This window comes from Gardnerella sialicivorans subsp. sialicivorans, assembly GCF_056746795.1.
This window is the reverse complement of record NZ_JBWPXA010000004.1, coordinates 57,672-115,342: the sequence shown is the minus strand read 5'-3', so window position 1 is coordinate 115,342 and position 57,671 is coordinate 57,672. Positions and strand designations below refer to the sequence as shown.

Annotated in this window: 52 protein-coding genes (2 of these 52 cut by a window edge); 45 read left to right on the top strand and 7 right to left on the bottom strand. The window is 43.9% G+C overall.

Going from position 1 to position 57,671, the window contains the following annotated elements; all coding sequences use genetic code 11:
* From AC1EKB_RS03905 to AC1EKB_RS03895, 3 genes are all read right to left on the bottom strand, one after another.
* On the bottom strand, window positions 1-20 hold the 5' portion of the coding sequence (locus AC1EKB_RS03905; protein ID WP_415694486.1) for a co-chaperone YbbN. It extends 1,000 nt beyond the left edge of the window; only the first 20 of its 1,020 coding nucleotides appear in the window; its start codon is at window positions 18-20; its stop codon lies off the left edge, out of view.
* A 75-nt stretch (window positions 21-95) separates the two neighbouring features.
* The gene (locus AC1EKB_RS03900; RefSeq protein ID WP_415694598.1) at window positions 96-1,115 is read right to left on the bottom strand and encodes a DUF8094 domain-containing protein; all 1,020 of its coding nucleotides are present in this window, start codon (window positions 1,113-1,115) and stop codon (window positions 96-98) included.
* 21 nt (window positions 1,116-1,136) lie between these two features.
* Window positions 1,137-3,092, bottom strand: coding sequence for a hypothetical protein (locus AC1EKB_RS03895; protein WP_415694485.1), 1,956 nt, complete (start codon window positions 3,090-3,092; stop codon window positions 1,137-1,139).
* A gap of 272 nt (window positions 3,093-3,364) precedes the next feature.
* Between AC1EKB_RS03895 and AC1EKB_RS03890 the strand changes: the two genes are divergently transcribed.
* Complete coding sequence (locus AC1EKB_RS03890) at window positions 3,365-4,360, top strand: FKBP-type peptidyl-prolyl cis-trans isomerase (RefSeq protein ID WP_415694484.1); 996 nt, start codon at window positions 3,365-3,367, stop codon at window positions 4,358-4,360.
* A 115-nt stretch (window positions 4,361-4,475) separates the two neighbouring features.
* Here the strand turns inward: AC1EKB_RS03890 and AC1EKB_RS03885 are convergent, their stop codons facing one another.
* Both AC1EKB_RS03885 and AC1EKB_RS03880 read right to left on the bottom strand, forming a co-directional pair.
* Window positions 4,476-4,658 carry a hypothetical protein gene (locus tag AC1EKB_RS03885; protein ID WP_481248903.1) on the bottom strand — a complete coding sequence of 61 codons (183 nt, stop codon included), beginning with the start codon at window positions 4,656-4,658 and terminating at the stop codon, window positions 4,476-4,478.
* Between the two features lie 242 nt (window positions 4,659-4,900).
* Window positions 4,901-7,138: an RNA degradosome polyphosphate kinase gene (locus AC1EKB_RS03880; RefSeq protein WP_415694483.1), complete on the bottom strand. Its 2,238-nt coding sequence runs from the start codon at window positions 7,136-7,138 to the stop codon at window positions 4,901-4,903.
* 563 nt (window positions 7,139-7,701) lie between these two features.
* On the opposite strand from AC1EKB_RS03880, the gene AC1EKB_RS03875 reads away from it, so the two are divergent.
* The 4 genes from AC1EKB_RS03875 to AC1EKB_RS03860 all read left to right on the top strand — a co-directional run bounded on the left by AC1EKB_RS03875 (window position 7,702) and on the right by AC1EKB_RS03860 (window position 10,818).
* Window positions 7,702-8,433: an MIP/aquaporin family protein gene (locus AC1EKB_RS03875; protein ID WP_415701198.1), complete on the top strand. Its 732-nt coding sequence runs from the start codon at window positions 7,702-7,704 to the stop codon at window positions 8,431-8,433.
* A gap of 170 nt (window positions 8,434-8,603) precedes the next feature.
* Window positions 8,604-9,653, top strand: a complete 1,050-nt coding sequence (locus tag AC1EKB_RS03870) for a glutamyl-Q tRNA(Asp) synthetase (protein WP_481248902.1) — start codon at window positions 8,604-8,606, stop codon at window positions 9,651-9,653.
* Between the two features lie 35 nt (window positions 9,654-9,688).
* Window positions 9,689-9,997, top strand: coding sequence for a hypothetical protein (locus AC1EKB_RS03865; RefSeq protein WP_481248901.1), 309 nt, complete (start codon window positions 9,689-9,691; stop codon window positions 9,995-9,997).
* Between the two features lie 32 nt (window positions 9,998-10,029).
* Window positions 10,030-10,818, top strand: a complete 789-nt coding sequence (locus tag AC1EKB_RS03860) for a YggS family pyridoxal phosphate-dependent enzyme (RefSeq protein WP_481248900.1) — start codon at window positions 10,030-10,032, stop codon at window positions 10,816-10,818.
* A gap of 37 nt (window positions 10,819-10,855) precedes the next feature.
* On the opposite strand, the gene AC1EKB_RS03855 is transcribed toward AC1EKB_RS03860, so the two are convergent.
* The gene (locus tag AC1EKB_RS03855; RefSeq protein WP_481248899.1) at window positions 10,856-11,671 is read right to left on the bottom strand and encodes a fumarylacetoacetate hydrolase family protein; all 816 of its coding nucleotides are present in this window, start codon (window positions 11,669-11,671) and stop codon (window positions 10,856-10,858) included.
* A gap of 218 nt (window positions 11,672-11,889) precedes the next feature.
* Between AC1EKB_RS03855 and clpB the strand changes: the two genes are divergently transcribed.
* The 6 genes from clpB to AC1EKB_RS03825 all read left to right on the top strand — a co-directional run bounded on the left by clpB (window position 11,890) and on the right by AC1EKB_RS03825 (window position 19,897).
* Complete coding sequence (gene clpB, locus AC1EKB_RS03850; RefSeq protein ID WP_481248898.1) at window positions 11,890-14,484, top strand: ATP-dependent chaperone ClpB; 2,595 nt, start codon at window positions 11,890-11,892, stop codon at window positions 14,482-14,484.
* A 179-nt stretch (window positions 14,485-14,663) separates the two neighbouring features.
* Complete coding sequence (locus AC1EKB_RS03845) at window positions 14,664-16,004, top strand: DNA recombination protein RmuC (protein WP_481248897.1); 1,341 nt, start codon at window positions 14,664-14,666, stop codon at window positions 16,002-16,004.
* Between the two features lie 56 nt (window positions 16,005-16,060).
* Window positions 16,061-16,909, top strand: a complete 849-nt coding sequence (locus AC1EKB_RS03840; RefSeq protein ID WP_415694477.1) for a type I phosphoribosyltransferase — start codon at window positions 16,061-16,063, stop codon at window positions 16,907-16,909.
* Between the two features lie 57 nt (window positions 16,910-16,966).
* On the top strand, window positions 16,967-17,773 hold the full coding sequence (locus AC1EKB_RS03835) for a TrmH family RNA methyltransferase (RefSeq protein WP_415694476.1): 807 nt from the start codon (window positions 16,967-16,969) through the stop codon (window positions 17,771-17,773).
* Window positions 17,774-17,903: 130 nt separating this feature from the next.
* The gene (locus tag AC1EKB_RS03830) at window positions 17,904-18,911 is read left to right on the top strand and encodes an ATP-binding cassette domain-containing protein (protein WP_415694475.1); all 1,008 of its coding nucleotides are present in this window, start codon (window positions 17,904-17,906) and stop codon (window positions 18,909-18,911) included.
* Window positions 18,908-19,897 carry an ABC transporter permease subunit gene (locus AC1EKB_RS03825; RefSeq protein WP_481248896.1) on the top strand — a complete coding sequence of 330 codons (990 nt, stop codon included), beginning with the start codon at window positions 18,908-18,910 and terminating at the stop codon, window positions 19,895-19,897. The genes AC1EKB_RS03830 and AC1EKB_RS03825 overlap by 4 nt, the downstream gene beginning before the upstream one ends.
* Window positions 19,898-20,031: 134 nt before the next feature.
* On the opposite strand, the gene vly is transcribed toward AC1EKB_RS03825, so the two are convergent.
* On the bottom strand, window positions 20,032-21,582 hold the full coding sequence (gene vly / locus AC1EKB_RS03820) for a cholesterol-dependent cytolysin vaginolysin (RefSeq protein WP_481248895.1): 1,551 nt from the start codon (window positions 21,580-21,582) through the stop codon (window positions 20,032-20,034).
* A gap of 496 nt (window positions 21,583-22,078) precedes the next feature.
* Between vly and gatC the strand changes: the two genes are divergently transcribed.
* The 34 genes from gatC to upp form a co-directional block, all read left to right on the top strand.
* On the top strand, window positions 22,079-22,375 hold the full coding sequence (gene gatC, locus AC1EKB_RS03815) for an Asp-tRNA(Asn)/Glu-tRNA(Gln) amidotransferase subunit GatC (protein WP_004114131.1): 297 nt from the start codon (window positions 22,079-22,081) through the stop codon (window positions 22,373-22,375).
* Window positions 22,376-22,377: 2 nt separating this feature from the next.
* On the top strand, window positions 22,378-23,919 hold the full coding sequence (gene gatA / locus AC1EKB_RS03810) for an Asp-tRNA(Asn)/Glu-tRNA(Gln) amidotransferase subunit GatA (protein ID WP_481248894.1): 1,542 nt from the start codon (window positions 22,378-22,380) through the stop codon (window positions 23,917-23,919).
* Window positions 23,920-23,951: 32 nt separating this feature from the next.
* Entirely contained in the window at window positions 23,952-25,451 is a 1,500-nt protein-coding gene (gene gatB, locus AC1EKB_RS03805) for an Asp-tRNA(Asn)/Glu-tRNA(Gln) amidotransferase subunit GatB (RefSeq protein ID WP_481248893.1), read from the top strand.
* A gap of 179 nt (window positions 25,452-25,630) precedes the next feature.
* Window positions 25,631-26,602 (top strand): GNAT family N-acetyltransferase, encoded by a 972-nt coding sequence (locus AC1EKB_RS03800; protein WP_481248892.1) that lies wholly within the window; start codon window positions 25,631-25,633, stop codon window positions 26,600-26,602.
* Window positions 26,599-26,913, top strand: coding sequence for a DUF2469 domain-containing protein (locus AC1EKB_RS03795; protein ID WP_004105898.1), 315 nt, complete (start codon window positions 26,599-26,601; stop codon window positions 26,911-26,913). Before AC1EKB_RS03800 ends, AC1EKB_RS03795 begins: the two co-directional genes overlap by 4 nt.
* A 103-nt stretch (window positions 26,914-27,016) precedes the next feature.
* Window positions 27,017-28,636: an NAD(P)/FAD-dependent oxidoreductase gene (locus AC1EKB_RS03790; protein ID WP_481248891.1), complete on the top strand. Its 1,620-nt coding sequence runs from the start codon at window positions 27,017-27,019 to the stop codon at window positions 28,634-28,636.
* A 172-nt stretch (window positions 28,637-28,808) separates the two neighbouring features.
* Window positions 28,809-30,731 (top strand): transcription termination factor Rho, encoded by a 1,923-nt coding sequence (gene rho / locus AC1EKB_RS03785; protein WP_481248890.1) that lies wholly within the window; start codon window positions 28,809-28,811, stop codon window positions 30,729-30,731.
* Window positions 30,732-31,010: 279 nt separating this feature from the next.
* Window positions 31,011-31,508, top strand: coding sequence for an Lrp/AsnC family transcriptional regulator (locus AC1EKB_RS03780; RefSeq protein ID WP_004132301.1), 498 nt, complete (start codon window positions 31,011-31,013; stop codon window positions 31,506-31,508).
* 7 nt (window positions 31,509-31,515) lie between these two features.
* Window positions 31,516-31,893: a chorismate mutase gene (locus AC1EKB_RS03775; RefSeq protein WP_415694467.1), complete on the top strand. Its 378-nt coding sequence runs from the start codon at window positions 31,516-31,518 to the stop codon at window positions 31,891-31,893.
* A gap of 64 nt (window positions 31,894-31,957) precedes the next feature.
* A complete protein-coding gene (gene fbaA, locus AC1EKB_RS03770; RefSeq protein ID WP_415694466.1) occupies window positions 31,958-33,013 on the top strand; it encodes a class II fructose-bisphosphate aldolase in 1,056 nt (351 codons plus the stop codon).
* A 119-nt stretch (window positions 33,014-33,132) separates the two neighbouring features.
* Window positions 33,133-34,434, top strand: coding sequence for an adenylosuccinate synthase (locus AC1EKB_RS03765; protein ID WP_481248889.1), 1,302 nt, complete (start codon window positions 33,133-33,135; stop codon window positions 34,432-34,434).
* A gap of 37 nt (window positions 34,435-34,471) precedes the next feature.
* Complete coding sequence (locus AC1EKB_RS03760; RefSeq protein ID WP_481248888.1) at window positions 34,472-34,972, top strand: fluoride efflux transporter FluC; 501 nt, start codon at window positions 34,472-34,474, stop codon at window positions 34,970-34,972.
* Window positions 34,969-35,388 carry a fluoride efflux transporter FluC gene (locus AC1EKB_RS03755; protein ID WP_481248887.1) on the top strand — a complete coding sequence of 140 codons (420 nt, stop codon included), beginning with the start codon at window positions 34,969-34,971 and terminating at the stop codon, window positions 35,386-35,388. Before AC1EKB_RS03760 ends, AC1EKB_RS03755 begins: the two co-directional genes overlap by 4 nt.
* A gap of 136 nt (window positions 35,389-35,524) precedes the next feature.
* The gene (locus AC1EKB_RS03750) at window positions 35,525-36,883 is read left to right on the top strand and encodes a ClC family H(+)/Cl(-) exchange transporter (protein ID WP_481248886.1); all 1,359 of its coding nucleotides are present in this window, start codon (window positions 35,525-35,527) and stop codon (window positions 36,881-36,883) included.
* A 171-nt stretch (window positions 36,884-37,054) separates the two neighbouring features.
* The gene (locus tag AC1EKB_RS03745) at window positions 37,055-38,188 is read left to right on the top strand and encodes a CpaE/TadZ family protein (protein ID WP_481248885.1); all 1,134 of its coding nucleotides are present in this window, start codon (window positions 37,055-37,057) and stop codon (window positions 38,186-38,188) included.
* A complete protein-coding gene (locus AC1EKB_RS03740; protein WP_481248884.1) occupies window positions 38,169-39,203 on the top strand; it encodes a TadA family conjugal transfer-associated ATPase in 1,035 nt (344 codons plus the stop codon). Before AC1EKB_RS03745 ends, AC1EKB_RS03740 begins: the two co-directional genes overlap by 20 nt.
* Window positions 39,204-39,250: 47 nt before the next feature.
* On the top strand, window positions 39,251-39,889 hold the full coding sequence (locus tag AC1EKB_RS03735) for a type II secretion system F family protein (RefSeq protein WP_481248883.1): 639 nt from the start codon (window positions 39,251-39,253) through the stop codon (window positions 39,887-39,889).
* Between the two features lie 76 nt (window positions 39,890-39,965).
* Window positions 39,966-40,583, top strand: a complete 618-nt coding sequence (locus tag AC1EKB_RS03730) for a type II secretion system F family protein (protein WP_481248882.1) — start codon at window positions 39,966-39,968, stop codon at window positions 40,581-40,583.
* A gap of 119 nt (window positions 40,584-40,702) precedes the next feature.
* The gene (locus tag AC1EKB_RS03725; RefSeq protein WP_415694458.1) at window positions 40,703-40,978 is read left to right on the top strand and encodes a DUF4244 domain-containing protein; all 276 of its coding nucleotides are present in this window, start codon (window positions 40,703-40,705) and stop codon (window positions 40,976-40,978) included.
* A 192-nt stretch (window positions 40,979-41,170) separates the two neighbouring features.
* On the top strand, window positions 41,171-41,632 hold the full coding sequence (locus AC1EKB_RS03720; RefSeq protein ID WP_415694457.1) for a TadE family protein: 462 nt from the start codon (window positions 41,171-41,173) through the stop codon (window positions 41,630-41,632).
* Complete coding sequence (locus AC1EKB_RS03715; protein ID WP_004132318.1) at window positions 41,629-42,033, top strand: Rv3654c family TadE-like protein; 405 nt, start codon at window positions 41,629-41,631, stop codon at window positions 42,031-42,033. Before AC1EKB_RS03720 ends, AC1EKB_RS03715 begins: the two co-directional genes overlap by 4 nt.
* A gap of 129 nt (window positions 42,034-42,162) precedes the next feature.
* Window positions 42,163-44,511: a DNA polymerase III subunit gamma/tau gene (gene dnaX / locus AC1EKB_RS03710; RefSeq protein WP_415694455.1), complete on the top strand. Its 2,349-nt coding sequence runs from the start codon at window positions 42,163-42,165 to the stop codon at window positions 44,509-44,511.
* Entirely contained in the window at window positions 44,512-45,120 is a 609-nt protein-coding gene (gene recR, locus AC1EKB_RS03705) for a recombination mediator RecR (protein WP_004131082.1), read from the top strand. It begins immediately after the preceding gene.
* A 182-nt stretch (window positions 45,121-45,302) separates the two neighbouring features.
* On the top strand, window positions 45,303-46,067 hold the full coding sequence (locus tag AC1EKB_RS03700) for an aspartate kinase (RefSeq protein WP_415694454.1): 765 nt from the start codon (window positions 45,303-45,305) through the stop codon (window positions 46,065-46,067).
* Between the two features lie 106 nt (window positions 46,068-46,173).
* Window positions 46,174-46,767: an ACT domain-containing protein gene (locus AC1EKB_RS03695; RefSeq protein ID WP_481248881.1), complete on the top strand. Its 594-nt coding sequence runs from the start codon at window positions 46,174-46,176 to the stop codon at window positions 46,765-46,767.
* 76 nt (window positions 46,768-46,843) lie between these two features.
* Complete coding sequence (locus AC1EKB_RS03690; RefSeq protein ID WP_481248880.1) at window positions 46,844-47,911, top strand: aspartate-semialdehyde dehydrogenase; 1,068 nt, start codon at window positions 46,844-46,846, stop codon at window positions 47,909-47,911.
* A 51-nt stretch (window positions 47,912-47,962) separates the two neighbouring features.
* On the top strand, window positions 47,963-48,583 hold the full coding sequence (locus AC1EKB_RS03685) for a DUF5701 family protein (protein WP_004131086.1): 621 nt from the start codon (window positions 47,963-47,965) through the stop codon (window positions 48,581-48,583).
* 102 nt (window positions 48,584-48,685) lie between these two features.
* Window positions 48,686-49,387 (top strand): ABC transporter ATP-binding protein, encoded by a 702-nt coding sequence (locus AC1EKB_RS03680; protein WP_415694452.1) that lies wholly within the window; start codon window positions 48,686-48,688, stop codon window positions 49,385-49,387.
* Between the two features lie 6 nt (window positions 49,388-49,393).
* Window positions 49,394-52,165, top strand: coding sequence for an ABC transporter permease (locus tag AC1EKB_RS03675; protein ID WP_481248879.1), 2,772 nt, complete (start codon window positions 49,394-49,396; stop codon window positions 52,163-52,165).
* Window positions 52,166-52,276: 111 nt separating this feature from the next.
* The gene (locus AC1EKB_RS03670; RefSeq protein ID WP_415694450.1) at window positions 52,277-53,749 is read left to right on the top strand and encodes an amino acid permease; all 1,473 of its coding nucleotides are present in this window, start codon (window positions 52,277-52,279) and stop codon (window positions 53,747-53,749) included.
* A gap of 75 nt (window positions 53,750-53,824) precedes the next feature.
* Complete coding sequence (nucS, locus tag AC1EKB_RS03665; protein WP_481248878.1) at window positions 53,825-54,622, top strand: endonuclease NucS; 798 nt, start codon at window positions 53,825-53,827, stop codon at window positions 54,620-54,622.
* Between the two features lie 315 nt (window positions 54,623-54,937).
* Window positions 54,938-56,140, top strand: a complete 1,203-nt coding sequence (locus AC1EKB_RS03660; protein ID WP_415694448.1) for an NUDIX hydrolase — start codon at window positions 54,938-54,940, stop codon at window positions 56,138-56,140.
* A gap of 46 nt (window positions 56,141-56,186) precedes the next feature.
* A complete protein-coding gene (locus tag AC1EKB_RS03655) occupies window positions 56,187-56,849 on the top strand; it encodes a thymidine phosphorylase (RefSeq protein WP_415694447.1) in 663 nt (220 codons plus the stop codon).
* A gap of 262 nt (window positions 56,850-57,111) precedes the next feature.
* On the top strand, window positions 57,112-57,671 hold the 5' portion of the coding sequence (upp, locus tag AC1EKB_RS03650; RefSeq protein WP_004120306.1) for a uracil phosphoribosyltransferase. The gene runs 79 nt beyond the window's last position; the window shows 560 of its 639 coding nt (coding positions 1-560); its start codon is at window positions 57,112-57,114; the stop codon falls past the right edge of the window.

Here is a 57,671-nt window from a genome sequence, read left to right as displayed (position 1 = left end):
ATAGATTGTGAATCAACCATATTTCCTCTTTTGCTTATATTGCTTTACAAATATCTCTAAAACGTTAAACGCATTACAGCAAGCCTAAAGCGCTTCTACAACGCTTCCACTTTTATAGGCTGACGCTCCGCTCCAACAGGAATAATCTTTGCATCCGAGCCAGCAGGAGGCACAACCATAGCAACAACGTTCACATAAGTTACGCGCATTGTAGAAGTGGCTTTAGAATCCCCAAATAACGCTTTTTCTTCGTCTGAAGCTGGCCTAGATTCGCGGCCTTCTCCCGCTTTTCTAGTCCAAACTGAATCAATGCGAGCAATAACCAAATCACTCCCATCGCTTGCACGCATAACGCTAATCTGGTTTGTTACAGGAGTAAAAACTTGTTCTTGAGATCCCTTATTTCGCTCCATTCCAGCTTGAACTGTTTTAGAAAGCTCGCTTAGCCTTGATCGCAAGTAATCGTCAGCAAAATACTTTGCAAACTTGCTCGATTCTCCTCTTTGCAAAACATCCGCATATGCAGTCGCAGCCGCGTGTGGAGACATAACAAGCCCCGAATCATTAGCTTTGCCCATAGAAGCTCCGATTGAAGGAACTGGGAATTTTGGCAAATGCACACCAGGAAAAAGCCTTGCAACAGCCCAAAGCTTGTAGTTTGAGCGCGCGCTATCTTGGCGAATCACCAACAATCGTTTAGACTGCTGGTCTTTTGTTGTTGTGGTAATTGTCATTAAATCGCGCGGCCAACTTGCGTTTGTTGGCACAATTGTTTGAGCAACTTCACGCGGAATAGTGGTTTTTGCATCTAGCTTGCCCGTTTTTGCAGCAATCGCCAGCTCACTTGCGCGCACAAGAGCCGAAGGACCACTCATGTATTCCGCAAGATTACTTGCGTTTTTCTCTTCGTTAGCTTTTTCTAAAGAGCGCAAAACTCTTAAACGTATATCTTTTTCTTTGATTGGAGTTACATCTGGAAGCTCTTTAACGCTAGAGCCTTCTGCAGCCTTAGGAACTTGGCCTTCGCAAGCGCAAAGCGTAAGGCACATTGCCGAAGCAATTACCGAAGCACACGCAAAACGCGCGTAGTGCTTGATTTTATGCGCATAAAACATAGTCACACTTTCCAAAATACGTTACTTTTTGCGGTTTTTTGAAGGTTTTGAGGAGCCATTTTGGGAGCCACTTTGAGGACCGTTTTGGCGGCTGCCATTTTGATGGCTAGCATTATTAGAGCCATTTGCATCACGATTGGCATTATTGCTGGCGTTATTGCTGACCTTGTTGCCGTTGGAATTTCCGCCACTTGCAGCGCCACTCGTGCGACTCTCATAGCCTTTATGCTTTCGATTTTTGCCACGGTTTTGGCTTCTGTTGTCACGCTGGTTAAACTGGTTGCGAGACTTGCGACTTGCTTCACCAGGCTTTGCGCTACTCGAATCGCCAGCCTCCGACGATTTGCCAAGATTTTCGCCAATGCGATTATCGCTCTTACGATTATCGTCGTCTTTACGAAACTCTGCATACATTATGCCATCTCGATTTTTATGTTCACCGCGATTGGTCTTCTTGGAGTCGTCAGCAAAATTTTCTTTGCGATCGTTGCGATCCTTGCGATCCTTATACGATTCCTTCTTGTAGCGCTTTTTTGCAAAGCCAGTTTGTGATTTAGATGCGCCTTGTGATTTTTGTGATTTTCCAGACTTCCTTGCAATTCCCGAATTTCTAGATTCGCTAGATTCGCTAGATTCCGCAGATTCATGCAAATCCTTCGATTGCTCCGATCGATTCGCGCTAGACAAGTCGAAAGACTCCGCTGCATTATTCCCTGCCGCATTATTCTCCGCAGCGTTATTCCCTGCAGCGTTATTCACCGCCGCAAAATCGCCCTTAAAATCAGAACCCGACTCGCTCGCAAGCCTTGCAAAATAAGCTTGCAAATCATCTTTAGAAATAACAGTTGTTTCGTCTAAATCCGCAGTAGGGGAAGAATTTAGACCAGACTTTACGCTTATAGAAGAATCTCCAGCGGCTTGCGACTTTGTTGTACGCGTTCTTGCGTGAACTCCGTGACGCGCATGCGCACCAGAACCCACCTTATGCTTAGACTTTTTGTCTTTGCGACTGCCAAAAATGCCAGCTATTGTTCCAGCCAAAGCCTCCGAGAACTTAACTTCTTCTTGGCTATTGTTTTCAACACTAATCAATCCCGTTCTGCTTGCAACAAGTCGCTTGTTTCGTCTGCGATGTGGAGCCATTGCAAACACAGAAGCCGAAAGACCACATAGCAAAATAAACAGCGCTCCTACAAAATACATAGGAGTAGCAAAATCAGGAAGATTATGCCTGCGCCAACGCAATTCAACGAAAGCTTCGGGAGAATTCTTACCAAGATCGATTATAAGAACCCTGCGTGCAATTTTTGATTGCAACTCCGACGACAATTTTTGATGAGAAGTCTGCGATTGCGCGCCATTTTGAGCATCACTTTGCACGTTATTTTTCGCCTGCAATCCCTCTTGCGACTCCTGCTTTAACGCTAAATCCGCCGCATTCCCCACTTGCTCAAAGTCGGCAGCATTTACAAACAACTTTGCCAAACCCATTTGGCAAGTGGCATTAGTCCATAAATCGGAATCCTTAAAATCAACGTCTTTAGAAGCATCTTTAGAAACGTCTTTAGAAACCTTAGAATCGGCCGTTTTTGCGCTATCTACACGCGCGTTATCGTCTGCCTTCATAACATCGGTAGAAAGACTACTCCAGTTATTAAGGCCCGTTATTCGCTGAACGGAATAACCCTTAGTCCATCCACGAACATCTTTAGCTAAGCCAACTGCAACGCAAATCGGCTTGCGACTATTTAGTGCCGCAACGCTAATCTTTACTCTATAGTCAACAATATTCAAAACGCCTGGATCTGTAACAATGTATCTAGACCCATACACGTTTGCATGCGCCGAAACAATAGAGCTTGGCTTCCAAACAGTTGCGTTAAGCACACCAAGAACAATACTAAGAGCAGCAAGAATGCCAAAAATTGGGGCCACTACTCCTCGCATAAACCTAGCTCGTTTTGTAGGACGTTGCATCAAACCTCTTTCTTAAGCTTGGCACGCCGCCAATTAGTAACCCCGCACGCGCACAAACTTATTAACGTAATTCTAAATTCGTTATATTGTATCCACTGCTATCTATTCTACAATCTTTACTAATCTTTTATAAGGTTTGATGTTTTGCGCAATAAATCACACTTGAATCGCGACTAAATCGCACTAAAATCGCGCTAAAATCGCGCTAAAATCGCTAGTTAAATCACACTAAAATCGCACCAAAATCACATGCAAGTTATAGTCTTAAACTTATGACAAAAACCAAATTAAATTTGACTAAATCAGTTATAACTCGAGTAATTTGTGCTGCGAGCGCAATTGCCATGTGCTTTGGATTAGCATCTTGTAGCGCAAACAGCGAGTCAAGCAATGGTGCAGCAAGCAGTGAAGCAAACGCAGCTGGAATGAGCGTTTTAAGTGGCGTTAAGGCTAGCGGAGCTTTAGGAAAGCAGCCAAAGGTTGAGTTAACAGCGCCTATAGATGTTAAGCCAAATTCTTACGCCATTTTGCAAGACGGAAATGGCACTAAAATCCCAGAAAATAGTCGCGTATGCGCTAATGGCATTGTATACAACGCTAAAAGCGGCAAAGAGCTTATGAACACATGGAAGCAAGGCAAGCCAGACTGCTCAATTGTTGTTAAAAAGGGTGTTACTAGCAAGTCTTACTACACGCTGCTTAAGGGCAGGAAGATTAATTCCACGATTGCGTTTGGAATTCCTGCAAATCCACAAACTAAGCAAGACGCGTACGTAATGGTGTTAACTCTTGTTTCTGCAATGAAAACTCTTGATCGTGCAACAGGCAACAAAGTTAAGGATATTCCTGAAAATCTGCCGAAGGTAACTCTTAGTAAAACTGGAGAACCATCGTTAGATAAAAATAACTACGTGCCAGACGGAAAGTTGGTTTCTCAGACTTTGATTGAAGGAACTGGCAAAACGGTGGACGCAAAAAGCACAGTCACCGCTCATTACACTGGATGGACTACTGATAAAGACGGAAAATTGTATCAATTTGATTCATCATGGAAGCGCGGTACTCCTGCAGACTTCTCGCTAGCTGGTCAAGTTATTCCAGGATGGACTAAAGGCTTAGCTGGAAAGAAAGTTGGATCTCAAGTTCTTTTGGTTATTCCACCAGAAGATGGATATGGCAAAGAAGATAAGAAGGATGCACAAGGAAACGTAACGATTCCTGCAAATTCAACGCTTTACTTTGTTGTAGATATTCTCTACGCTTCGTGATTTAGTTGCGAATTCAGTTGCAAGTTAACTTGCGATTAAACTGCGATTAATGTTATGCCGCGCTTGAATAAATCTTGCGCGGCATTTTTATACGCGCTACGACCTGCCTTTTCGCTTAGAGCGTAGCGCGAAAAGGTAATTCGGAGCGCTGAGCTTGCTCAGAGTTGAAAGCACGGTGTGCTTTCAACGCAAGCGAAGACGTGAGCGCGCTGTAACGCGCGAACGACACGACCTGCCTGAGCGCTTTGAGCGTAGCGCGAAAAGCGCTTTGACTGAGCTTGAAAATTGCATAACGCATTTCAAGCTCCTTCAAAGCGTGATTTGGCTCAAACGTAAAGTCCAGTGGACTTTACGCGCGGCGAAGACGTGAGCGCGCTGTAACGCGCGAACTATTTGCCAAATTTGGTACAAAGTCGGGGAACCGCCAGCGTTACAAATGTCTCGCGAGAGAGACAAATGTAACAAATCTTGGGCAAATCTCGAAGGCAGTAGGAGCAAAAAAGCCAGAGCTAAATGCCCTGGCTTTTGGCTAATCGTAAGCTAATTAACACCGCGCGGCTTACGCGTATGCGTGCGAATCAAGTATTCCTGGCTATCTACCAATGGCCTGCCTTCTGCATCGCGAGAATGCAACGTGTAAGTGCCGTCGCCATCCATCCACCAAGAAACCGTTGAATCCGCCATTTGCAAGTCAATGTACTGAATCAACGCTTCCACCTGATCTGGAGCGCTTATGCGAACCAGCGTTTCAACGCGCCTATCAAGGTTGCGGTGCATTAGATCTGCCGAACCAATCCACACTTCTGGACCGCTTGCAGGACCATCGCCAATTTGCGGACCGCAAGAATTAGCAAAAGCGTAGATTCGGCTGTGCTCAAGGAATCTGCCAAGAATAGAGCGAACGCGAATATTCTCGCTCAAGCCTTCAATGCCAGGCTTTAGCGAGCAAATTCCACGCTCCACAATGTCAATCTTTACGCCAGCTTGAGCTGCACGATACAAAGCGTCAATCGTCTTTTCGTCAACAACAGAATTGACTTTAATCTTAATCCACGCTTCTTTTCCAGCAAGAGCCGCCGCCTCTTCCCTGCGGATTCGCTCAATAATGCCAGTTCGAACTGTGCGAGGAGCTACAAGCAAGCGATGGAAGCTAGACTTTGGAGCATAACCCGAAAGCTGATTAAACAAGCGAGTCAAATCTTGACCAACTACAGGATCGCAAGTAAGCAAGCCCAAATCTGTGTAAAGGCGAGCCGTCTTAGGATTGTAGTTGCCAGTTCCAACGTGGCAATAGCGGCGCAATCCCTCGGCTTCTTGGCGAACCACAAGCGAAAGCTTGCAATGCGTCTTTAATCCAACAATGCCGTAAACAACGTGAACGCCTGCACGCTCAAGCTTACGCGCCCAAGCAATGTTGGCATCTTCGTCGAATCGCGCTTTAATCTCAACAAGCGCAAGCACCTGCTTGCCAGCGTGAGCCGCGTCTACAAGAGCGTCAATAATCGGCGAATTGCTAGACGTGCGGTACAGCGTTTGCTTAATTGCAAGCACTTTTGGATCTGCTGCCGCCTGTGCCAAGAACGCTTGAACAGAAGTAGAGAAGGAATCGTAAGGGTGATGCAACAAAATATCGTGCTCGCGAATCGAAGCGAAAATATCTTGCGCGTGGCTAGTTTCCACTTCTGCAATCTGACGATTTGTAGTAGGAATAAACGGACGATACTTCAAATCTGGTCGATCGAGCGCTTGCAATTCAAAAAGAACCGTCATATCTAGCGGCGAAGGCAAACGATAGACTTCCTCAGGGCTTACGCGCAATTGATTGGCAAGAAGCTGAGACAAGAATGGGCTAGCTTCGTCGGAAATCTCAAGACGAATAGGCGGTCCAAACCTGCGGCGCAAAAGCTCCTTTTCCATAGCGTTGAGCAAGTTTTCTGCATCGTCTTCCTCAACGTCAATATCTTCGTTACGCGTAACGCGGAAAGATCGCGCTTCCTTAATAATCATGCCTGGGAAAAGCGATTCCAAATGCGCTGCAATCAACTTTTCCATAGTAATGAATCCGTAGCGCTCTTCGCGGCCTTCTTCGTCTGTTAAATCATCAACTGGAACAAGACGATTCAAATTATCTGGAATCTTTACGCGAGCAAAATGCGACTTTCCAGAATTTGGATTTTCTACAATAACAGCCAAGTTGATTGACTTGCCAGAAATATATGGGAACGGGTGTGCAGGATCTACCGCAAGTGGCGTTAATACTGGAAAAACCTGCTTGCGATAATAGTCTGAAAGCCTATCTTTTTCGGATTGAGTGAGCTTATCCCAGCTGAGCATAACAATGCGCTGCTTAGCAAGCTCTGGCAAAATGTGGTCAATAACATAATGCGCATGCTCATCTTGACGACGATGCGTAACATCACTAATTGCGCGCAATTGTTGACGTGGACTAAGCCCACTTGCTGCGGTTACTGCGATTCCTGAGTCGATTCTGCGCTTTAAGCCTGCAACTCGAACCATAAAGAACTCGTCTAGGTTGGAGGCAAAGATGGCTGCAAAATTAGCGCGTTCAAGAAGTGGTAAATCGGTATTTTGCGCTAACTCAAGCACGCGACGATTGAACTTTAACCAGCTAAGCTCGCGGTCAAAGAAGCGATCTTTTGGCAACGGTAGCTCGCCCTCACGAGCTTCACGCTTTTCTGCCTTTTCGTCTTCGGCGATGTGCTCTGCAATCTGGCCGCGCAGAATCGCCTTTGAGGGAGCGTCAAAAATTTGTACCATACTCCGTAATTGTATGCGCTGTAAGGGATGTGCGCGACTGAGTGTCGGCGGCGGCTAGTGTTCGACACGCCGACATCTTCAATATGTGAACGCATTTGAACATGACAACCATTGCATGTTCACAAAATGATGCAAAACCATCTATTTTTTATGTGCGAATGAACACTAATTACAATATATTAACAAAAGCGATTTTGCACTTTACTCTTAAGTAAAAAGCAGCGATAATAATAATCACAAGAACAAATTAAAAGAGCGGTAACCCACAAAAATGTATGGATGTTAGATTCCAATTACGTTGGACGGATACTTAAGACTTTTACCGTTGCAACGAGGATGTTGTGCAGATGAATCCGCAAGATTGTTTTTGTAGTAAGAGGCTCGCCAAGGTGGTGAGCCTCTTTTGATATATGACTATTTGATATTTACTCGCAGTGTCGTGTTCATAGGGGAAACTATCAAAGAATAATTGTTGGAATAATAATTGCTGTATTCATTTTCTTAGCTTCTTTGAAAATGATTTATTAAGTAGCAGCAAAACAATTAAGAAGGATCGAAGGACCATGCAACATTCATTTACAGTAATGTTGGCAGCCGAGTTTATTGGAACTGCCATTCTCATGATTTTTGGCAATGGAGCTGTTGCCAATGTTGAACTTAAAAACACTAAAGGTCATCACGCAGGCTGGTTAAACATTGCTATGGGCTACGGTTTTGGCGTTATGTTCCCAGTGCTCATGTTTGGCGGAATTTCTGGTGCGCACATAAATCCTGCTATGACAATTGCACAAGCTGTAAATGGCATGTTCCCTTGGCAAAATGTTGCACCTTATATTGTGGCGCAGCTTTTGGGCGCATTGGTCGGTCAGCTTATTGTGTACGTAACTTATTTGCCACATTACAACGAGACAGAAGAGCCAGAGGCAATTCTTGGCACTTTCTGCACTACAGACGCTTACAATAACAAGCTTAACTACTTCCTAAACGAATTCTTTGGCACGCTCGTGCTTGTTTTGGCAGCTCTTTGCTGCCTTACTTCTCCTTGGGGAGAGAAGAATTTGGCTGGCGCTTCAATCGTAGTTGGCTTTGTTGTTTGGGGATTGGTGACTTCTATGGGCGGCCCGACTGGTCCTGCTTTGAATCCTGCTCGAGACCTTATGCCGCGCTTACTTCACGCCATTTTGCCGATTCCACACAAGGGTTCTTCTCGCTGGGGCGAGGCGTGGATTCCAGTGGTTGCTCCTACTGCTGGCGCAATTTTGGGTGTGCTTATGTTTAAGTCGCTATTTGCGTAAAACGGTTGCTTTTAACTGTTATTGATTGCGGTTGATTGCGATTAATTGCGATTAATTGCGGTTGTAAGAAGCGCGTAATGCTAGTATGAATGCGTTACGCGCTTTTTATTTTACAAGTTTATGTTTTGCAAGCTTGTGCTTATTAAAAAGGTATTAAGAAAGACGGAATAATGTTTTCGAAGTCAACTATTGCAATTGGACGTTTCGCACCCACTCCTTCTGGGCGCATGCATATTGGCAATATGGTAGCAATGTTGGCTGCTTGGCTTTCTGCAAAATCGCAAGGCGGAAGCATGATTTTGCGTCTGGAAGATCTTGATATTGCGCGAATGCCGAAGGATGCCAGCGCGCGAGTGATTGACGATTTGCATTGGGCTGGTCTTGATTGGGTTGGCGAGCCGACTTATCAGCATGAGCGCACTGCAATCTACCAAGAAGCTCTTGATGCGCTAGAATCTTTGCAAGACGACGACGGAAATTCGTTAATCTACCCTTGTTTTTGCTCGCGTTCCGATATTCGCGCAATTGCAGCGCCGCAAGAAGGCGACGGTTTTATACGCTATCCGAGGACGTGCAGAAATCTTCGCGAAACTTCGGAAGGCTTGGCACAAATCGAAAAGCGTTTGCAAAATAATCAGCAACATTCTTTGCGACTTGCTGTTCCCTCGGCTGATTCGCCGCAAGCAAATGTGAGTTTTGAAGATGCGATTTTTGGCGCGCAATCGTTTAACATTAATCGCGATTTGGGAGATATGGTGGTTCGCCGCGCGGATGGCGTTTTTTCCTACCAGCTTGCGGTTGTTGTTGACGACGTTTTGAGCGGAGTAAATGATATTGTGCGCGGACGCGATTTGCTGCGTTCGGCGGCGCTTCAAATTTGGATTGGTGAGCTGCTAGAAAAATCGGGATTTTTTGCGGCTCATGGCGTGCATTATGTGCGTCCGCAATTTGCGCACTTGCCACTAATTGATAACGCTCAAGGCGAGCGACTCGCCAAAAGTAAGCACTCGCTAGACGTTGGTGCGCTTCGTGAATCTGGCTGGAGTGCCGAGCGCATGATTGGTTACTGCATGTATCTTTTGGGATACAAGAATCCTGAGCAAACTCGCCCAGCAGATATGAGTGCAAACGATGCGCTTGCGTTGTTTGAAAGCGACGAAACGCCGTGGGATTCTGTTCGCGCAAACCTAGCCGACAAATCCGTGCCCTTCCTCGACTAAACTATGTATTTAGACTGAGAAAAGGAAGGGTTGAAATGAAATTTAGTGAGTTGAATAAAGAAGAGCAAAAAGATCTTGCGGAATATGGCGAGATTATTTCAAAAGAAATGGAAGCAAAATCGAAACCAAATCCAGGAGATCCAACTTTGGATTCTCGTTGGGATCCATCTCGTGAATTGAGCAGATTAAATTATCGCCGTCACGCAATTGAAAAAGAGATAAATGACGCTGTATACAAAAGCCGCAAAAATGGTCAGTCTTGGAATACAATAGGTCGCGCACTTGGAGTTACTGCAGAAGCTGCACGTCGTAAATATAGTGATAAAATTCCTCAGTTAGTGTGACTGTTTTTACGATATATAGATTGGGGCAATAAATGGCATACATGACGCAAAAAGATTTAGCGAATACTGAGATAGATTGTGTTCGCGCGCGTCAAATTGCCGACGGTGTGCACAGCGTGCAAGACGCCATTGCTCAAGCAGAATCGCATTATGGGCGCAAACCTGAGTCGGTTACGCTACTTGCTGCAACTAAAACGCGAGATGTTGGCGAGATTATGGCGGCGCTTAAAGCTGGAGTGCGCGTAATTGGGGAAAATCGTCCGCAAGAAATCGTTGCAAAAGCCGAGATTTTACGCAAGGAAGCTGCTCGTAAGAATTTAAGCGTTGGTGTAAACGGCGGAATTCCGCTCTACTTAATCGGTCAGTTGCAAAGCAATAAAATAAACAAAGTTTTGCCACTCGCAAATGGTATTCAATCAGTTGATGGCTTAGAACTTGCGCAAAAAATATCTACGCGCGCGAAAAATTTGGGACTTTGCACAGACGTTATGTTGGAAGTGAACGTTTCGGGAGAAGTTACAAAATCGGGGCGCGCGCCAGAACGCGCGATTGACGAAGCACTCGCTATATCTAGCTTGCCTGCGCTTAATTTGCGCGGATTTATGACGCTTGGAGCGCGCGTGAATGATGAAAAAATAGTAAGAAGCGGTTTCGCTGCATTGCGAGAAATCAGAGATTGTGTAAGTAAACAACTCGCGCAAGACTCTGCAAAATTAGAGCTTTCGATGGGAATGTCTGGCGATTTTGCGTGGGCGATTGCCGAAGGATCTACTATGGTTCGAATCGGTTCGGCAATCTTTGGCCCGCGCGCATTTGTGTAGTTTAAGTCGAAGTTTTAAGTCAAATTGATGATTTTAGTTACGCATGCATAATCACATTACGCAGCGAACCAATGCCTTCTACGTGCACAATCGCTTCGTCGCCAGCATGCAAAGTTCCTGCTGGATACGGCGTTCCAGTCAAAATAACATCTCCTGGAAGAAGTGTTGAGAAGTTTGAAATCGCAGCAATTTGCTCTGGAATGCTGTGAATCAATCGTGCTGTAGTGCCGTCAGCTTCCGGAACATTTTCGCCATTAAGAGTAAACGAAATATGTGCGTCTCGCCAATTTAGCTCGGTTGTAATCCATGGACCAAGTGGGCAAGAAGTGTCGAATCCTTTTGCGCGCGTAAACATTGGATCGCTGCCTGCGCAATCACGCAAAGTTACGTCATTTACGCAAGTAAAGCCAAAAACGTAGTCCATTGCCTTATCGATCGACACATTTTTGGCGATTTTGCCCATAACAACAGCCACTTCTGGCTCAAAATTCATATCGTTTGAAAAAGCAGGAATAACAATCGGATCGTCAGGTCCTATTACAGATGTGCTAGGCTTTGTAAAAATCACCATATCTGCTGCCGTATGACTTGACAACGCAGCAGAAGATGCGCGCTCTTCAGCAGAACGCGTATCGTAGTTTTTTGCCAATCCGTAGACTTTTGAAGGAATCACTGGTGCAAGCAGACGCACGCCGTCGGCGTCTAACTCGTAGCGCTTACCTGTTGGTTTAACTCCTTGAGGGCTTAGTGGATGGCCTTCTAGAGCTACTAAATAATCCTTGCCGTCTGCTTCATCTTTTTGAACGAAAGCGTATTGAGGAACTTCATTATAGGAAAAACGTGCAATTCTCATATTTTTAAGATTACGACATATTTAATACTTAGGAAAATACTTAGGAAAAGTCGCCAGCAACCGTTGTATAAGAAAACGCCACAAACATCTTGAAAACAAAACTTGAGTGTAGTAGACTCAAGTTTTAGAAATTGACGGAATGTGGTTTGAGTGCAATCGCAAAAAGTGCACGCAAATCACCTAAAATCCGCTAGATAGCGGTGCAAATGGGGGTAAATATGGAACAAAAGTTTACAACCTTAGCGCAAGATGCATTAAGCGATGCTGTACAAAGCGCGGCGGCAGCTGGCAATGCGCAAGTGGATACGTTACATTTGGCAGATGCATTACTTCGCCAAGAGCAAGGCGTAGTGCGCGTGCTTATTGCACAGGCAGGGGCGGACGCGCAACAAATCGGTGCTGAAATTCGCAACGCATTAGTGGCATTGCCTTCATCTACTGGCTCAACTACAACTAAGCCAGACGCAAGTCGTCAGCTTTTAGCTGCGCTAAGCCAGGCAGAAAAAGAAATGCGCACAATGGGAGACGAATACGTTTCTACTGAGCACATGCTTATTGGCATAGTTGCAAGCGCGCCAAATGCTGTTGCAGATATTTTCAAAAAGCACAATGTTTCTGCAGATGCGTTGCGCAAGGCTGTGCCAACTGTGCGTGGAGGTGCGAAAGTTACCAGCCCAGACGCGGAAGGCAACTACAAAGCGCTCGAAAAATATTCGGTTGATATGACTGCGCGCGCTCGCGAAGGAAAGCTCGATCCAGTAATTGGGCGCGATCAGGAAATTCGTCGTGTAATTCAGATTCTTTCTCGACGCACGAAGAATAATCCTGTGCTAATTGGCGAGCCGGGCGTTGGTAAAACGGCAGTTGTAGAAGGATTGGCTCAGCGAATTGTGGCAGGAGATGTGCCTACGACTTTGCAAAACAAGCGTCTTATAAGCCTCGACTTGGCTTCGATGGTTGCAGGTTCGAAGTATCGCGGCGAGTTTGAGGAACGCTTAAAGGCAGTGTTGAAGGAAATTCAGCAATCAGACGGTCAAATTATTACGTTTATTGACGAGATTCACACTGTTGTTGGCGCAGGATCTGCAGAAGGTTCAATGGATGCTGGCAATATGCTTAAGCCAATGCTTGCGCGCGGTGAGCTGCGCTTGGTTGGCGCAACTACGCTTAATGAGTATCGTGAGCATATTGAAAAGGATTCCGCTCTTGAACGCAGATTCCAGCAAGTATTTGTTGGCGAGCCATCTGTTGAAGATACGGTGACGATTTTGCGCGGACTTAAGCAACGTTACGAAGCGCACCACAAGGTGACTATTAGTGACGATGCAATCGTAGCTGCAGCAACGCTTTCAAACCGCTACATTACTGGCAGACAGCTTCCAGATAAGGCGATTGATTTGGTGGATGAAGCGGCAGCTCACTTACGTATGGAGCTTGATTCTCAGCCAGAAGAGATCGACGAATTGCAGCGCAAAGTTACGCGTCTTGAAATGGAAGAAATGCAATTAAAGAAAGCGGAAGATGCTGCTGCTAAAGAACGCTTAGAAAAGTTGCAGGAAGAATTAGCTAACTCACGCGAAAAGCTTGCTGGTTTGAAGGCGCGTTGGGATGCGGAAAAGGCTGGCCATAACAAGGTTGGTGATTTGCGAGCGCAACTCGACGCTAAGCGCGTAGAAGCCGACAAATTCACGCGTGAAGGCAATTTGGAGCAAGCGAGCCGTATTTTGTATGGCGAAATTCCAAGCATTCAAAAAGCTTTGGAAGAAGCGGAATCACAGGCTGCTAACGCTAAGAGTGAAGCGAAAGAGCCAATGGTTCCAGACCAGGTTGATGCCGATTCTATTGCTGGAGTCGTTAGCGAATGGACGGGCATCCCTGTTGGCCGCTTGATGCAAGGCGAAAATGAGAAGCTGCTTAACATGGAAAAGGAGCTTTCTAAGCGCGTGGTTGGTCAAAGCGAAGCAATTCAGGCTATAGCGGATGCTGTGCGCAGAAGCCGTGCTGGAATTGCAGACCCGAATCGCCCGACTGGTTCGTTCCTATTCTTGGGTCCTACTGGCGTTGGTAAGACGGAGCTTGCAAAGGCTCTTGCTGACTTTTTGTTTGACGACGAGCGTGCAATGGTTCGCATTGATATGAGCGAGTACATGGAAAAGGCTTCCGTCTCGCGGCTTATCGGTGCTGCTCCTGGTTACATTGGCTATGAGGAAGGCGGCCAACTTACTGAAGCCGTGCGACGCCGCCCGTATTCTGTAGTGCTTTTTGACGAAGTTGAGAAGGCACATCCAGAAGTATTCGACGTTTTGTTGCAGGTTTTGGATGATGGTCGTTTGACTGACGGTCAGGGTAGAACGGTTGATTTTACGAATACGATTTTGATTATGACATCAAACTTGGGTTCGCAATTCCTTGTGCAAGAGGGCTTGGATGATGCTGCTAAACGCAAGGCTGTTATGAACGCTGTTCACGCTGAGTTTAAGCCAGAGTTCATCAACCGTTTGGATGAGCTTGTTATGTTCCATCCGTTGAGCCGCGAAGAGCTTGGTGGAATTGTGGATATTCAAGTTCGTCAAGTGGCTGCGCGCTTGAGTGATCGCCGTATTAGCTTGGATGTGAGCGATTCTGCTCGCGCTTGGCTTGCGGAGCATGGCTATGATCCAGTTTACGGTGCTCGTCCGTTGCGTAGATTGGTTCAAACGGAAATTGGCGATCAACTTGCGCGATTGTTGCTTTCTGGCAAGGTGCATGATGGCGCTCGCGTAGTTGCGGATTGTGAGAATACTAGCGACCATGTAACTCTCAAGATTTCGTAGTTCCTGCATTCTTCAATGTAGCCAAATAATGTAGTCAAATAAAACAAAGCGTGCTGTTTATTGGATTATTTTCCAGTAGACAGCGCGCTATTTTGTTGCATAACACTTATTTTTCTATGCAATAATGCGCGTGTTTAATTATGTTTCAAAAGTCGAACCAATAGTGTTTAATAGAACGTATGTTCGATAATATTGTGATGTTTGTTTTAATGGTGGTTGCTGTTGTAATAACCGCCATTGTTGTGCTGGCTATTGTTAAGCACAACTATGGAACGCAAGGCGCTAATGGCGTAAACCAGCGCGAATTTAACGAATTGCGCTCTCAGTATGAACAAGCGCGCGCTCAAGCGCAAGAAAATGGCAATCAGGCTATACGATATCGCACGCAAGCAGAGCAGCTTGCTGAGCGATTGAAATTTGTTGAGTCTGAGTTGTTAAAAGCGCAGCAAGCAGAACAATTGCGAGTGAATCGCGAAGAGCAATTGCGCACAGAGCGAGAAGAACGCGAACGGTTAAATCGTGAGAAAACTTTGAAAGAGCAAGGCAAAGTCTTGGAAGCGCTTGCTCCAGTAAAAGACAATCTCGAAGCTTTGAAGAATAAAGTTTCGCAGATTGAAGAAGGGCGTAAGCAAGAAATGGGTGCGCTGAACACTCAGCTTAAAGGCTTAAGCGAGCAGCAAGCAAGGCTTGACCGCGAAACAAGTTCGCTTTCTGCAGCATTGCGAAATAATAAGGTTCGCGGAGCTTGGGGCGAGGCTCAGCTAAAGAATATTGTGGAATCCGCAGGATTGCTTGAACATGTTGATTTTGATACGCAGGTTGTTGTAACTGGAGTAAATGGCGAGCAGCAGAGACCAGATATGGTTGTGCATCTGCCAGGAGGCAAAACAATTCCAGTTGATGCAAAAGTTCCATATGCGGATTATCAACGCGCTTGCGAAATACCAGATAATGCAAGTGACGAAGAATTGGCTAGAAGAAGTGAGCTTCTAAAAGCGCACGCTAAGGCTTTACGAGAACACGTGCGAGTATTAGGAGCTAAAGCGTATTGGCAGGCTTTTGAAACAGCACCAGATTTTGTAGTTGCGTTTATTCCAAACGAAGCGTTGCTTCAGGCAGCTCTTGAAGCGGACCCAACGCTTATGGATGATGCTTTTGCGCAAAAAGTAGCACTCACTTCCCCAGTTACTTTGTGGGCCGTGCTTAAGTCTGTTGCGTACGCATGGCAGCAGCAAAGTCTTACAGATGATGCAAAAGAACTTTTCGATTTATCTCGAGAATTGTATGATCGTTTTGCAGTTCTTGGAGAAAATGCTTCAAAGCTTGGCGTATCTTTGGCAAGAACAGTTGCAGCTTACAATAAGTTTGCTTCCTCGCTTGAGTCTCGGGTGTTGGTAACAGCGCGTAAACTTCAGAAGTTAGATCAAAGTAAAGTTATTGCTTCAATAGATCTTATAGATTCTGATAAAGCTGATGTTAAAGAGCTGAGCGCCCCAGAAGTATCAGTAGAAGATCGTTAAGCATAAAACATCAAAGCATCAAAAATTGAACAACTCTAACGCTAAGGAGTGCAAAAATGACAGAATTACAAGAGGAACGCGCTGAGCTTAAACGCATGCTTTGTGCGGATATGAGTGCAAAACCATTTAGCGAACTGTTTTCTGTTACCTTTAATCAGCGCGGCTCTAAGCTGGTTGGTGATGTTCTTTTTGATGCAATTGAGAAAGCTGGGTATTCGTTAGAACGCGATGTTGACGCTGTTGGTGCGTTAACTGCTGCTGCAGTGCCGATGGTTTTTGCGCTTATTCATGCTGCAGAACGTAAAGGAATTGCACTCGACGGCTTCGTTATGGATTTTGTTTTTCCTGCAACAAAAGGTCCGTCAGTTAAAGGCAAGCGAGTGTTGTTGCTTGATTCTTGGCTTTCTGAAAAATCGTATGTTCAAACTTCTTCGCTTGTGACTTTACGACACGGAAATGAATTAAGTCTTGATTTTGGCATTGTTAATCAGCAAGGCGCGCAAATTCTTGCTATAGTTGCATTAATTGGTGGTGTTGACGCCGACGAACAAGGCACAAGGCATCTTCAATTAGTAAATCCAATAAGTGAGGAGAGTACTAAAATGGCATTTGTTCAAGCTTTCAGCGAAGAAGAATTACGTGCAGATGCAGATCACGACGATTGCTGCAACGATCATTGCTGCGGCGGCCATTGCGAGGTTAAATGCACGGGTGATTGTGCTCATGACGGTTGCACAGAGCCATGCTGCGAAGACAACTGCTGCGGCGGTCACTGCAAAGTAGAGTGCACTGGCGATTGTGCTCACGATGGCTGCACTGAGCCATGCTGCGAAGATAACTGCTGCGGTGGGCACTGCAAGTCAGGTTGCACAGGCGATTGCTCAACTGACGGCTGCCAAGACTAGTTGCAATTACTAGCTGCCAATACTAAGCAAAAGTATTAAACGGAGCAAAACTCACACATGCACGAACCGAATCCAATTACTTTGGCTGCAAAAGCTTCCGATGAGCCAGAATTCCGACCTATAGGAGTTGGCCCATGGGAAGAAGAACACCCAGGTGAGCCTCGTCCAGATAATCCAGAATCGCCAAATTATGATGCGCGGTTTAGCACTGAATTACTAGACGAAGGCGACCAGCGTAACGTCTTAGATTGCTACCGATACTGGAAAGTAGAAGCCATAAAAGCGGATCTTGATTCTAAAGGTCGTCATGAGTTTGAAGTAGCTGTAGAAAATTGGACTCACGATTTCAATATAGGCTCTATGGTTCGCACTGCAAACGCGTTTACTGCGAAAAAAGTGTATATTGTAGGGCCTCATAAATGGAATCGTAAAGGCTCGTTAATGACTGAGCTATACCAATACGTTGAGTGCTGCCCGACTATTGAAACTCTAGTAACTAATTGGCGCGAAAATATAGCACAAGAAGCGAAAGAAGCGCATCAACTTTTGCTTAAAGCACAAGCCGAAGGCAATAAAGAAGCCGAAAAAATCGCAAAATCGCAGGAACAAGATGCTAAAAACGCACGCGTTATAGCGCTAGATATTATTCCAGGCGCTGTTGCTATGGAAAACTACAAGTTCCCTAAACGCTGCCTTATGCTTTTTGGTGCGGAAGGTCCAGGTCTTTCTAAAAAAGCGTTAGAAATGGCGGATGACGTTGTTTATATTTCGCAATTCGGCTCTGTTCGCTCGCTAAATGCAGGAGCAGCCGCGGCTGTTTCCATGCACGCGTGGATTGCGCAACATGCAGCACCAAATTGCTGAATATTAATAAGCAATTAATTAAAATTTCAGCAGCAAGATCTCAACAAAAAGATTAATTAAAACGCATTAGCCTGTACTCATAAACACTTACATTTTAGGTGTATTTTTTTATTTGTGATATTGTTAATTTATGTTAGAATTTCAACATATTACAAAGCGTTTCGGCGCAAAAACAGCGCTTAACGACGTTTCTTTCGTCGCTGAAGACGGTAAAGTCACGGGCTTTTTAGGCCCTAATGGCGCTGGTAAATCTACCACCATGCGTTGCGCGTTAAATCTTATTCATGCCAATAGTGGTACTTCTCTTATTGACGGAAAACCTTACGCAAAATTCGCATCCCCAATGACGGAAGTTGGCGCAGTTCTTGACGCAAAGTCTGCCCACAGAGGTCGTTCCGCATATAATCACTTGTATTCACTGGCTTTAACTCATGGAATATCAAAAAAGCGCGTTGACGAAGTGATTGATATTACTGGATTATCAAGTGTTAAAACCCGCAAAGCGGGATCCTTCTCGCTTGGTATGAGTCAGCGTCTTTCGATTGCTGCAGCACTTTTAGCAGACCCACACAATCTTATTTTGGATGAGCCAATTAACGGCTTAGATCCAGAAGGCGTTAAGTGGGTTCGCGAATTATGCAAGTATTATGCAAGCGAAGGCCGTGCAATACTTCTTAGCTCCCACTTAATGAGCGAGGTTGCGCTTACTGCAGATAATCTTGTGATTATTGCGCATGGCGAAATTTTGAAGCGCACAACGGTTCAAGATTTTGTTGATGCTCATTCGCAGCACGCTGTGCGACTTGTAACTCCAGAAGGCGAAAAACTAAAGCAAGTGCTTACACAAAATCATCCTGAATGCAAGATTTTGCAAGATACTCGCACTCCTCAAGACGTTCAAGAAGGCGAGCTTTTTAGAATAACAGGATGTGAGCTTAATCAGCTTGCTCGCGAAATTGCGGATAATCAAATTTTGGTATATCAGCTAAATCAAGAGCACGCATCACTTGAGGAAGCATATTTGGCTCTTACGCATGGCCAGGAGCAGTACGTTACTAAGACTGTTCCTAGCAGCGATTTAAAGCCAGACAGCAAGCAGCATGCAGAGCAATCTAACAATAAGGAGAGTGCAAAATGAGTGAGCAAGTAGCAAATCAACAAGTGCAATCTTCTGAGTCCAACGCACGCCAATCCAACGCGTACAAAACAGGCCGCAGCATGAACGCTCAGCACTTACGCCTTACATTCATGCACACGCTTAAATCTGAGATTGTTAAGTTGCGCGGACTTTCATCCACCTGGTGGTGCATGGCATTAGCTATTGTTTTGCCAGTAATCTTTAGCTTTATTATCGCGATTGTGCAAAAAGCAATGTCTAAAGTTGACATTAAGAATGGAGCAAATCAAGGTAGATCAAGCGCTGCAATTACTGTTGGGCCGAGCAATAAAGGCAGCCTTATTGCATCTCAAGATAGCATTTTCCACTTAGTTATTAGTTTTGCTTCTGTATCTTTGATTGTTTTGTCGATTTTTGCAGTGCTTGCTGTAACCGCGGAACATTCTACGACTTCGATTCAGGCTTCTCTTACTGCTGTACCTAGAAGGGGCATGTTCTTTACGGCTAAGTTTATTGCGGTTGCAATCTACGTTTTTGTAGTGCAACTTATTGCAATGGCAGTTTCGCTAGGCGCTGCAGAATTAGCCTTTATAGGAGACAGCACTTCTGGATTATCTGGAAGCAACGCATGGAAATTGCCTCTTACGCTGTTTCTTGGCTCTCCTGCAATTATGGTTGTTGTGGCAGCAATGGCGTACGGTTTTGGCATGATTTGCAAGTCAACTGCTGGCGGAATTATGTGCGTTATTGGAGCCGTGATGATTTTGCCTAGTGTTGTTAGCATTATTATGTTTGCGAGCAATTTCGCGAAGTGGAATTCAATACTTATGCAGCTTTTGCCAGCCGCAGCGGTTGAGAAATTCTTGGGCGGCTCCCCTAACTCGGGCGCAAATCTTCCACCAAACGCATATGTTTTTACATGGTGGCAATCAGGCTTGGTGGTTCTTGCTTGGGGCGTAGTCATGTATGCAATTGGCCACGTTGTTGAAAAGCATCGCGATATTTAACTGCAAATAATATTTAGCGAACGTGCAAATAAAATAAGGGCTTTATCTCGTAACCGACTACAAGATAAAGCCCTTAATTGTATTCACTTATATTTAATTATCAATTATTTTATCTTTTGAAATTGCGATAAGTATCAATCGTTCTTCACAGTTTCAGCAACACGTGGCCACAAGGTTGTGCCCCAGTTCTTGATTGTGCGCTGGCGAACCAGTGGCAAATCGGAACGGTCATACACTGTGCGCCATGGCTCCCAAGCCAAGCCAGTCTTTTCAACAAGCTTGATGCGGAGGTTACGCACATTACCCTTGAACTGAATAGTTGTGTTGAAGTGAGCGGTGCGATACTTGCCGTTGCCTTCCCAAGCGCGAGAACGCACGTAAGGAGTGCCGTCAATTTCGGTGCCGTACTCATCCCAGTAGATGTAGTAGCGAGCTACGTAAGCTCCACGGTGATCCAAAGTCAAGTAGCCGTCGCGGTAGGAAGAAACCTTGGTTTCAACGTAATCGCTATTGGTTTGCAAAGTTGCTACTTCGTTATCCTTGACGAAGGAAGTGGTGTAAGCAATTGGAACTGCTGGGCTGGAGGTGCTCAAATTTGCGCCTTCTTGAATCAAAGCCTTCAACGTGTCGATGTTGCCGGTAATAACCTTGGCTGCACCGTTTGCGCTGCCGCCGAGAATCACAGCAGTTACGGAAGTGTTCTGCAAGATGCGATGGAACTCGGTATTTGGCTTGATTTCGACGCCCTTGATTGCAGCTTCAACAGCAGCCTGGAAATCGGTGCTCTTGCTGCGGGTGTCGAACTTTACGTACATTGAACGGCCATAGGCTACGTTGGACACATATACTGGCGGACGCTTGCTGTCTACTCCGCGATTCTTCAAGCTTTCTGGCGTAGTGCATGGTGCGAAGAAGTCAGCTGGGCTGTCTGGTGCATCAACGCTTACGGTGTAGTAGGTCTGCTTGAAGTTCACAATTTGAGTCTGCTTTTCGCCCTTGTGTACAGCATCGAAATCAATCTTCAGCGGAACACCAATCTTGGCGAAATCAGCACCAAACTTTGCCTTGAGCTGGTTCATGCTTTGTGCGCTTGCAGAATCGTACTGCATGCGAGCTGCCACATTATGGCTTGCTGCATACTGTGCATTCCACTTAGAAACTAAGCCGTTCACTGCGGAAGTTACAGAGCTCTTAGTTGGGCGCTGAACAGTTACAGCACTTTCGCCGCCGTGGAAGCCTGGCAAATCAACGCTCAATGTGATTGGAGCGCGGTTCGCGGAAATCAGGCTTGGCATATTGTCCATCAAATTCTGGTCAGCGCGGAAAAGAGCACCTGGGTATACGCGATCATCGTTGGCGGAAGTAACCGACAAGTTTGAAGTTGTATTTGTGATGTTCTTCTTCTGATGCTCAACAACAACGAATTCATCGCCCTTGTTGAAGCTATCGCTAGAGAATTTGTTGTCAATGGTTTCGCCATGACGGGCGAGAATGTTTGTTTTATCGTATTGCAAATCCCACAAATAATTATTCAGAGAATCCTTCTTGGCTGCGCAAGATGCGGTTGGCTCAGAATCCTTAGCTGCAGGAGCGGCCATTGCTGGCGCTGCTAAGCATTGTGGAATAATAGTTGCGCCTGCAAGCAACAACATTGCTGCATTACGGTAGAACTTTGTGTTATTCATATGTGTCCTTCAATTTTATATTTTATGTTATTTTTTATGAGATACCGTAACTTATTTGCTTCTATGCATGGAATGCTTCGCTGCATTAGCTTAATATCTCATAGCATTTAATTATTACATGCTTTTTTATTTCTGTGATAGTGAAATAAAACAAATTTTTTTTATTCTGCAAATAAACGTATGAAGAAGGTTGGAATGCCAACATTCTTTTATTGAATTATTTCCATTTCATGGCGTGTTGACATGCATAGACACTCGTTCACATATTTTATACTCGTTAATTTTATAAAACTGCATGTGATAATAATTGTTATTCCGCTTATTGTCTCACTAATAAAATTTTTTTAATATTACACATAATTTTCCCTAGAAAATATGAATCGACAATCATGTTCTAAAATTAGGAAAATATTTCTGCAGTAACGTGTGTAAATCTTTTATTAATATTGCTTTTTCTTCTATAAGAAGGTCACGCATCACACATATAGTTGAGGTTATGCCAACATTCACACGCGAAGAAATTGAGCATCTGGGCGTTCTATCCCAGATTGCGCTTAGCGACGAAGAAATCAGTCGCTTGCAAGGCGAATTAAACGTCATTGCAGAATCTATTAATAAAGTGCAGGAAGTTGCTGGCGAAGATGTGCCACCTACTGCAAATCCAGTACCTCTTGAAGCGTATTTGCGCCCAGACGAGCCTGCTACGCCATTGACTCAAGAAGAAGCGCTTTCTGGCGCTCCTAGAAGTGAGTCTGGCATGTTTGTAGCACCTCGAATTTTGGGGGAGGAATAAACATGACTAATACTCAAGATTTAGTAAAGCTTTCTGCTGCCGATATGGCAAAAGCTGTAAAAGCTAAGGAAGTTTCTAGCCGCGAGCTTGTTGAAGCGCACTTGGCAGTAATCGAAGCAGCCGAACCAGAAATCAAAGCATTCTTGCACGTTTCTGCAGATATTGCACTTGAGCAAGCAGATGCTTTTGATAAAAAGAATGCTAATGGCGAAGCTGAAGGATTGCCTGAACTTGCAGGCGTTCCAATTGCCATTAAAGACATGATTGTTACTAAGGGCATTCCAACTACTGCAGCTTCTAAGATTCTCGAAGGCTGGATTCCACCTTACGATGCTACTGTTATTGAAAAGCTCAAGGCAGCTGGCATGCCAATTCTTGGCAAGACTAATTTGGATGAGTTTGCTCAAGGTTCTTCCACAGAGCATTCTGCCTACCAAACCACTTGCAATCCTTGGGATACTGAGCGCGTTCCTGGTGGCTCTGGCGGCGGCTCTGCAGCTGCTGTTGCTGCATTCGAAGCTCCTATTGCTTTGGGTACAGATACTGGCGGCTCCATTCGCCAGCCAGGCGCTTTAACGGGTACAGTCGGCGCAAAGCCAACTTATGGCGGTGTTAGCCGTTTTGGTGCAATCGCTATGGCAAGCTCGCTCGACCAGATTGGTCCTGTTTCTCGTACCGTTCTTGACTCTGCACTTTTGCAAGAGATTATTGGCGGCAACGATAGGCGCGATTCCACTTCTATTCCAGCTCCTGTTCCTCCAATGGCTCAAGCTGCTCGCGAGGGCGCTCGCCGCGATTTGAAGGGCTTGAAGGTTGGCTTAGTTAAGGAGCTTAGTGGCGAAGGCTTCCAGCCAGGCGTTGAAGCACGCTTTAATGAAGCTGTGCAATTGCTTAAGGATATGGGTGCAGAAGTAACAGAAGTCTCCTGCCCTCACTTCCCTTACTCGCTGGCTGCATACTACATTATTATGCCTTCCGAAGTTAGCTCCAACTTGGCTCGCTACGACGGCATGCGCTACGGTTTGCGCGTAATGCCACCAGCAGATAAGCATCAAACTGCTGCAAACATGATGGCTGCAACTCGCGAAGCTGGCTTTGGTGACGAAGTAAAGCGCCGTATTATTCTCGGCACTTATGCACTTTCCGCTGGCTACTACGACGCTTGGTATGGCTCTGCACAAAAGGTTCGTACGCTTATTATTCGCGACTTCGAAGAAGCGTTTAATAAGGTAGATGTTCTAGTCTCCCCAACAAGCCCTACAACGGCATTCAAGTTTGGCGAAAAGATGAACGATCCACTTTCCATGTACATGAACGATATTGCTACGATTCCTGCAAACATGGCTGGAGTTCCAGCTTTGAGCCTCCCAGCTGGCTTAAGTGATGATGGTTTGCCTGTTGGTATTCAGATTATTGCTCCGCAATGCCATGATGAAAAGATGTACAAGCCTGCAGCAGCGTTGGAAGCAGCGCTCGAAGAAAAGTGGAGCGGCCCAATCTGGAAGTCGCTTAAAGCTGGTTGGCTCGATTCATTGGCTAAGTAAAGTGAAATAAAGCTTAAATAAGAAGGATTCTCATGGCTGAAAAACTTATGAAATACGCCGATGCTGTGGAGCAGTTTGACCCAGTTTTCGGCTTGGAAACTCACGTTGAGCTTAGCACGCGCACAAAGCTGTTTTGCCCAGCAGAAGTATCTTTTGGTGGCGAGCCAAATACTCAGCTAACTCCTGTAAGCCTTGGTTTGCCAGGCTCTTTGCCAGTTGTAAACAAGACTGCAGTTGATTACGCGATTAAGCTTGGTTTGGCATTGCATTGCGAGATTGCTGAGTGGAGCCAGTTCGCTCGTAAAAACTACTTCTACCCAGATATGCCTCGCGACTACCAGATTTCCCAGTACGATAAGCCTACTAACGGCAATGGCTACTTGGATGTTGAGCTGGAAGATGGCACTGTGTTCCGTGTTCCGATTGAGCGCGCTCACATTGAGGATGATGCTGGTAAGAATACTCACGTTGGCGGCGCTGACGGCCGAATCGAAGGCGCAAATCATTCTTTGGTTGATTACAATCGCGCAGGCGTGCCTTTAATCGAGATTGTAACTAAGCCAATCGAAGGTGCGGGTAGCCGCGCTCCAGAAATCGCAGGCGCATACATGCGCGCTATTCGCGATATTGTTCGCGCGCTTAACATCTCCCACGCTCGCATGGAGCAGGGCAATATGCGCGCAGACGTAAACGTTTCGCTCCGCAGAAAGCCAACCGATCCATTTGGTACGCGCTCGGAAACTAAGAATGTGAACACGTTCCGCGGAATCGAAAAGACGCTCCAATATGAGATTCGTCGCCAGGCTGCTATTTTGAGCGAAGGCGGCGAGATTTTGCAGGAAACTCGTCACTGGGATGAAGCAACTCAGACTACTGCTGGCGGCCGCGTAAAGTCCGACGCCGACGATTATCGCTACTTCCCAGATCCTGATTTGGTTATGCTTCACATCACTAAGGAGCATATTGAGCGCATGAAGGCCGAAATGCCAGAAATGCCTCGCGAGCGCCGTAACCGTTTGCAAAGCGAATGGGGTATTAGCGATCTTGAAATGCGCGATATTCTTAACGCGGATGCTCTTGATTTGGTTGAAGAAACCGTTAAGGCTGGTGCAAGTGCTGCTGGCGCTAAGAAGTGGTGGCTTGGTGAGCTTGCTCGCGAAGCAAACACTCGTGGAGTCACTTTGGAAGAATTGCCTATTACTCCGCAAGATGTTGCGCAAGTTGAAAAGCTGATTGCAGACGGTAAGCTTAACGATAAGCTCGCTAAGCAAACTGTTGCATGCGTTTTGGCTGGCGAAGGCACACCTGATGAAGTTGTTAATAAGCACGGATTTAAGGTCATGAACGACGATGGCGCTTTGGAAGCCGCTGTTGACGCTGCTCTTGCAGCCGACCCAGAGGTTGCCGAAAAGCTTAAGTCTGGAAACATGAAGCCGATGGGCGCGATTATTGGCGCTGTTATGCGTGCAACTAAAGGTCAAGCAGACGCTAAGGCTGTTACTAAGATTGTAATGGCAAAAATCAAAGGCTAGTTTAGATTAGCTTTTACTTTGCACTTTTTGCGCTTTATGCTTTGCGTTTTAACTTTGTGTTTTATAGCATTGTATAGGGTGCAAAAAGTGCGATTTTATAACGCGGTTTTTTACTAATCGCTGTAGCGCTTTTTGTAAGCTTTTGTAACACGTAAGTCGATTGTACGAAAAAGGTGAATATGCAAGGATTCAATGCTGATTCTACAAGCCACCGCGAGCTGCCAGAAAATATTACGATTCCGCCAATCCGCGGCGAAATGGCACGTCTTAGGCCAGCAACAATCGAAGATTTGGCGCAAATGGACGCATTGCACGCTTTTGATGGAGCGGCCGTTATAACAGGCAAAGATGCGCAATCGGAGCGCGCCATGGTTCACGCGTGGGTAAATCGTTCGGCGCAATGGTCTTCACCTGGAAGCACTGAGGCAAAATCTAATCATGATGCCGCCTCTAGCGACGCCCAATCGCGCCCAACAATCGCATGGTCAATTGTGCCAGATTTTATTGATGACTCCGAAAACATCAATGGAAATATTATTGGAATGATATTTTTGATTGACATTGACGGTTGGTCTAAATCCGCTAGGATTCAGGTGATTCTAGGACGCGATTATAGGGGTCGCGGATATTCTAGAGACGCAATGCCTAGAGTTATGACGTACGGTTTTGCACCAAGCGAGGTGGGTCTTGCTTTGCACAGAATTTGGGTTGGCGTTCCTGCAACAAACACGCGCTCGCTTTCCGTGTACCAGTCGCTTGGATTTATGAAAACGGGCACTGCTCGCGATGCACTTTGGGATTCTCAAAGCCAAAAGTATCAAGATTTTGTTGTAATGGACACTCTTGTAGACGAGTACGATGCCATTCGCTCGCTAGACGCTTTTGGATTACACGTTATTGAAGATAATCCTGGAGTTTGCGAGGCTTTAAGCGCGCACGAGCATTCGATTGCAATCCCAGTTAAAAATGGCGATTTGCGTAAATCGCAAGCAACCGAACAAGCCGAATCTAGTGTTAAGCACACAGATAATTCCTCTAAGCGCGCATGGTGGCGTATTATAGGACGAGGCCGCAAGCGTAATCAAGAAGACGAAGCAGCCGATAAAACTACATCAAATGCACCAATCGCAACAACGGAAGGGAAGCGATGAGCGCCGAAGACCTCGACAATTACGAAACAGACGCCGAACTTGCGTTATACAAGGAATATCGTGACGTTATTAAGCTTTTTACGTACGTTGTAGAAACAGAACGCCGATTCTATTTGGCAAATAAGGTTGATTTTAACGTGCGCTCCGCAGGTCAAGACGTGTACTTTGACGTTCAATTAACAGACGCTTGGGTGTGGGATGTTTACCGACCTTCGCGATTTGTAAAAAACGTTAGAATCGTTACTTTCAAAGACGTAAACGTGGAGGAAGTTCAAAAAACGGATATCGATATTCCAGAATCTATCGCGTGATAAGAGTATGCTAGTAAAGCTTACGTTTAGATTTTAATACAGATACGTGCTTGCAATTTTGCGTTTTTGACTTTATAAAGCGGCTTTTAGGTATGGAGGAAAATTGGCTGATACACAATCCCAAAAACAATCTGTAGTGATTATTGGTGGCGGTCCGGCAGGGTTGACGGCAGCTTGGGAGCTTGTAAAAGATGGCGGCAGTAGCCGCTACGATGTGACTGTTCTTGAGGCAACCAGCGAGTTTGGTGGCATTTCTCGCACCGTAAAATACAACGGAAACCGCATGGATATTGGCGGACACCGATTCTTCTCTAAAGACGATCGCATTATGCAATGGTGGCGAGATATGCTACCTCTTCAGGGCGCTCCTTCTTACGACGACAAAAAACTGGGCAGACATCATGATTTAGAGGATGGCGGTCCGGATCCTGAAGTCGAAGATGAGGTTATGCTTAAGCGTCATCGCGTTTCTAGAATCTTCTGGAATCATCATTTCTTCGACTACCCTATCTCTCTTTCTGCATCCACCTTGCGATCTATGGGCTTTGTGCTAACCATGAAAGTTGGTTTTAGCTATCTTTGGTCCATGATTCACAAGTTGCCAGAAACAAACCTCGAAAACTTCTACATTAATCGCTTTGGCAAAAAGCTGTATTCTATGTTCTTTGAAGGATATACCGAAAAGCTTTGGGGAAGGCATCCAAGCCAGATTTCTGCAGATTGGGGCGCTCAGCGCGTTAAGGGCTTGAGCATTGTTGAAGTTTTGAAAAACGCTATTTCTAAGCTTATGCCTAAAAATAAGGCAAGCCAAAAAGAAGTTGAGACTTCTTTAATTGAGGAATTTTGGTACCCTAAGCTTGGTCCAGGTCAGCTTTGGGAGACTGTTGAACGCCGTTGCCGAGAAAATGGCGCTACTGTTTTAACTGGCTCTAAGGTTGTTGCCATAAAGCAGGCGGACGGCAAGATTTGCAGCGTTGTTGTTGAAAATCAAAATGGCGATCGCAGTGAGCTTCATGCAGATCAGTTCATTTCGTCTATGCCAATTAAAGATTTAGTTGCGTCTATTGAGCAAGGCGCTAATGGCGATGCAAATGCGGAAGTTCCACAAGACTTGCAAAAAGTTGCGTCTGGTTTGCCTTACCGCGATTTTGTGACTGTTGGCTTGCTTGTCAAGCGCATGCGTTTGCGCAACACTACCGACATTCCAACGCTTGGCAACCCACCTATTGTGCCAGATTGCTGGATTTACGTTCAAGACCCTGGCTACAAGGTTGGACGTTTGCAAATCTTTAACAACTGGAGTCCATACCTTGTTAAGGATGTTGATAATACCGTTTGGATTGGTCTTGAATACTTCTGCAGCGAAGGCGACGATTTTTGGAATATGAGCGACGAAGAGGCTCGCAAAAACGCCATTGACGAGCTGATTCGTATGCAAGTTATTGACAGCGAAGATGACGTTTTAGACGCTCATCGCGAACGCGTTCCAAAGGCCTACCCTGCTTACTTTGACACTTATGCTCAAATGCCTGAGCTTGTTAAGTACTTAGACGGTTTTGGCAACTTGTATTGCGTTGGTAGAAATGGCCAGCACCGCTACAATAACCAGGATCACTCAATGGCAACTGCTATTGAAGCTGTACAAAACATCAATAGTGGTAAGAAGTCTAAAGATAACGTTTGGTCTGTTAATACCGAAAAGTCGTATCACGAAAAGAAGTAGCGCTTGGCTTGCCACGCCGTGTTGTTGTGAGTCGTATGAGTGTAGTAGCATACATTTATCAGCGATTAATACACATTGATATGTGTTTGTCGTTATATTCACAACGGATTTTCCGTAATCTTCCACGTAAAGCTCCAAGTAGTCTATCTTGGAGTTAGGGAAAGGTATAACTGTGGCAACAAGCCAAAATCTTGATGATATGAAGCTTTCGGAGCTTAAGGATCTTGCAAAGCAAATGGGTCTGCGCGGTACGTCTACAATGCGCAAGCCAGATTTGGTTGCTACGCTAACTGCTGCGCGCAATGGTGGGGATGCGCCAGCTGGCGTTAGCGTTCATGTTCCTAAAAGCACTGTACGAATAAATCGTGTTTCTCAAAGCGATGACGAAGCGCAAAACAATTCATCTTCGCTTGATTTGCGCTCGAGCATTGATGCAAATCGCGATTTTGATGAATCTTCTGATTCAAGCAATGCAAATAGGAGTGAGCGTCATCGCAATTTTGCGCGCGACAATCAGTCTCATCGCTATCGCAAAGAAAACTCTACAAATGTTACGAGAGAAGATAATACTCGTACAAATGCAAGTGCAAATACTGAACAAAATAATGGTAGTAATTTTGCTAAAACAGACGAAGTGGATGCTAATTTAGATCAGATTCTTGCCACTTTGCCAAGCGAAAAGTCTTCTGCTTCAAGTGCTAACCGCAGTTCGGAATCGCGCAGAATGCGTATGTCTAATCGCTCTAGCGAAGAAAATGATTACGATTCTAAAGCAGACAGATCTGATAGATTCCAGCGCAGAACGCGACGCACTAGAGACGATTACGATTCTAAAGCGGAGCGTACAGAACGAGCAGAACGCTCGGAACGCTCCGAGATTCGTGAAGAGCATGAGATTCACGAGCAAGCTACACGCCGCGAAGAGCCAAAAGAAGAGCTTGTTCCAGTTGCTGGCATTGTAGATGTGCTTGAATCTTACGCATTTGTACGCACTTCTGGCTATTTGCCTGGCCCAAACGACGTTTATGTTTCTATGAGCCAAATCAAAAAGTACGGCTTGCGTAAGGGAGACGCGGTTCAAGGCTCTATTCGCGCTCCTCGCGAGGGAGATCGCAGGAATCAGCGCCAAAAGTTTGTTCCTTTGCAAAGTGTTGACAGCATTAACGGCATGAGCGTAGAAGAGGCTCAAAATCGCCCACAATTTGCTAAGCTCACACCTTTGTATCCACATGAACGCTTAAAGCAAGAGACTACGCCAAATCGTATGCTTGGCAGAATCATCGATCTTGTAGCTCCTATTGGCAAGGGTCAGCGTGGCTTGATTGTTTCACCTCCTAAGGCTGGTAAAACAATCACTTTGCAAAATATTGCTAACGCGATTTCTGTTAACAATCCAGAAGTACATTTGATGGTTGTTCTTGTAGACGAACGTCCAGAAGAAGTTACCGACATGGAGCGCACTGTTCAAGGCGAGGTTATTTCTTCTACATTCGACCGCCCAGCATCAGACCACACTACTGTTGCGGAGCTTGCGATTGAGCGCGCTAAGAGGCTTGTGGAACTTGGCCAAGATGTTGTTGTTCTTCTTGATTCTATGACTCGTCTTGCTCGCGCATACAATATTGCAGCTCCTGCTTCTGGCCGCATTCTTTCTGGCGGCGTGGATGCTCAAGCGCTTTACCCTCCTAAGAAGTTCTTTGGTGCTGCTAGAAACATTGAAAATGGCGGTTCTTTGACTATTATTTCTTCCGCTTTGGTGGAAACTGGCTCAAAGATGGATGAAGTTATTTTCGAAGAGTTTAAGGGCACTGGAAACATGGAGCTTCGCTTGAGCCGCGATTTGGCAGACAAGCGACTGTTCCCAGCTGTAGATATCAATTCTTCTGGCACGCGCCGCGAAGAGTTGATTACTCCTGCTCAAGAGCTGCCGATTATTTATCGATTAAGGCGATTGTTCGGCGGTTTGGAGCCAGAACAGGCTTATCAGACTTTGGTGCCGCGCTTAAAGAAGACTGCTTCTAATCGCGATTTTCTTGCAGCAATTGTTCAGCAAGCCAACAATTCCACAAATGGCGGAACAGGCGCAATCGCGTAAAATTTACGTATAAAATAAAAATCTAAAATCTAAATTAAAATGCCTCTTGATTTAATAATCTGGGGGCATTTTTAATAATCTGATACATAAAAAATAGAATGGCCAAAAGTTTATATACGTAAACATGTGTTAAATAATGTGAAAAACCGTGATTTTTTATCTAATTTTGTTCTTTTTCATTAAAAAATACGATACGATTAAAGAGACTGCAAGGGGCGCAGCTAAAGTCGACGAAGCAAAACAAAGATTTTGGATGCGCTGTATGAGGATGGAGGTCGCATGACGGGAAACTCTCATAGGATTGAAAACAATATTCCTTCTGGCTTGGAAACCAGCGCGAGCACAGTTGCTCCAATAGATTCTACAGACGCAATCATTGTAGACATTCTTGAGCACGATGGTCGTGCAACATTAACCAAGCTAGCCAAAGCTTCTGGACTATCTGTTTCCGCTGTACAATCCAGAGTTCAAAAGCTCGAGCGCAAAGGAATCATAACTGGGTATCGCGCTTTGATTGACTACGAGCGCAGAGGATTGCCTGTAAGTGCATTCGTTGCAGTTACGCCTCTTGATTTTGAGCAAGAAGCTTCCGTTCCAACCAAATTGAAAGACATTGACGGCATTGAAGCGTGCTATTCGATTACTGGAAGCCCAAGCTTTATGCTTGTTGTTCGCGTTGCAACTCCTAGCAAGCTAGAAGAACTAATCAACACAATTCACCGCGTTGTTCCAGTTAGCACAGAAACAACAATGGTTTTGCAAACTTATTTTGACTAGAAATAGCATGTTCAACTTTTCTAAAGAGTCGATTGACGCGCGCAAAGATTTTGACGAATCGGATTGCAATAATTGCAACGATTGCAACAACTGCAACGATTCAATGAACAAGATTCTTGCGTTGCGTCAGTCGATTGATAATATTGACAATGCAATTGTCTCGCTTCTAGCAGAGCGCTTTAAAGTTACGGAAAAAGTCGGAGAAATAAAAGCACGCGCAAATTTGGCTACAGAAGATAAATCTAGAGAAAATCACCAGGCGGATCGACTTAAAAAAATTGCTGAAGAATCTGGGCTAAAAGAAGAAATCGCGCTAGAATATCTACATTTTGTAGTAACGGCAGCAAAAAAGCGTCATCAAGAAATCAAAAATAATCAAAAATAGACACAAGTATAGTAAAATCTAATAAAATCTAAAAAATATGCGCGCTTAGAGTCATAATAAAAATATGACTATTGCAACTGTTGAACGTTACGCGCAAATGCTTGATGCCGCCAGCAAAGGTGGATACGCCTACCCTGCGATTAATGTTACTAGCACACAGACCTTAAACGCAGCACTACAAGGATTTGCCGAAGCACAAAGCGACGGCATTATTCAAGTGTCTGTTGGCGGATCTGCATATTTTTCTGGTCAGTGCGTAAATAATCGCGTTGTTGGATCAATCGCATTTGCGCAATTCGCGCATCAAGTTGCTGCACAATACCCAAACATTACGGTTGCATTGCACACAGATCATTGTGCAGAAGCCTATTTAGACGATTGGATTAGGCCACTTTTAGCTTATGAGGCAGATCAAGTTGCAAACGGCAAAGAGCCGATTTTCCAATCGCATATGTGGGATGGTTCCACAGTTAAACTTGAGCACAATTTAGACATTGCAGAAGAATTGCTAGAAGAGTCAAATAAAGCGCGCACGATTCTAGAGATTGAAATTGGTGCAGTTGGCGGCGAAGAAGACGGTCATAGAGCAGATATTGACGAAAAGTTGTATTCCACTCCGCAAGAAGCTATGCGCGTTGTTGAGCGATTAGGCTTAGAAGACCGCGCAAAATACATGGCTGCTTTTACGTTTGGAAACGTTCACGGAGCTTACAAACCAGGCGTTGTTAAGCTTAGGCCGCAGTTGCTAGACAACATTCAGAGCGCTGTATACAACAAGTACAAGCTTGATTTGTGCAATCGCAAGTTTGGTGTACCAACAAAACCATTCTTGCTGGTGTTCCATGGCGGATCTGGCTCCACGGCCGAAGAAATAGCGCAAGCTGTAAAATATGGCGTTGTAAAAATGAATATTGACACAGATACGCAATACGCTTTTACGCGCGCAATCGCCGACCACATGTTCCACAACTACGACTCGGTTCTTAAAATCGACGGCGAAGTTGGTGCCAAGAAGCTTTACGACCCAAGGTCTTGGGGCAAAGAGGCAGAAAAAGCAATGGCTCAGCGTGTTGTTGAAGCCTGCGTGCAGCTTGGGTCTGCTGGAAAAGCTCTAAAATAGTGTAATCGCAAATATTATTAGGCGTTATTTGGCATTATTCGGTATTGGCTTTGCGCTAGTCTTAACACGTAGGAATTGTGTTTATTTGGGCAATGTTAGCCCAAAAATGGAGGTGCGGCATGCCTGGAATTGTGCTTATTGGCGCTCAATGGGGTGACGAAGGCAAAGGTAAAGCAACTGATTTAATTGGTTCTAAGGTAGATATTGTTGCGCGTTTTAATGGCGGCAATAATGCTGGCCACACTGTTGTTGTAGGAAACGAGTCTTACGCATTGCACTTACTTCCTAGCGGCATAATCAGCCCAAATGTAACTCCTGTTATTGGCAACGGCGTTGTTATAGACCCAGAGGTTCTTTTTGAAGAGATTGACGCGCTAGAGTCGCGCGGTGTTGATTGCTCGAGGTTGCTTGTTAGCGAGTCTGCGCATGTTATTACTCCATATCATCGCGTAATTGACAAAGTTACAGAGCGATTCCTTGGAAAGCACAAGATTGGCACAACGGGTCGCGGAATTGGCCCGACTTACGCAGATAAGATTAATCGAGTTGGAATTCGCGTGCACGATTTGTTTAACGCGGATCATTTGCGAGATAAAGTAGAAGCCAGCTTGCATCAAAAGAATCAAATGCTTGTTAAGCTTTACAACCAACATCCAATTGATATTGATAACGTTACCAGCCAGCTTGTAGAGCTTGGAAAGCGCTTAAAGCCATACGTTGCCGACACTTCGCTTGTTCTAAACCGAGCGATGGAAAATGGTAAAACTGTGCTTTTTGAAGGCGGCCAGGCAACAATGCTAGACGTTGACCACGGCACATACCCATTTGTAACGTCTTCTAATCCTACAGCAGGTGGCGCTTGCACAGGTACGGGCGTTGGCCCTACGCGCATTAATCGCGTAATCGGCGTTGCTAAGGCTTATATTACGCGCGTTGGCGAAGGCCCATTCCCTACAGAACTTTTGGACGAAAGCGGCGATTGGCTGCGCGAGCAGGGTCATGAATATGGCGTAACTACTGGTCGCCCTCGCCGATGCGGATGGTTTGACTCTGTTGTTAGCCGCTATGCTACTCGCGTAAATGGCTTAACAGACATTGTTCTTACAAAGCTAGATGTTTTGACTGGCTTAAAAGAGATTCCGGTTTGCGTAGCTTACGATGTAACTTTAACTGACGGAAGCGTTGAGCACGTAGACGAGATGCCAGTAGATCAGTCTTTGTTTGCTAGCGCTAAGCCAGTTTACGAGATGCTTCCAGGCTGGAGTGAAGATATTTCTAAAGTGCACAAGTTTGAAGACTTGCCTGCAAACACTCAAAGCTATGTAAAGCGCTTGGAAGAGCTTTCCCATTGCCGTATTTCGGCAATCGGTACTGGCCCTCAGCGCGACCACATTATTAGTGTTCATTCGCTGATTGACTAGTGGCTATTTAAATAGCGATTTAAGGCGGCTAAAAACTATGAGTATTCCAAGTAGTAATCACCCCAATTCGCATAACGCGCTCAAGCGTAAATCACTTGGTGCAAAAATCTATTTTGTTGTGTTTATTGGCGGATTGCTTGGCGCTTTTGTGCGTAGTGAAATAGGCGTTTTTACGCACGGCATGCATTGGGACTCGGGATATTCTATGCTTTTTAGCCGCTTTACTTTTGCAACTCTTTTGTCTAATGTTTTAGCATGTTTTATTCTTGCTTTAGTAAGTTCGCTTGTAGCAAGTGGATTGCGCAGCAAGAACAAAGACTTAATAAAATACGGTTTTTGCACAGGATTTTGCGGCGGACTTTCAACAATGTCTACTTTTGCTTTTGAAGGCGCATATTCCGCATTTACCGCAATGAACATTGTAAAAGTAATTGCCATTATGGCGTTTTCTATGATTTTTGGCATTTTAGCGGCTCTTGCTGGGAGTCTAATTGGAGATAAAATTTTTGCTTTTAATGGCAAAGGCGGCGCAAAATGATGTTTTACACATACGTTCTTTTTTGGCTGCCTGTTGTTTTCGCTGGACTTGGTGCTGTTCTTCGTTGTGCAATATCTGACGCAATCGGGCGCGTTTATAACCATGATTTTCCAATCGCGACTTTGCTAATCAACGCTTTTGCATCTTTTATAATGGGCTTAGTTACATCCCTAAGTTCTGCAATTATATACAATTTAACTTTTGCTTCAGCTATTGTTTACACTTGCGCATTGGGATTTTTAGGCGGATTTTCAACGTTTTCAACAGCAATCTTAGAAGTCGTAAGCCTGTTTAAGCTAAAGAAAATCAAGCTTGGACTATGGCTTTTTGTTAGCGAACTAATAGTGCCATTCTTATGCGCATTTATTGCATACGCTGGACCGTGTTTTGTAATGTTTTTACTTCTAAAGTCTTAAGTTTTGAATTTTATTAATTAACGTATTTTATTTATTAATTGACATATTTTATTTATTAATTAACGTTTATTGTGTTATTAAAATGTTAGAATGCTTTGTGTATTTGTTTGCGATTTGATTTAAGAATAGGTTTATTGTGGCTTTGAAGAACGTAGGCGGTTTTATACGCGATTTTTTGCGCGACTTTTCGGATCGCATTCTTAAAACACTTAAGCATCTTAGATGGAAGATGGTTCTTGCAGGCGTAGTTGTTGGTCTTGTTTCTGGCGCGCTTGTAGCAACTTATAGACTTGGAATTGAGTACGGAACCGATTTTGCGCGATGGATGTATGCGCAAATATTGCAAAACATGCTTTGGATTGCGCCTTGCGTGATTTTTGCGATTGTTGCTGGGTTTTTCATTGGATGGATGAGTCGCAAAGAAAGCATGGCGTCTGGAAGTGGCATTCCACAAGTTGTTGGATACGTTCAGCGCGGACTAAAAATGTGTTGGAACACCATTTTGCCTGTTCGATTTGTAGGCGGATTGTTGGGGTCGCTATTTGGCTTGTCTCTTGGGCGCGAAGGCCCTTCGATTCAAATCGGAGCTTGCGGCGCGCAAATGATGTCTCGCATCTTTAGAAAAGGCAATAAAAACGATACGCAAGAGCATTATGTTGTAACTGCTGGAGCTGCAGCTGGATTATCGGCAGCATTTAGCGCTCCACTTTCTGGTCTTATGTTTGCTATGGAAGAAGTTCAACACGGATTGTCTTCTACTGTTCTTATGGGAGCTGCTGCTGCATCTATTGGCGCGGATTTTGTGTCTCAAACATGCTTTGGACTTAGGCCTGTTTTGGACTTTGGAAGGATTCCAGACTTGCCAATGGCACTTCATTTTTGGCTGATTCCACTTGGCATTTTTGCAGGACTTATTGGCTCTTTAATGAACAGATCCTTACTTGGATTGCAAACGCTGTATAAGTATTTGCCAAAATGGGCTCCAGTATCTGTAGCATGTTTAATCGCGATTCCTGTTGGATTGTATTTGCCAGAAGTTCTTGGTGGAGGCTCGAATCTTGTTAAGCTTTCCGAATATGGAAAAGCAAGCATAGCTCTTTTGTGTATTCTGTTTGTTGCAAAAATGCTATTTACTTCTACAAGCTTTGGATGCGGCGCGCCTGGCGGAATTTTTATGCCAATTCTTGCTGTTGGAGCACTTGCAGGCGGCGTTGCTTCTCGCGCAATAATAAGCATTCCGCTTCTTGGCATTGACGCAAAGCTAATGCCGATTTTTACAGTGTGCGTTATGGCTGGAACGCTCTCAGCTTCTGTAAAAGCTCCGCTCACTTCGATTTTGCTAACTGTAGAGATGTCGGGAACAATGATTCACACTCTTCCAGTTGCTGCGTCTGCTTTTATTGCGCTTCTTGTATCCGATATTTTGCGCACTAAGCCAATCTATGGCGAACTTCTGGAAAGGTACATGGCTTCCAATCCAAAACTTGTGCGTTAACGTGCTTGTGCGTTAATACTCTAAATTACTAATACGCTAAAAACTTGTACATTAAAACAATAAAACAGCAATGTGGATAACTTTTTGGCGGATTTGCAACGTTTATTGAGCCTTTAACCACATTCTTACAAAAGTATTGCTTATTTATTTTGTATGCGATTCAATAGCTGCATGAGCAATATGAGTATTGATAATTACGATGCGCCTACGTGCGCTGCTAGGGTACTTAACACATACCCTCCGCAAGCGAGCGCGCTTAAAAACGCCATTAATCAGTCTAATAATGTTAACGACTCAACTGTTATTGCATCTTTTAATCGCAGTTGTGAACTGGATGAAAATCCTACGTTCAACAAAGATTTTGGCGTTATAAGCAATCGTGTTCTTCAAGACAATCGCAATAATAGTGTTGCTCAAAAAACTACTGGAAGCTTGAACTACTCGCTAAAGCCTTTTCCAAAAAATGTTGTAATTGGTTCTGCAGCAAATAGCGGAATTGGCTTAAGCACTACTCTTGCACTTCTTGCAAGCAATATTGCTAGTAAAAAATACGTTGTAGCTTTAATCGATGCAGATATTTCTAATGGCGGTTTAGATGTTCTACTTGGATTGGAGCAAGACGAAGGCAGAAGATTGCAAGAGGTTCAAGCTCCTTTAGGAAGACTAGACGGTTACGTTTTGCGATGCGAGCTTTTGCATTGGAATAATGTTGACGTTTTAGCTTATTCGCCTTGGAAAAACGAAGAACCTAAACCGTGGGTTATTGAGGCTGCAATTAGAGGTCTTGCTAAAGCTTGCGACGTTGTGATTGTAGATATTGGATCTGGATTTTCAGCAAGAAGGCTTTTACAAAGTCTTCCAACTCTAGCGAATGTTCCAACAATTTTTGCATCGGAACTTAGCGTTTTAGGTTTAGCTCGATTGCGAGCGCATCTAAAAAATCTAGAGTCGGATCATAAAAATTACGCCGAGAATCTAACTTATATTGTTGCAGGCTTAAATCCACGCGGGCTTTCTAGCAGATTTTGCCCAGTAGAGATTACAGAAGCTTGTGATTATTTGCTTTGCAATGTAGAAGGCCCAATTGGTCACGATTCTAAGATGTACGAAGACATAATTGGCGGATATGGGATTAGAAGCATACCAAAATGCGCGCAAAGTGCGGTAGAAAAAATCACCGTATGGCTGCTTGGCGACTCGCGCAAATCGGGTTTAATGGCATCTAGTACACAAGGTGATTCTTCTTATGCGTTTGGCAGATTTTCAAAAATAGTGGGTGGTAGGCATGGCTTTACAAGATATTGATTTTGGAATTTTGCAAGATATTGCAGATAATCCAAATGTAACGGATATTGTTGTTACAGACGAGGGAAGAGTTTGGGCAGACTTTGGTCTGGGCCTTAATGAATACAATCCAAGAATACCGTTTGATAATCCCAGCGTTTTGCGCGAATATGCAGTCTGGCTTTGTGCTCAATTAGGTAAACGATTAGACGACGCATGCCCGATTGCAGACGCTTCTAGCCCACTTGGCGTACGCATTCACGCTCTTATTGCACCAATAGTTTTGAGCGGAGCTGCTATTTCGATTCGTTTCCCCGCGTTAAAACACTATTGTTTAACGGAGCTTAGCAGCAAAGGCATGTTTCCAATTGAACTATCTAGAATTCTTTATTTACTTGTTGAAAGTCGCGCAAATATTTTGATTACAGGTAGCACGGGTTCGGGAAAAACAACACTTATGAAGGCTCTGTTAGCTTCTTGTAATCCAAAAGACAGAATAGTTACTGTTGAAGAAACTAGGGAATTGGGATGCGTTTCTAACGATTACGTTTCTTTAGCAACAAGAGAGGCAAACGTTGAAGGCGCAGGATGCATTGATTTACAAGAGCTTGTAAAAGCCACTTTGCGAATGCGCCCAGACAGAATCATTTTAGGAGAATGCAGAGGAAAAGAAATCGCTGATTTATTGCGCGTTTTTACATGCGGACACAAAGGCGGAATGACGACTTTGCACGCAGATAAAGTGCAAAAAGTTCCAGCGCGATTAATGGCCTTGGGCTTGCTAGCAGGGCTGGAGCCAATGGCACTTTGCGCTCTTGCTGCAGATGCATTCGATGTTGTTATTCACGTTGAGCGAGTAAATGGAATGCGCGTTGTAAAGGAGCTTGGAGTTTTAAGATCTAATGATTCTGGCGCTCTGGAAGGTGTTCCTGTTTTAAGAGTTAAAGGCGCACAAATAGAGGCCACTTTAGAGTGGAAAGATTTTTCATCTAAATGGCATTTGCCGTTAAATTCGCAAATCGTTTTAAGAGCTTAACAATCAAAAAGCAAAACAGGCAAAAATGAGCTAACAAAGGATTTAACATGAGTATTGAAGAGTCGCTAGCATCTCTTGTTGCATCTTTAAAATCGGGAGCTTCGTTTGAGTCGATTATTAGCGTATGCTCCGATTGCAATGTTAATGGCGATGCGCGCAAAGCATACAACAAGCAAATAAATGCAGAATCAATATTAAAGTGGATTGACTCTAGACTAAGCGAAAGCACAATAGAGTCTAGCCTAGATAGCTCTTTCAAAAACGCGAAGAACACAAAAAATACAAAAAATTATAAAAATGCCAAAAAACAAAAAGACATTCGTAAAATAGCGCAATCTCTTATGAGTGTATACAAGTTGAGTAATTCGATTGGCTGCCCAATGGCAGATTGCGTTCAAGCTGTTGCGGATTCTTATTATGCAAACAAAAGGGTTGATGAATTAAGCGCAGAAGTTTTTGCAATGCCAAAAGCCACTATTAAGTTACTTATTGCACTGCCATTTTTGTCTCTTTTAACTGGTCAGCTTTTGGGAGCAAACCCAATACTAATGATTTTTACAAGCTACAAGGGCTATACGCTTTTAAGCGTTGGAATGGCATTTTACGCGGTTGGAGTTATTTGGGTTGCAAACATCCTTAAAAATTCTAGAAACGCAATGCAATCCGTTTCTTTTGATGGCAATTAAAACGCAATCAAAAATAATCTAAGAAGTAATAAAAGAAATATTTTTAGTCAAAACTTAATGCAGTAAAGGAGGATAAATGCTAAGAGCAATTATTATTTGGCTTATTTTAGTTGCGTACATAATTATTTTGTGCAAACTTTTTTCTAAGCAAATGGCATCTAGCTCACTCTATGAGCGCGCCGTTAAACCGAGCGTTTTTATGCAAAACACTTACGATTTTAGACGAAACATAATAAGCGATATAGACCCGATTCTTGGTTTGCAAATGATAATAGTTGCACTAAAAAGTGGTGTTGCAATAACTAGAGCACTAGACGTAGTAGGTTGTTCTTTGCCTGCATCAAAAGGAATTTGGCTAAGTCGCGTTTCTAAAGCGCTTATCTCTGGCAGCACTTGGAGAGAAGCTTGGAGTGAGCCACATGTTTGTTTTAGTAAAAAAGATAAGAACGCTTACACGTCTTTGATTTTGAGCACATGGCTAAAAAATTCTTTGCGTGAATCTTGGGTTTACGGAAGCTCCCCCGTACCAGTACTTAACGCCGTTTTGCAAAACTACGAGCAATCAATGAAGAATGTTGCAAAAAAAGAAAGTTCCAAACTTTCTGTGAGGCTTCTTTTGCCAGTTGGATTGTGTTTTTTGCCAGCGTTTATTTTTGTTGGCATTTTGCCAACAGTTGCATCATTTATGCACTAACATAAAAGGTTTTTGCAGATTGATAGTCGCGCGCAAAAATGGCACTTAAAAAATTTGTATCCAAACTGGGTACATAAATAAAAAATAAACAATAAATAAAAGAAAGGAAGGTAAGTAACATGAAAACAATTGCTAAAGCATTTTCAAAACTTTGTTGCGAGTTTACAACAAACGCAAACAAAGGATTGATTAAAGCAGAACAGGCGTGCAATAGTATGCAAAACCGCTTGAATAACAGTCTAAAGAAACTAGACGAAGGAGCGGTTACTGCAGAATATGCGGTTGTTCTTATAGCTGCTACAGCTTTTGCAACAGTTCTTATTGCTATTGCTAAGTCAGATGCTGTGCAAACAGCTATTAGCGAACTTGTTAAAAGAGCTTTGCACGTTAGCTAATGTAAAGAAGAATATACGCGTGAAACATTGCGTGAAACATTATGAAGCTCTTGTTGGAATTTAACAAGATTCGATTATATTTAACAAGATTCGTATTAAACAAGATTCAGTTAAACAAGATTAAAGAAATGTTAAAGAACTAAGCATAAACACCAATAATGGAGACTTACTAATGCGAAAGAAATGAGAAAAATGAAGAATTATATATTTTTGAATATTTTCAACAAAAGGAATGCAAAAAATACAAGCATAAATAGTTACAAGCAAACTAAAAGCACTAAATTCACTAAAGATACTAAAGATACTAAAAATGTTAAAGATGTTAAAGATTCAGGTGCAGTAACCGCAGAATTTGCGATTATTCTACCTACAGTTGCGATTCTTGCTATAGTGTTAATTTTTGTAGGCAAATCAGTAGTAAATACAATGAATTGCAACGATGCAGCAGGCCAAGTTACCTATTACATTGCATCTACACACGATTCTAAAGAAGCTCAAAATATAGTGCATAAAGTATCTGGAAAAAATAGTTCTGTAAAAGTCGAATATGTTGGAAATATGGCAGATATTGTTGTTAGTTGCCCGGTTGTGCCAGACCCGCTGAAGATTTTACCAATGCAAGTAGAAGCGCGCATTAGTCAGGTTTTAATATGAATCAAAAAAGAGCTAAGCGATTAATAACGCAATGCTTAGAAGCTAAACATTTGCACGGAGCGGATTGCGGATCTGGAACTATGCTTGGCATAGGATTAGTAACCGCAATCTGCTCTATTCTGGTTCTTTGTGCGGTTATTGGAACAATTCTTGTTTCAAAACATCGCGCATACGCGTTAGCAAATGCAGCGGCAATATCGGGAGCGGTTGCTATACAAAACATGCACGGAGACGCTTGCAAAATCGCGCAAAACACAGCTACAGCAAACAATGCAAAAATCGAGTCTTGTGTGGAAAAAGATAACGATGTATCGCTAAAATTAAGCGTTCCTTTACACGTTCCAATGGCCTCTAGAATAACCGTAAGCGCTAAAGCGGGTTTAGTGGATTGTAGCGAGTGAACCATAATGTAGCATGTAGTAGAGCGCATCGTTAGCATGTTAGTACTTAGATGATTAAAATGGAACAGATGATTTGCTTAAACAGTAAGCGGATTCAAGTTAATATCTAGTTGGCGGTAGGTTATAGTTATGGCACTTGCGTTGTATCGAAGATATAGACCAGACACTTTTGAAGGTGTTATTGGTCAAAATCAGGTTACGATTCCGCTTATTAGAGCACTTGATCAAGGCAAAATTACGCACGCGTACCTATTTTCTGGCCCGCGCGGATGTGGAAAAACAAGTTCGGCACGAATTTTAGCGCGATGCATTAATTGTGAACAAGGTCCAACTTCTAAGCCGTGCGGAAAATGCCAAAGCTGTAAAGATCTTGCAACAGGCGGCCCAGGTTCTATAGACGTTGTAGAAATAGACGCTGCAAGCCACAACGGTGTTGACGACGCTAGAGAATTACGCGAGCGCGCAGGATTCGCACCAGCAAGAGATAGATATAAGATTTTTATTTTAGACGAAGCTCATATGGTAACTCCTCAAGGCTTTAACGCTTTGCTTAAGATTGTGGAAGAGCCACCTGAGCACGTTATGTTTATTTTTGCTACGACTGAACCAGATAAGGTGATTGGAACAATTCGCTCCAGAACTCACCACTACCCGTTTAGGCTTGTTCCGCCAGAAGTAATGGGTCCGTATTTAGAGAGTATTTGCCAAAAAGAAGGCATTAAAGCACAAAAAGGCGTTCTTCGGCTTGCCATGCGAGCAGGCGGCGGCTCCATGCGAGACACGCTTTCTGTGTTAGATCAATTGATGATTGGCTCCGTAGATGGCGTTATATCGCTAGATTCTGCGGTTGCTCTTCTTGGATTTACGCCTTCTAACTTAATCGGAGATGTTGTTGACGCTCTTATTGAAAAAGACGGAGCAAAGCTTTACGAAACTGTGCAAAAGGTTATTGTTGGAGGCTTCGATAGTCGCAAGTTTGTAGAAGATTTGCTTGGTCGCTTGCGCGATTTGTTACTATTGGCTTCTGCTGGAGTAGATAGTGCTAAAAACTTGCTTGGGGATTTATCGCCAGAAGACATGCAAGATTTGCAACGTCAATCAAGTCAGCTCACTTTGCGAAGCTTGTCTAGAATGGCAGAAATTGTAAATAATGCTTTTTCGGGAATGGCAAATGCTGTTTCGCCTAGAATGAATCTTGAGATTCTTGTTGCACGCTTACTTTGCACTAGAACGGATTCGAGTGAAAACATTCAAACGCAAGTTTATGCAAAAAATGTTGAAGCGCCAAAAGCGAACGTAAAGCATTTTATTGGGTCGGCCAATGCAACTGAGTCTGCAAGCGCAATACAAAATAATGCGCAAAGCGATGCTCAAAATAATGCTCAAAATACAATTCCAAACACTCAAAAATCTGTTATTACAAATACGATTGAAACTGCCGAAACAGCTTCAAAGTGGCTAGAACAGCCAGAAAACGCAAACGCTAGCATGAATGCAAATGCAAGCGCAACTACAAACGCGCATCAAATTTTAGACGTTGACGAAGCTTGGAACAATCTTGTTAAAAGTCTTCCAAATGATGTTCGCGAATACGTAGAAAGAAATCACGTTCCAAAAGTTAGATTAGACGAAAGCAATCCGCTAAAAAGAAAGCTTGTTTTAACATTTGATGAGCCTATAAGTCAGCATGCTTTTGCTCTTGCTCTTTGCACAACCGCTCCTTACGATGGCAAAAAAGTGCCAGTTGTTGTTATGAGCAAAGTAAAAGACGTTTTTGGTAAAGATGTTTCAATAGCGCCTGATTCTGTTGCGGAAAATGGACAAAAAGTTGAATCCGTAGCAAAAATGGATCCACAAAAGCTTGCGCAAGTTAAGCGCGAATTGCTTATGCGCAAAGCTGGAATTGTAAAAGGATTTGGCAAAAACACAAGCGAGGAAAGCGAGTTAAACGCTGATAGCCCTTTAGGCGGTGATAGCCCTTTAGATAATTCTTTAGGTAATCATTTAGATAACCCTTTAGATGATCATTTAGACGCATCGCAAGATGACGCTTGGGCTAGTATGGCTTCTGCTCCAATGGGAGACGCAATTGCTTATGCGCGAGCGCAAAATAAAACGCAGTCGCAAGATAAAACTCAGCAATCGCAATCTCTTACTAATCAGCAAGAAAAGCAAGCAATAAAGCCAGTTGATTTTGATAGAGCGCAAAACGTGCAAGAAACGCAAGAAGATCAACCATTGCAAGTTTCATCGCAAGAACAAGTTTCGTCACAAGCACAAACTCATTCTGCAGAAGGCATAAATGGCGCTCAAGAAGACGAATGCTCAATGCAAGACGAGTCTTTAGAATCCGCTACAAATTTGAGCATAGACGACTTGGAAAAAATGTTTGAAGTCAAATCTGTAAAAGAATTCGGCGCAAGCGACCCAAATAATCCTAAAAACGCGCGCGCACGCAAAAGAAAGCAAGAGGAATAAATGCATAATGTGTCATCGTACGAAGGCGCAATCGGCAGAGTTATAGACGCATTTTCTAGCCTTCCTGGAATCGGCCCAAAAGGTGCACAACGAATTGCATTTTACATACTTTCGTCTTCTAACGCGCAAGCGCAAGAACTAATCAACTCGATTAACGACTTAAAAGAAAACGTGCGATTTTGCGAAATTTGCGGAAACGTGTGCGAACAAAGTCCTTGCGTTGTTTGCTTAGACCCTAGAAGAGATCACACAAAAATATGCGTTGTAGAAGAGCCAAAAGACATTATGAGCATTGAGCGCACGCACGAGTACGCTGGCGTTTACCACGTTTTGGGCGGAGCGATTAATCCAATGGCAAACGTGGGTCCTGCAGACTTAAAAATAACGCAACTACTTGAGCGCTTAAAAGACGCACAAGTAAAAGAGGTTATTTTAGCGCTCGATCCAAATATAGAAGGCGAAGCAACAGTCACGTATTTAGCGCGACTGCTTGAGCCGCTTGATATAAAGGTGACTCGGCTTGCAAGCGGATTGCCAGTTGGCGGAGACCTTGAATATGCAGACGAAGTGACTCTTGGGCGCGCTTTTGCAGGAAGGCAAGACGTTTAGAGATTGCACGCGGAAAAATCGCAAGCAGCCACTCGCCAGAATGCACGCCACTAATATATTGCAAAACAAAAATAAAAATAGAAATAAATAAAAATAAATAGAGCACGCTTGGTAATCTGATTCTAGATTAATTCTTCTAACGCGCTTGCTTTAGAAGCATAACCTGAACATAAGGGGTTAAAGTGGCTCTTATAGTGCAGAAATACGGCGGTTCGTCTGTAGAAGACACGGACGCAATTCAGCGCGTAGCAAAAAGGATTCTCAGTACAAAAGCTGCTGGAAACGACGTTGCGGTTGTTGTTTCGGCTATGGGAGATACAACAGACAATCTTATTGACCAAGCAATGAGCGTAAACGCGCATCCGCCTGCCAGAGAGATGGATATGCTTATGACTGCAGGCGAGCGCATTTCTATGAGCCTTCTAGCAATGGCGATTCACGCGCAAGGCTCGCACGCATACTCTTTTACAGGTTCGCAAGCTGGTTTTATGACGGACGCGCAATTTGGAGCGGCGCATATTCGCGCTGTTAAGCCAGATCGCGTTCAGCACGCGCTTAAAAAAGGCAGTGTTGCTATTGTTGCAGGATTCCAAGGAATCAGCGAGATTGGCGACGACACAACGCTTGGCCGAGGCGGCTCAGACACTTCGGCAGTGGCGCTGGCTGTAGCTTTGGGCGCGGATATTTGCGAGATTTACACAGACGTTGATGGCGTTTTTACAGCAGACCCTAGAATCGTTCCAACAGCAAAGCGGATCCCAGTTATTGACTACGATTCAATGCTAGAGATGTCGTCTTGCGGATCGCGCGTTTTGGCTTTGCGATGCGTTGAATATGCGCAACGATTTAGCATGCCATTGCATGTTCGCAGCTCGTTTTCGCACAGAAATGGCACTTTGGTTGTTCCTAATGGCGTAGATCCAAAAAGCCTGCCAAATCTAAGCTAATTATTTATTAAAAGATATAAGCGTAAGACGGTAAATAATACACAGCATAATACACAGTAAATAAGCAAAAACAATAGACATAGGCAATAGACAGAAGGCGGCAAAAATGGCAAATACAATAACAAATAAAGTGGCAAATGTAGATATTCGCTCCACAATGGGCGATTTATTCCCAGACTTAGGACCAGAAACTCCTGTAATTTCAGGCGTTGCACACGATAGAAGCGAGTCCATGATTACTCTTAGAGGCGTGCCAGATAAGCCTGGAAACGCAGCAAAAGTGTTTACGACTCTTGCTACAGCAAACGTTAACATTGACATGATTGCTCAGGCAAGCGCATCTACCGAAACGGCAGACATATCTCTTACAGCTCCAAGCTCGGCTTTGGATGCCGTTTGCAAGGTTTTGCAGTGCGCGCGCGGCGAATTGCAATTTACGTCTATGGATGTGGACCCTTCTGTTGGAAAAGTCGCAGTTGTTGGCGTTGGAATGAAAACTTATTCTGGTCTTGCAGCCACTTTCTTTACAGCGCTAAGCGATCACGGAATTAATATTCTTATGATTTCCACATCCGAGATTCGCATTGCGGCGATTGTTCCAGTAAAGCAGCTAGACGAAGCGGTTCGCGCACTTCACACGGCTTACGGATTAGACGCAAGCAAAGTCGAAGCTGTTGTTTATGGAGGAAGCGGACGCTGATCGCGCGCAAAAATCCGCTTAAATAATCGTAAAAATCAAAGAAAATCACGCAAAATCGCAAAATAAGGGAGACAAAATGGCAATTATAAGCAACACAGGCGTAAACCTTGCGGTTTTAGGCGCCACTGGCCAAGTTGGAATGGTTATGCGCCGCGTATTAGACGAGCGCGATTTTCCAATTAAAAACTTGCGATTTTTGGCTTCCGCACACTCTGCAGGAACTGTTTTGAACTATCGCGGCAAAGATGTTGTTGTAGAAGACGTGGAAAAAGCAGATTTAAGCGGAATAGACATTGCGATTTTCTCCGCAGGTGGCGGAACATCCAAAGTGTGGGCGCCGCGATTTGCCGATGCAGGCGCAATAGTAATCGATAACTCTTCTCAATGGCGTATGCATAACGATGTGCCTCTTGTAGTTGCAGAAGTAAATCCGCAAGATTTGAACGATATTCCGCGTGGGATTGTTGCAAATCCTAATTGCACAACAATGGCGTGCATGCCTGCTTTAAATCCACTTTCTAAAGCTTTTGGCCTAAAGCGACTTATTGTATCTTCCTACCAAGCAGTTTCGGGAGCTGGCAGAGCTGGCGCGTTGCAACTTATGAACGAAGCGCAAGCGGCTTTAGATCAGGGCGCAGATAAGCTTGTGTTTGATGGAGATGCGATTGATTTTCCGCAACCAACCAAAGTTGCGCGCACAATCGCATTCAACGTTGTGCCATTTATTGGCGCGATTGTTGATGACGGATCGCAAGAAACCGACGAGGAGCAAAAGCTTCGCAACGAAAGTCGTAAGATTTTGCACTTGCCAAAGCTCGCAGCAAGCTGCACATGCGTGCGCGTTGGCGTTTTTACGGGTCACGGAATGAGCATTAATGCCGAATTTGAGCGCGATGTAACTCCAGATATGGCTCGCGAAGTACTAAAATCTGCCACTGGCGTTGCACTAGACGATATTCCTACTCCTCAGCTTGCTGCAGGAAAGTCTGCAAGCTACGTTGGCCGCATTCGCCAAGATCAAGCGGTTGATGGAAAACGCGGATTAGCAATGTTTATTACAAACGACAATCTTCGCAAGGGCGCTGCTCTTAACGCTGTGCAATTGGCGGAAATCGTAGCTAAAAAGCGCGGATTTGCGTATTAATAAAGCTAAGTCGCACTCGCGATTGTAGAAAATTTTACGTAAAATATAACTATGTCTATTGCTTCGCAAGAAATACAAAAGCAGCTTGACCGCATTGTTGCCCTTGGCTACCCAGATGTTGCAGATATGAGCGCAGCGGCGTTCCGCGCTTTAGCATTGCCACTTATTCGCGCGCTTGAGCAAAGCGATTTGGGAACAAACATTCTTCTTGTGCCTACTCGCGAGCTGGTTTCGCCAGAATCCTTGATTTCTAGAACTAGCATTGAGAGAATGGCCGGTTTTACAACAATGCCGCCTCGAGATATAGCTAGTTTCTTGCCACAAGATGGTTTTGAGCCTCCAGAAGGGCCATTTTACCTTGCGATTGACCCACATACGGGTACATCGTATTTGAATCGCGAGCCAGATGTTGCTAGAAAGCTTATAGACTCCGACGAGCGCCTTCCTTTGACTTTGGAAGAAGGATTAGCGATCGCGACGCAGCACCCAGATTGGCTTGAAAGCAAAAATGGCTTTAATCTTTTAGGCTCAAAAAGCTCCGATGGAAGAGTTCCAAGTATTTGGATAAGTCAAGGAGCCGCACGTCTTGGCGCTGTTTGGCCAAATTCGAGGCACACTTGGCTTGGAAACGCATATTGCACGGCAAGGCGTGGCGTATCGCTATTCCAATAAATAGAATTAAATATTAACCGAATAAATTAAAATTAAATAATAAATTAAAATTAAGCATTAATAGCGAAAGCATAATTAAGTAGTCAGTAAGAAAGGTGTATTGTGGCGTACATAACTTTTGATCATGTTGTAAAAGAGTACCCATCTGGATCAAGTGTTGTGCGCGCGCTAGATGATGCTAGTTTTACTGCCGAACGCGGAAAGCTCACCGTAATACTAGGGGCTTCGGGTGCAGGTAAAACTACAGCATTGAATATTTTAGGTGGCATGGATACAGCAACAAGCGGTAGTGTAACTGTTGGTGATTTAAATATTACAAAGCTAAATGGCAGCGGATTAGTAAAGTATCGAAGAGAAGATATTGGCTTTGTTTTTCAATTCTATAATCTTGTTCCAAACTTGACTGCATTAGAAAATGTGGAGCTTGCTTCACAAATTTGCTCAGATCATTTTGATCCAGCACAAACGCTTATTGACGTAGGTTTGGAAAAAAGACTTAATAATTTCCCAGCACAACTTTCTGGAGGCGAACAGCAGCGAGTTTCTATTGCACGCGCACTTGCTAAAAAACCTAAGTTGCTTTTATGCGATGAGCCTACGGGTGCGCTAGATTACGAAACTGGAAAAGCTGTTTTGCAATTATTGCAAGATATTTGCCAAAAAGAAGGAATGACGGTTCTTATTATTACACATAATGCTGCTATTGCTCCTATGGCTCATAAGGTTGTGAGATTCCATTCTGGAAAAGTTATAAGCGAAACAGTGCAAGAAAATCCTACGGCAATTGCAGATATTGAGTGGTGATTTGTAGTGAGTATTGAGACTTTAAAATCTAAGAAAATCAAACGCAAAATTGCGATTCGCAATAAGCGCACACACTCTATTTTGCCAATAGTTTTTATTAGCGCTGTAAGAATGTGGATTCACGAATGGCGTCGCTTTTGCATACTAGCAGTTATAGCAATGCTTGGTGTTGCTGTTATGACTGGCATTTATGCAGGATGCAACGATATGCTTCTTGGAGCAGATGACACTTACTCTAAGCTCAAAGCTTACGATTTACAAATCGTTTCCACTCTTGGATTAACTAAAAACGATGTTAAATCAATCAAAAAATTGCCATTTGTTAGTGAAGCAGAGGCAGAAAAGTCTTTTAAAGCTACTGCTCATCCTTCAAATAATGCCGACTCATCTTATGCAATGAACGTTGTGCAATATAATCACGATTCTAAAAAGCTAAATCGAGTACATTTGCTTAGTGGCAATATGCCAACCAATAATCGTCAAGCTGTAGTAACTGAGCGATTTTTGCACGATAGTGGGTTGCGCGTTGGTAGCACACTGTTTTTGAGTATGCAACAAAACGCTAATCAAAATAATCAACATAATTCGTCTAATCAACCGAATCAAAATCAAGAATATAAGCTTCTAATCACAGGAAGCGTGCTAGACATAAACGATTTAGACAATCCAAAAGGGTATCAATCAAAAGCTTTCCGCAATTCTGTAGTATCGCGCTACCCTATTTTTACCTCTGCGATTACTGAAAACACAAATAATCTTCCATACACGTCTATTTCTGTGCGCCTAGATGAGACTCAACGAGTTAACGATTTTTCACAAAAGTATCGCGCAATTGTGGCAAATGCTTCAAACCAAATTAAAAATAGCGTGCAAAATGATTGCGAAGAAGCGCGCACAAATCAAGTTATAGAAGACCAAACTAATCAAAAAGTAGATCAAACTATAGCCAACATGCCAATGCTTAAAAACGCTCCCAACTCTGTTTTAGCTAAGGCTCGCACGCAAATTTACGCAAAAATTAAGACAGAAGTGCAAAAGCATGTTCCTCAAGCAAGATGGCATATTTTTGCTCGCATATCAAACGGGAGCTATACTCGCTTGCGTTCTGATGTTGCCTCGATTCAATCTCTTGGATACGCTTTTCCAGTGCTTTTTCTTGTAGTAGCAATGATGATGAGCCTTACATCCATGGCAAGAATGGTAGAAGAAGAGCGAGGGCTAATTGGAACGTACTTAAGCTTAGGGTATGGCCGTTGCGCAGCAATAACAAGACACGCTTTCTTTGCGATTTTTGCATGCTTTATAGGCGGCGGAATAGGCGATATTCTAGGATTCTTAGCAATCCCATCTTTACTACTCAAGATTTTACGCGGATTGTACACAGTTCCTGGAGTTGTTTTGCGATACGACTGGCTTTACGGCTCGCTTTGTGTGCTCGCGTTTGTAATACCAGTTGCAATATGCACAATAATCGTAAGCTGGAGGGAGACAAAGCAAGTTCCAGCGGCATTATTGCGTCCAAAATCTCCAAAAGCTGGAGCCCGCGTGATTCTTGAACGATTACCTTTTATTTGGAATCGTCTAAGCTTCCTAAACAAAGTATCTATAAGAAATCTAGCTCGTTTTAAAAGCAGATTATTTATGACGATTGGCGGCGTAGCTGGTTGCACGGCATTAATCGTATGTGCTTTAGCGTTAAACGATACTGTAGCAACTCTTGGAATACGCCAATATGACGGAATTTACCACTACGATATGATTTCTATTTCCACTCCAGATGCATTCCAAAATATGAAGAAAAGCGTGCAAAAAGATAAATCCAACAATCTTGTTGATGCCGTTTTGCCTGCCTACATTAGCTCTGGAGAAATCGCAAAAAGCAATGCGAATAATGGTAATTCTAACAGCAAATCACATAATAGCAGCGTTGAAGATTCCGAAAGCGTGCAAATCGTAGTTGTTAAAGATTCGGCAGCGTTGTCTAAAATGATTCGCCTCCAAGATGTTAACAATAATTTGCAAAATATTTCGCTTGATGACTCGGGTCTGCTTCTTTCACAAAGCGCATCATCATCGCTGGGCATTTCTAGTGGAGACTACATTACAATAACCAACTCAAGTTTTAAGCGTGCAAAAGTGAAGTCGCGCGCAATCGTGCGTAATCTTATTGGTTCAAACATTTATATGACTTCTCGTTGCTATGAAAGAATATTCGGTTTTAAAAATGGGAAAAATGTTAAGAATAATGCACTAATGATGCGCCTTCGCGGAAACGATGACGCAAAAATGCGTTACGCAGATCAATTTGCAAACAGAAGCGGCATTCTAGCTGTTATGAGCATTACGCGCATGAAACATTCGTTTAGCTTCGATTTAATGAATGCTGTTGTAGCGCTTATAGTAACTTTGGCTGCTGGCTTAGCATTAGCCGTGCTATTCACGTTAGCAAGCACAAATATTTCGGAGCGCTCGCGAGAGATGGCAACGCTAAAAGTTCTTGGATTCTACCGTAGAGAAGTTCACGCTTACGTTCATAAAGAGATGTTTACTCTTACTCTAATCGGCGTGATTGTTGGCTTACCTCTTGGAAGATTGGTTGCAAGTCTACTAACAAACGCATTAAAGATGCCTGCACTGTATTTTGAGGTTGAGGTTTCTCCATTAAGCTATGCGATTGCTGGCTTTGCAACGCTGATTTTTGCTTTGATTGTTCAATGGTCAACTAATCCCGCATTGGATCGCATTGACCCTGTAAGTTCGCTTAAAAGTGTGGAATAATCCTATATGCGTTAAAAATGTTTAACAATAATCCAAATAATCCAAATAATCCAATATTTAAGGGTTCCTATAAAATTGAAAGCTCACGTCTAAAAGAATGGAGTTATAGCAATGAGTGATATTGACCACACAAACAATGGTCACACTAACAAGATGGAGCGCAGCCTTACAAAAAGACATGTGCAATTCATTGCTATAGGTGGAACAATCGGCACTGGCCTATTCTTAGGCTCGGGCAAATCCATTAGTCTTACAGGGCCAAGCATTATGTTTGTGTACATAATTGTTGGCTTAATCATGTTTTTGCTTATGCGTGGCATTGGCGAACTCATGTATAAAGACCCAAACCAGCACACGTTTATTAGCTTTATTACGCGATATTTAGGCAAAGGCTGGGGCGATTTTGCAGGATGGTCGTATTGGATAGTACTTGTGCTTATTGGCATGAGCGAGATTACGGCGGTTAGCACGTATTGCGTTACGTTCTTCCAAACTTTTGGCATAGATGTTAGCAGCTGGAAATGGCTTATAGAAGTAGCGTTTTTGGCTGCTTTAGTGTGCATAAATCTGGTTGCTGTAAAGCTGTTTGGAGAAACAGAGTTTTGGTTCTCAATGATTAAAATCACGCTGATTGTGGCTCTTATTGTAACTGCTGCCGTGATGGTTATTATTGGCTACCATTACCCTGCAACGGAGATTAGTGGCGTTGCAAATCCTGCAGGTCACGCAGGCTTTGATAATATTTTCAACAACTTCTCGCTTATGCCAAATGGATGGCTGGCATTTTTGATGAGCTTCCAAATGGTGTTCTACGCATACCAGCTTATTGAGTTTGTAGGCGTTACAGTTTCGGAAACTAAGAATCCTCGCCAAGTTTTGCCAAAGGCGATTAACGAAATCATTATGCGAATCTTGATTTTCTACGTTGGAGCGCTTGCTTCAATCATGCTGATTGTTCCTTGGCAACAATTTAAAGCTACCGATTCCAAAGGCGTTTATATGTCTCCGTTTATAATGGTTTTCCATTATGCAGGGCTTCATTGGGCTTCGGCGCTTGTGTTCTTTGTTGTTATTACAGCAGCATCTTCTGCTCTTAATTCACTGCTTTATTCTGCAGGAAGGCACATGTATCAAATTGCGTTAGAATCTAATTCTCCTGTTCTTTCGCATTTGCGCAAAGTTTCGCGCACTAAGGTTCCTGCGCGAGCAATTATTTTTTCTGCTGCGCTAATCCTGTTCTCGCCGATTATTAACTCGATTCCTGGAGTGCATGGCGCGTTTATTGTGTTTGCTTCTGCATCTTCGGCAGTAATAATCATGATTTACATTTTGATTATGGTTACGCACAGAAAGTACCGCGCTTCGGCTGATTTTATGCCAGACGGCTTTGTTATGCCGCACTATAAGTTGCTTAATTCGCTAACGATTGCTTTCTTTGCGTTTGTTTACATAACACTGTTTATTAGCGAAGACACTCGCGGATCTGCGATTGGCGGCCTTATTTGGCTCTTGCTTTTTGGAGGCTATTGCGCGTTGCATCAGCGCTGGCAGAATCGCGATTTAGCGGAGGCTTTAGGTAGGTAGTTACGCGATTTATCGGAAGCTTTGTGCAGATAGTTTTTGTGCAGATAGTTACGCGATTTATGCTACGCTTTTTGTGTGCGAATTATTGTTGCGGATTGTAGTGCAAAATACACGGGTAGGCTTAACGCAAGTCTTCCAACAGCTAAGCGCGTTTTGCTTATTAAAGAAGACGGAAGCGTGCTTATTTTTTCGGAGATTGGCTCATACAAGCCGCTAAATTGGATGGTTGCTCCATGCACGATGCGAGTTGAAAAGGATTCTGGCGAATCTGGCGAATCTGAATTAGATAGCGAATCTAATGAATCTAATGAAGAATTAGACAAATCAGATAATGAATCTAATGAAGAATCTAATGAAGAATCTAATGAAGAATCTGTTTTTGCAGACGGAACTGTTCTAAAAATCGCAGCTAAAAAGGGCAACGACATACTTCGCATAGTTTTGCAACACGTTTATAGCGATTCTTCCTACGATTTAGGCGAAGACCCAGGTCTTGTTAAAGACGGCGTGGAAGAGCATTTACAGCATTACTTAGCAGAGCAAATTGAACGCATTGGCAAAGGCGCAAAGCTTGTTCGACGCGAATACCCTACTGCGATTGGCCCAGTAGATATTATGGCTAAGGATTCTAACGGCGTTCACGTTGCTATTGAGATCAAGCGAAATGGCGGCATTGATGGCGTTGAGCAGCTTACGCGATATTGCGAATTGCTAAACCGCGACCCACTTCTTAAACCTGTTCGCGGCATTTTTGCAGCTCAAACGATTAGTCCACAAGCGCGCGTTCTTGCGCAAGACAGAGGATTTACTTGCCTTATTTTGGATTATGACGATATGCGCGGTGCTGATTCAAACGAGCTGCGACTTTTTTAGACATACTCGCGATTCGCGAATCGCTATCCTAGCGCATCCGCGCAGTCATACATCCACACATCCGCGCATTCACACAGTAGCGTCAGGCAGAATGACTGTCATAAGTCGACACATCTCGGTCAAAATGCGTAAGCTCACAGTCAAAATATAGTAGATGACAGTCATATATACGAAAATCACTGTCACGAACGAGAAAAATGACAGTCATAACACTTTTATCACAGTAATGACTGTGTACAAAATATAAAACATTAAAAATATAAAACATTAAAGCACAACTAAAAGTTGCTAAAGAAAAACGCTAAAATAGTGAATATGAGTGCAACAGTAGCGAAGAGATATGTTGAAGCAGCTGGCGGAATAATCTACCGCTTGCGCAAAACTACTAGCAAAGAAAGCAAGCCGAACAGCACAAATCCAAACGAAGATTTCGGTAATGTTGGCAGCGATTCCAACGCTTGCAATCAAGTGTTAAACGAAAACAACATAGAGCTTTGCCTTGTTTACCGCCCAAAATACAACGATTGGAGCTGGCCAAAAGGAAAGAACGAAGCGAATGAATCGCATCGTCATACTGCTGTGCGCGAAGTTGGCGAAGAAACAGGATACGCGGTTACACTGGGGCCGCACATTGCGCAAATCGAATATCCACTCGAAAACGAAGGCAAAAAATCATCCGCAAAAAGCAGCACAAAAAGCGGCTCGCAAAATAACGGTCAGCCAGAAGTAATCAAGCGAATCCACTATTGGATGATGCGCGAAATAAGCGAAAGCGATGCAATAAAGCGGCTTCCAGCATTTGGCCCAATAAAACCAGCGAAGCCTACGGAAATCGGCAATGTTGTTTGGCTTACGCCCGAAGACGCGCGCAAAAAGCTTACGCACGATAGCGATCAACTTGTTTTAGACGCATTCCTTGAGCGAATCAAATCTGGGCAAGCAAATTATAAAACGCTTATTCTTGTGCGTCACGGAAAAGCGGAATCGCGTAAAGCTTGGCAAGGAAGCGAAGCAACTCGCCCAATCACGCCTCTTGGCTCCGCTGCATCCTACGCGCTTGGTCGCGAGCTTGCTTGCTATGCTCCAAACAAAATTGTTTCGTCTCCTTGGAAACGATGCTTGGAAACTGTAGACGCTTTTGCAAAAAACTCTTCAATCAATATAGAAAAAGTGGCGGAGCTTACAGAAGATTTTCACGAGAAAAATCCAAAGTCAACTCTAAACGTGCTAGTAAGTGAAATCAAAAATCTTATAAATGCAACTAGCGATGGCAACACAGCAACAGCAAAATCAGAAACAAAATCAGAAACAACAACGGTTATGTGCCTGCATCGCCCAATTATTGGAACATTTTTTGCGCATTTACGGGATATCTCTAAGCCAAAAGCAAATAAACGCATACTTAGTCAAAAATCCCCATACATGCCTACAGGAAATGCTGTAGTTTTGCATATTATAAGCACCGAAAAAGGCCCTAAAATCGTAAACATAGAAAAGGTTTTGCCAATTGTCTACTAATCTAAATTCAAAATCTGGCTCAATTCACTCGAGTAGATCTGCGTTTATGCCAAGTCCAATCGGCGCAAATCGCCCTAGTAGGCCAGCGCAAATGGATCCAGCTATGCTCGCGCAAATCGAAGGTGGCACCGACCCGCAAATCGTAAACGAAATTAGCCACACTTCCGCAGCCGTTTTGCTAAACCGCGTTCATAAAACGCAAACTCCCGAGATTGTTGAGCGCGTGCTTAACTTGGTAGAAAACGAAGGCATTGAGATTATTGCGGATTTGTGGAGTAAAGCAGAGGCACAATCGCTTCCTGGAATGCTTTGGCGATTGTATTTGCTCCGCACATCACTACGCAAGAATGGCGACTCTTATGCTGCATATTGGCGCATCGGCGAGCCAGAGGCCACTAGCGCATCGGCGATTACTGGAGTTGACGAGTCTCCTACAAAAGAAGATATTGCGCGACTTGCAGACTCGATTCTTTCTGGAGCGTTTACTGGCGATTTTGCTGTTGCGCTATATCGCGCTTCTGTGTTTAGCGCTATTATTTCGCGCGGAATGCGCACATACGCAAAAAAGTTAAGCCAAAATGCGCAAGACTCTAGCAGCAACAACGCGCAAAAAATTGCCAGTATTTTGCACACTTGTGCGAACATGCACGCGCTTTCTTTAGACTTTGCTAGCGGCGCAAAATTGTGGCAGGCAGGCAAGCTTGATTAGATTATTCGCGGCGCGCTGAAATCTAAAAGCATGTATACTCGGGAGTGACGCTGGCTTGTGCTTAAGCCCCGGGCTCCATTTTTTGCCGCTGCGAGCGGCGTTTGCGCCGACAGGCGCTTTCGCAAGTCAGCGTTTTTAAGATGTTTTATATTCTCCAACAATTCACAAAATTCAACCTTCATTAACATTTGTTTATATTTTTCCTAAATAATCACGGCACGCCGCTAGCTTAACGTGCAATGCTTGCACTAATCTAGAAGGTATGGATCTTCATGTTTTACATCATCCGCTGGTGGACCACAAGCTCACCGTTTTGCGAGATAAGAATACACCATCTAATATTTTCCGCGAGTTAGTTTCCGAATTGGTAACTCTCGAAGCATACGAAGCAACACGCAACTTGGAAGTTAGCGATCGCGAGATTGAAACTCCTATTTGCAAGATGACTGGCAAGCATTTGAACCGTCCACGCCCAATGGTTGTGCCAGTTTTGCGCGCTGGCCTCGGCATGCTCGACGGCATGACTCGCCTTCTTCCAACTGCTGAAGTTGGATTCCTTGGCATGAAGCGAGACGAGCAAACGCTCGACATCGTAACTTATGCTAACCGTTTGCCAGAAGATTTGACTGGTCGTCAATGCTTCTTGCTGGACCCAATGCTTGCTACTGGCGGCACTCTTATTGCTGCTACGCACTACTTGGCAGAGCGCGGTGCTAAAGATGTTACTGCTATTAACATTTTGGCAGCGCCAGAAGGCTTGGAGCGCATTGAGAAGGAGATTGATCCTTCTATTGACTTTAAGGTTGTTGTTTGCGCTGTAGA

Coding starts and splice junctions, on each gene's coding strand:
- AC1EKB_RS03660 (WP_415694448.1), top strand. CDS start 54,938: ATGAGTGCAACAGTAGCGAAGAGATATGTTGAAGCAGCTGGCGGAATA.
- AC1EKB_RS03860 (WP_481248900.1), top strand. CDS start 10,030: ATGGCATACATGACGCAAAAAGATTTAGCGAATACTGAGATAGATTGT.
- AC1EKB_RS03780 (WP_004132301.1), top strand. CDS start 31,011: ATGACGGGAAACTCTCATAGGATTGAAAACAATATTCCTTCTGGCTTG.
- fbaA (WP_415694466.1), top strand. CDS start 31,958: ATGACTATTGCAACTGTTGAACGTTACGCGCAAATGCTTGATGCCGCC.
- AC1EKB_RS03795 (WP_004105898.1), top strand. CDS start 26,599: ATGAGCGCCGAAGACCTCGACAATTACGAAACAGACGCCGAACTTGCG.
- AC1EKB_RS03695 (WP_481248881.1), top strand. CDS start 46,174: ATGGCAAATACAATAACAAATAAAGTGGCAAATGTAGATATTCGCTCC.
- AC1EKB_RS03885 (WP_481248903.1), bottom strand. CDS start 4,658: ATGCGTTATGCAATTTTCAAGCTCAGTCAAAGCGCTTTTCGCGCTACG.
- AC1EKB_RS03895 (WP_415694485.1), bottom strand. CDS start 3,092: ATGCAACGTCCTACAAAACGAGCTAGGTTTATGCGAGGAGTAGTGGCC.
- AC1EKB_RS03800 (WP_481248892.1), top strand. CDS start 25,631: ATGCAAGGATTCAATGCTGATTCTACAAGCCACCGCGAGCTGCCAGAA.
- AC1EKB_RS03760 (WP_481248888.1), top strand. CDS start 34,472: ATGAGTATTCCAAGTAGTAATCACCCCAATTCGCATAACGCGCTCAAG.
- AC1EKB_RS03715 (WP_004132318.1), top strand. CDS start 41,629: ATGAATCAAAAAAGAGCTAAGCGATTAATAACGCAATGCTTAGAAGCT.
- AC1EKB_RS03830 (WP_415694475.1), top strand. CDS start 17,904: ATGTTAGAATTTCAACATATTACAAAGCGTTTCGGCGCAAAAACAGCG.
- clpB (WP_481248898.1), top strand. CDS start 11,890: ATGGAACAAAAGTTTACAACCTTAGCGCAAGATGCATTAAGCGATGCT.
- AC1EKB_RS03755 (WP_481248887.1), top strand. CDS start 34,969: ATGATGTTTTACACATACGTTCTTTTTTGGCTGCCTGTTGTTTTCGCT.
- AC1EKB_RS03890 (WP_415694484.1), top strand. CDS start 3,365: ATGACAAAAACCAAATTAAATTTGACTAAATCAGTTATAACTCGAGTA.
- gatB (WP_481248893.1), top strand. CDS start 23,952: ATGGCTGAAAAACTTATGAAATACGCCGATGCTGTGGAGCAGTTTGAC.
- AC1EKB_RS03730 (WP_481248882.1), top strand. CDS start 39,966: ATGCTAAGAGCAATTATTATTTGGCTTATTTTAGTTGCGTACATAATT.
- AC1EKB_RS03870 (WP_481248902.1), top strand. CDS start 8,604: ATGTTTTCGAAGTCAACTATTGCAATTGGACGTTTCGCACCCACTCCT.
- AC1EKB_RS03855 (WP_481248899.1), bottom strand. CDS start 11,671: ATGAGAATTGCACGTTTTTCCTATAATGAAGTTCCTCAATACGCTTTC.
- AC1EKB_RS03685 (WP_004131086.1), top strand. CDS start 47,963: ATGTCTATTGCTTCGCAAGAAATACAAAAGCAGCTTGACCGCATTGTT.
- AC1EKB_RS03765 (WP_481248889.1), top strand. CDS start 33,133: ATGCCTGGAATTGTGCTTATTGGCGCTCAATGGGGTGACGAAGGCAAA.
- AC1EKB_RS03865 (WP_481248901.1), top strand. CDS start 9,689: ATGAAATTTAGTGAGTTGAATAAAGAAGAGCAAAAAGATCTTGCGGAA.
- recR (WP_004131082.1), top strand. CDS start 44,512: ATGCATAATGTGTCATCGTACGAAGGCGCAATCGGCAGAGTTATAGAC.
- AC1EKB_RS03845 (WP_481248897.1), top strand. CDS start 14,664: ATGTTCGATAATATTGTGATGTTTGTTTTAATGGTGGTTGCTGTTGTA.
- AC1EKB_RS03670 (WP_415694450.1), top strand. CDS start 52,277: ATGAGTGATATTGACCACACAAACAATGGTCACACTAACAAGATGGAG.
- AC1EKB_RS03725 (WP_415694458.1), top strand. CDS start 40,703: ATGAAAACAATTGCTAAAGCATTTTCAAAACTTTGTTGCGAGTTTACA.
- AC1EKB_RS03875 (WP_415701198.1), top strand. CDS start 7,702: ATGCAACATTCATTTACAGTAATGTTGGCAGCCGAGTTTATTGGAACT.
- AC1EKB_RS03835 (WP_415694476.1), top strand. CDS start 16,967: ATGCACGAACCGAATCCAATTACTTTGGCTGCAAAAGCTTCCGATGAG.
- AC1EKB_RS03840 (WP_415694477.1), top strand. CDS start 16,061: ATGACAGAATTACAAGAGGAACGCGCTGAGCTTAAACGCATGCTTTGT.
- AC1EKB_RS03900 (WP_415694598.1), bottom strand. CDS start 1,115: ATGTTTTATGCGCATAAAATCAAGCACTACGCGCGTTTTGCGTGTGCT.
- AC1EKB_RS03655 (WP_415694447.1), top strand. CDS start 56,187: ATGCCAAGTCCAATCGGCGCAAATCGCCCTAGTAGGCCAGCGCAAATG.
- AC1EKB_RS03720 (WP_415694457.1), top strand. CDS start 41,171: ATGAAGAATTATATATTTTTGAATATTTTCAACAAAAGGAATGCAAAA.
- dnaX (WP_415694455.1), top strand. CDS start 42,163: ATGGCACTTGCGTTGTATCGAAGATATAGACCAGACACTTTTGAAGGT.
- AC1EKB_RS03775 (WP_415694467.1), top strand. CDS start 31,516: ATGTTCAACTTTTCTAAAGAGTCGATTGACGCGCGCAAAGATTTTGAC.
- AC1EKB_RS03745 (WP_481248885.1), top strand. CDS start 37,055: ATGAGCAATATGAGTATTGATAATTACGATGCGCCTACGTGCGCTGCT.
- AC1EKB_RS03735 (WP_481248883.1), top strand. CDS start 39,251: ATGAGTATTGAAGAGTCGCTAGCATCTCTTGTTGCATCTTTAAAATCG.
- AC1EKB_RS03740 (WP_481248884.1), top strand. CDS start 38,169: ATGGCTTTACAAGATATTGATTTTGGAATTTTGCAAGATATTGCAGAT.
- gatA (WP_481248894.1), top strand. CDS start 22,378: ATGACTAATACTCAAGATTTAGTAAAGCTTTCTGCTGCCGATATGGCA.
- gatC (WP_004114131.1), top strand. CDS start 22,079: ATGCCAACATTCACACGCGAAGAAATTGAGCATCTGGGCGTTCTATCC.
- AC1EKB_RS03690 (WP_481248880.1), top strand. CDS start 46,844: ATGGCAATTATAAGCAACACAGGCGTAAACCTTGCGGTTTTAGGCGCC.
- AC1EKB_RS03825 (WP_481248896.1), top strand. CDS start 18,908: ATGAGTGAGCAAGTAGCAAATCAACAAGTGCAATCTTCTGAGTCCAAC.
- vly (WP_481248895.1), bottom strand. CDS start 21,582: ATGAATAACACAAAGTTCTACCGTAATGCAGCAATGTTGTTGCTTGCA.
- AC1EKB_RS03880 (WP_415694483.1), bottom strand. CDS start 7,138: ATGGTACAAATTTTTGACGCTCCCTCAAAGGCGATTCTGCGCGGCCAG.